The sequence below is a fragment of the Fusicatenibacter sp. genome (assembly GCF_050872605.1).
Lineage (GTDB): Bacteria > Bacillota > Clostridia > Lachnospirales > Lachnospiraceae > Fusicatenibacter.
In genome coordinates this window covers 1-55,325 of the sequence record NZ_JBNMHD010000001.1, presented here as the reverse complement: position 1 = coordinate 55,325, position 55,325 = coordinate 1, and the positions used below count along the sequence as shown (strand labels likewise).

Sequence of the window (55,325 nt, the reverse complement as noted above, 5' to 3'; positions counted from 1 at the left end):
CGGCCTGGTAAAAGAAGATGCAAACGCAGAAATCGTAGCCGGAATCGATATGAACGACAATGGGCAGAACGACTACCCGGTATTCAAAAGTCTGACAGAGTGTGATGTCCCGGCAGATGTTGTCGTTGATTTTTCTTCCTACAAGGCAGCGGACGCACTGATGGATGCATGCAAAGAGAAGAAACTGCCGCTTGTTTTGTGCACCACAGGCCTCACCGAGGATCAGCTGAAAAAAGTGCAGGAGACCAGCAAGGAAATCCCGGTTCTCCGCTCCGCAAACATGTCTCTTGGTGTCAACACCCTGATGAAACTGGTACAGGCAGCCGCAAAAGTGCTCGCCGAGGCAGGCTTTGATATGGAGATCGTGGAAAAGCACCACAAACTGAAATGCGACGCCCCGAGCGGAACTGCCATCGCCCTGGCCGACAGCCTGAACGAGGCAATGGATAACCAGTACCACTACGTATACGACAGAAGCCAGCGTCACGAGCAGCGTGATCCGAAGGAAATCGGTATTTCTGCCGTACGCGGCGGTACGATCGTCGGGGACCACGACGTCATCTTCGCAGGACCGGATGAGGTTGTTACCCTGTCCCACAGAGCATATTCCAAAGGTGTCTTTGGAAAAGGCGCGGTAGAGGCTGCAAAATTCCTGGCTGGAAAACCGGCCGGTATGTATGATATGCAGGATGTGATTGCTGCGAAGTAAGGCAGAAGCAGGGAATAGAAAAGATAAAAAAGAAGGCAGGCTGTGTGCAGTTGCACAGCCTGCCTTCTTTGCCAAGCATATCAATAATTGGTCCAGTGAACCAATTTTGATTCGAGCTGCTTTTCTGTTTTAGCCAATGAGTTTTTTCACTTATGAAATCTATTTCAGCTCCCGTTCCGCTTTTTCCCAGATTTCTTCGTCAAGATCAGTCAGCGCCAGTGCATCCGCAAGTTCCCGCACCCGTTTTACCGTGAGATAAAAGTAATTGATGCCGCAGGTCAGCGTCCGCTTTAAGGAGCGGGCAAGTACACTGCCGTGCGTTTCCAGCCCGGCGCGGTCGAACTCGGCGAGATAGCCCTCGAGATCATAGGGGATCTGAAAACATTCGATCTGCCATGTGCTGTTTTCCAACGTCAGAATTGCAAAATGCGCATGACCGCCGACACCATCAAGCGCAAGACCAAGGGAGCCTGGATTCAGATACGTTTTTCCGGCGTATTCTTTCTGCTCCTGCTTGTGGCTGTGGCCGCCGAGCAGGATAGCGGCATCAAGATATTCCAGATGAGAAAGCAGGAGTTCCGGATGCAGTCCGAAATTCCCACGGATTTCACCAGGTGCGCCGTGGCAGAGCCGAAGTGCCGGGAAAAGGGATTCACGGCAGGTGTCCGGTGTAACTTCTTCCTGCGGCACAAAAACAGGAATCAGATGGCCCGTTTCATCCATTTTTCCAATCAGAACACCGTCTGTCGGCAGCTGCTCAAAAAATTTCAGATCCTGCGCGGTAAGATTCCGAAACGTGTAATCCAGAAGCCCGCTCGTCGAAGAACCCGCCTTCCAGTTCTGCGGCTGCCAGAGATGCTCAAGCAGATATTCCTCCCGGTTGCCGCGCACCAGATAGCACGGAAACTCCTCCTGCATTTCACTGAGCGCTTTCATCATCCGCTGCGGAAACGGCCCATCCGTCACAAAATCCCCCAGTCCGATGATACCATCAATCTCCTGACTGCGAAGAAACGCCATCACTTCCGAAAGCGCATAATAATTCCCATGAAGATCACTGATTACTGCTAATTTCATGTATTGTCCTTTCTGTGTCAAAGTCAAAAATACGAGATACTGATTCGATTTTAACAAATGAAGAGAAGAAACGCAATTTTAAAAAGATAAGAATGAAATGCTGACAGAAAAAGCATGTTGTGATAAGATCAAAGACAGAGAATTTCGAATATCTTTACTGTCGGAGGGAATGTATGATTAATCGGGAAGACATGCTGGAGCTGACGAGGAGAATGACGCCGGCGCGGACTTCGTTTGTGCGGATGGCGGGTTGCTATACGGATTCGGATGGGGAGTATGACGGCAGTTTCAACATTCATTTTCTGAAACTGTCCGGTTCGGAAAAGGCCAAGAATCTGGCGATTGCCAAGAAAATTCCGTTTGCGGAATCGAATGAGAAGCTGCGGGAATACCGTTTTCCGGAAACATCCCAGGGTCCGGGCAGTATCTGGCAGATGCTGATGGCACTGCGGGAATGCGGACTGAAGAACGATGCGCTGTTGGAAACGTTTTATGATATCCTGATCGAAGGCTTGCAGATTCACGGGGCCTATGCCATTTACATGTTTTATGACCGGTATGATATTCCCGCCAAAGCTTCCGATAAAGAGCGTTTGGGGGAATCCGAGGAGATGTTCCCCTATCTGATCTGCGCTGTCTGCCCGCTGGTCGGGGAATACGAGCCGGGAAATCCTATTTGTGGATTCCTGTTCCCGGCCTTTGTGGACCGGAGCGGCGATCTGGAACGGATTGATATTTATGCAGAGCGTGCGGCATGGGGCGATCGGATGGCCGGTATTCTTGGTGCGAAGGGCAGAAAATTCAGCAGCGGTCTGTAAAACTATGAGAAACACGCTCCGCGAGTTTCTCAAGTTATCGCGGCAGTCGCCAAGGTTGCGTGCAAGCACGGACTTTGGCTCGTTGCCCGCGTAAATAAAAATTGACGGATCAAACCAGGTGCTGACGTGCCTGACAGTAAAAAACTTCCCGGCGAACCTGCATGTATCGTTCGCCAAGGGAAGTTTTTTTAATACGGGAGCAGCAGAACTGCATATTTACTGTGCCATCCCCGCCCCATTCTGTGTAGTTGCCCCGTTTTCCTGCGGATTCTGAGTCTCATTGCTGCCGCCGCTTACCACATCATCCACCGCGCGGCCGACATCCTCAACGCCCTCACCGACACCGCGGGTCACATCTTCCGCTGCGTCACCGACATCATCCCCAAGGGTATTTCCATCCCCGGTATTCGCGCCGTTTGCATTCCCGTCGGTGCCCTCCGTCACATCATTTACGTTGTCATTTGCCGGCATCTCTGTCGTATTGACATCGTTTCTGTTATCTGTCTGCCCCATGTCGCTCTCCGTGTTGGTATTGCCGTTCCCCGTGTCGTTTGTGGTGTTGTTTCCGCAGGCCGTCATCCCGGCCAGTAACCCCGCCAATGCCAGCGTCATACACACTTTTCTGATTTTTCTCATCTTCAAAAATCTCCTTTCCCTAACAGTGTCTGGACAGTTGCTAGTATTTGAAGAATGCCGGAAAATATACAAAAAAGAAGCAGCCGTCACAAATCTTGACAAAAATCAGTTTTATGGAAGCTTTGCGGCGGGCTGGCAGCGGAGTAAAATTTGTGATATGATAGCAGCAGAATTCAACAAAGGAGAGACAGAAGATGAAAGAAGAACTGAAGAAATCCATCCGCACCTACGGAGCTCTGCTGCTGCTCGGTGTCACCGGCGTTCCGATGGGCGCGGCAGTCGGTCTGATCGAGGCGCTGTTCTGCCGTCTGCTGCTGAAAGTAACGGCCATCCGTGTGGCGCATCTTTTCTGGTGTCTGCCGTTTCTCGCCGTGGCAGGTCTTGTGATTGTAATCGTCAATCAGAAATTCGGCGGCAAGGGAACGAAGGGCATGAGTCTGATTTTCGATGTGGCGTATGAAGAAGAAGAGGAGCTTCCGCTCCGCATGATCCCGCTGGCAATGCTTTCGACAACGCTGACCCACCTGTTCGGCGGAAGTGCCGGACGTGAGGGCGTTGCGGTACAGATCGGCGCAGTATTTTCCTATTTTGCAGGAAAGAAACTGCCGTTCAAAAATGCTCCTGGAATCTTTCTGGTGACAGGAATGGCAGCCGGCTTTGCGGGCATGTTCGGGACACCGATTGCGGCTGTGATCTTTGCAGTGGAAGTGCTCGCTGCCGGAGAAATGCGGTATGAAGCGCTGCTTCCTGCATTTACAGCATCCTTTTCCGCGAGCGCTGTGGCTTCCCTGCTTGGAATCCACAAAGAAAATCTGACGATCCACATCAGCGAAAGCCTGACACCATTTCTGCTGGTACGCCTGATTACACTCGGTATCATCTTTGGAATCACAGGCGGCCTCTTTGCGTGGTGTCTGAAACGTACGAAAAAATATCTCGGTGAAAAAATCAAAAATCCGCTGGTACGCGTTTTTTCCATCGGTGTTGTCTTAAGTATTCTGTTTCTGGTTCTGTACCGCGGACGGTACTGCGGCTTTGGAACGAATCTTGTCGAGGCAGTTTTTACGGGAGAGAAAGTGTACGCCTATGACTGGGCGCTGAAATTTATTCTGACGGTATTGACGCTGTCTGCCGGTTTCCAGGGCGGCGAGGTGACGCCGCTGTTTACCATCGGAGCAACCCTGGGCGCAGTCCTCGGCAGTCTGTTCGGCATTCCGGTGGAACTTTCTGCGGCGCTTGGCTACGCTGCTGTTTTCGGCGGCGGAACGAATACACTGCTGGCCGCTATCTTCATCGGCGGCGAAATTTTCGGTTACGATTATCTGCCGTATTTCTTCATTGTCTGCACGGCCGCCTACGTATTTAACCGCAACAGCTCGATCTATTCCCGCCAGAAATTGACGAAGTACAGCTGCTGATCAGAAGAAATCCTGATAGAAAATGGTCTTTTAGACAGAAAATCACACAATCCGCGTCAACCCGTGTCATACCGTTACGTTACGACACGGGTTGACGCGTTTCCGGGAATAAGGTTATACTAGAGGTATCATATACGAAAAAGGAGTAATGAACATGAAAGGTATCGTACTTGCCGGGGGTTCCGGCACACGTCTTTATCCGTTAACTATGGTAACATCCAAACAGCTTCTCCCGATCTATGACAAGCCGATGATCTACTATCCGCTGTCTGTTCTGATGAACGCAGGCATCCGTGATATCCTGATCATCTCCACCCCGCAGGACACCCCGCGTTTTGAGGCACTGCTCGGTGACGGTCATCAGTTCGGTGTACAGCTTTCCTACAAGGTACAGCCAAGCCCGGACGGACTGGCACAGGCCTTCATCATCGGCGAGGAGTTCATCGGAGATGATTCCGTTGCCATGGTGCTCGGCGACAACATCTTCTTCGGACACGGTCTGAACAAACGCCTGAAAGCAGCAGTAGAAAACGCTGAGACCGGAAAAGGCGCAACCGTATTCGGCTATTATGTAGATGATCCGGAGCGTTTCGGAATCGTAGAATTTGACTCCGAGGGAAAAGCCATCTCCATCGAAGAGAAACCGGAGAAACCGAAATCAAACTATTGTGTTACAGGTCTGTACTTCTATGACAACAAAGTCGTAGAGTATGCAAAGAACCTGAAACCGTCACCGCGCGGAGAGCTTGAGATCACCGACCTGAACCGGATCTATCTGGAAGACGGCAGCCTGAACGTTGAGCTTCTCGGACAGGGCTTCACCTGGCTGGATACCGGTACACATGAGAGCCTGGTAGAGGCAACCAACTTCGTAAAAACTATCGAGACCCATCAGCACCGCAAGATCGCATGCCTCGAAGAGATCGGTTACCTGAACGGCTGGATCGGCAAAGATCAGCTTCTGACCGACATCGAACCGCTGAAGAAAAACCAGTACGGCCAGTACCTGATGGACGTGATGAACGGAAAATATATCGACAAATAAAAGCGAACAGCGTTGAAGAAAACTGCCCCGGAAGAAAAATCCGGGGCAGTTTTTGAAAAAAAGTGCTTGACCATGACATAACGTCACCCTTTATACTCATGGTACAAACAGAAAATCAGACTGAAAAACAAGAGACAGACAAAACATAACGATAACAAAATCAGAAAAAGGAGAACCATTATGAGAGTATTTGTAACAGGTGTAAAAGGCCAGCTCGGCCATGACGTCATGAATGAACTTGCAAAACGCGGCCATGAGGGAATCGGCGTTGATATTGAAGAAATGGACATCACCGATGCAGAAAGCGTAAGAAAAGTCATTACCGAAGCAAACCCGGATGTCGTAATCCACTGTGCAGCATGGACCGCTGTAGACCTTGCTGAGGATGATGACAAAAAAGAAAAAGTACATCAGGTCAATGCAGTCGGAACCGAGAACATCGCAAAAGTCTGCCATGACCTTGACTGCAAAATGATTTACATCTCCACCGACTACGTATTCGACGGCCAGGGCACCCGCCCGTGGGAGCCGGATGATGAGCGTCATCCGCTGAACGTATACGGCCAGACGAAATACGAGGGAGAGCTCGCGGTAGAGAAATGGGTGAAAAAATTCTACATCGTCCGCATCGCATGGGTATTCGGCGTGAACGGAAAGAACTTCATCAAGACCATGCTGAACCTTGGAAAGACACACGATCATCTGACTGTTGTAGATGATCAGGTAGGAAGCCCGACCTACACCTACGACCTGTCCCGCCTGCTTGTCGACATGGCAGAGAAAGAGAACTACGGCCGCTACCATGCAACAAACGAGGGACTCTGCTCCTGGTATGAGTTCGCCTGCGAGATTTTCAAACAGGCCGCTGAGATCGATCCGGCTTACGGAAAAGTAAGTGTATCCCCGGTAAGCTCTGACCAGTACCCGGCAAAAGCAAAACGTCCGTCCAACAGCCGCATGAGCAAAGAGAAGCTGACGGAGAACGGATTCGAAAAACTGCCGACCTGGCAAGATGCCCTGCACAGATATCTGCGCGAGATCGAATTCTAAATTTCAAATTTTAAGATTCAGATTTCATAAGAATGGAGCTTCCCCAAAAGCAAAACGGGGAGGCTCCATTTTTGATGGAAAGCCCCATTCTTTTTCGTAAATAATAACAAAAATTGTCCCCAAATTTCTATCTGCAAAAGCCCTCGTTTTTATTGACTTTTGGAAATGAAGTTGCCATTATGAAAGCAGAATCTTTGCGGATCCGGTGGGGGCCGGAGCGCGAAGCTGATAAAAGAAGGTATGGGGGATCCAACAATGAAAAAGAGTCTGTTTTACCGGGCAAAAAAGATGCCGCCATCTGCGCAGATCATGCTGCTGTTTGCCGTCGAGGGTGTATTTCTGCAATATATCACATCGATCAACGGCTTCGGTCTGAATCTGTATGCGACAAACATGGGTGCAACCGACAGTCAGATCGGCATTATCCAGATGGTGCCGAACATTGTAGCGTGTGCAGCACTGCTGCCGCTTGGAATTCTGGCGGATCGTCTGAAGTCGACAAAGACGATACCGATGCTTACACTTCTTGTGATGTGTGCCGGCTATGCATTTCTTGGAAGTGTACCGGCATTCGGCGAGAGACGTATGGAGCTGTTTTTTGTATCACTGGCATTTACTGCGGGGGCACTTGCTATTTACAATGCGCAGTGGCAGGCAATGTTCGGTGCTGCGGTTTCACTGCGGCAGCGAAACGATGTCTATGCCTTTCGGAATCAGTTCATGTTTGTGATTGGTATTCTTGCACCGGTGATCTGTGGCATTCTGATGGGAAGATGCCACACGGCCGATGGAAAGCTTCTGGTACTCCGAAGCTTCTTTTATCTGTGTGCTGCCTGTGTTCTGCTGCAGGCCGCTGCAATCAAAAAAATTCCGGTGGAACAGCAGGAGGAGGGAAAAGCTCCGGCAGAAGCGGGGAAGGCATCCTCACGTTTTTCTGTTTCTGATCTGCTGGAGGCGATCACAAGCGTGGGGAAAAATAAAGCATTGCGCTGGTTTTTCGTGCCGGTGGTCTTTTTCTATATCACCTGGCAGCTTGACTGGAGCATGTGGTATTTAGGACAAGTCAAATACTGCAAAATGTCGGAGATGACACTTTCCATCTGCAACGGTGTTTTCAATATCGGTCAGCTTGCGGCAGTTGGAATGATCGCGAAGGTTGTCCGGAAAAAATCGCCGGATTTTGCACTGATTTTCGCCGGGATCGGTCTTTGCTTCTGTCCGGTTATTATGATTCTGGTTCCACATTTACCGCTGGCGTACCGCGGGGTTACTTTTATTGTTCTGATGACGGTTCTGAACGCTCCACAGTGTGCCGTTGCACTCTGTACGGTACAGATTCTTTTAAATGCCGCACCGGAAAAGAACCGTTCGCTTTTGATCAGCCTCTTTACGATGATGACGACGCTGACCAACAGTGTTCTGCCGTTGCTTGGTGTCCGTCTGTATACGGCACTTGGGGCAGATCTTACGGCACTGTACCGGTTCAATCTGATAGATCTTGGGGTTCGCATTTTATCCACACTCGGGCTGGTATGGCGTTATCAGAAGGCGAAAAAAGATGGCTTTCTGACAAAGATTTCGGATTGAGACGGGCCGTAAAAGCCGAAAATAACATTTACAACAGGAACGATATCGTGTATGATAAATGTGGCTTTCTTTGCACGTATGGAAAAGAGAAGCGCAAAAAGGAGTTTAAACAATGAAATGGAATAAATTTACATTAAAAACAAGATCGGAAGTGGAAGACATTGTGATCTCCACTCTGGCCGATGTGGGAATCGAAGGCGTGGAAATTCAGGACAAACAGCCTTTGACCGAGAGCGACAAACAGCAGATGTTCGTGGATATCATGCCGGATATTCCGGATGACGATGGCATTGCCTACCTGAATTTTTACCTCGATGTGGATGATGACAAGGAGAAGGTTCTTGCAGATGTCCGCGCGGCACTTGCAGAAATGCAGGAGTTCCTGGACCTTGGAGAGTGCACCATCACAGAGTCTGAGACAGAGGACAAGGACTGGATCAACAACTGGAAACAGTATTTCAAACAGTTCTATGTGGACGACATTCTGATCATCCCATCCTGGGAGGAAGTAAAGCCGGAAGACCGGGATAAAATGATCATCCATATCGATCCGGGCACAGCTTTTGGAACGGGTATGCATGAGACAACACAGCTTTGCATCCGTCAGTTAAAGAAATATGTGACAAAGGATACCGAGCTGCTTGATGTCGGAACCGGAAGCGGTATTCTTTCGATTATTGCACTGAAGCTTGGTGCACGTCATGCGGTCGGAACAGATCTCGATCCGTGTGCGGTTCCTGCAGTTGAGGAAAACAAAGAAGTCAATGGAATTCCGGTAGAAGCGTTTGATATGATGATCGGAAATATCATTGATGACAAAGAAGTACAGGACAAAGTCGGATACGAAAAATACGATATCGTTACCGCAAATATTCTGGCGGATGTTCTCGTTCCGCTGACACCGGTAATCGTACACCAGATGAAGCCGGGCGCTGTTTATATCACATCCGGTATTCTCGATGTAAAAGAGGAAGTTGTCAAAGAGGCAGTCGTTGCAGCGGGACTTGAAGTAGTTGAAGTTACGCATCAGGGCGAATGGGTTTCTGTTACGGCAAGAAAACCGATGTAAATCAGGAAAAACAAGATATCAGAAAAGCGAAATACCAGAAGAGAAAGAGAACAGATTCATGTACCGTTTTTTTGTAGAAGAAAGTCAGATTTACAACGGCACTGTCCACATCACGGGCAGTGACGTCAATCATATCAAAAACGTGCTCCGCATGCGGCCGGGTGAAAAAATCCTGGTCAGTACCGGAGGCGAAAAGGAATATCATTGTGCTGTTTCGGACTTTCCGGAAGGGGAGGTTCTTGCCGCAGTAGAAGAAGTCACGGCAGCAGACAGAGAACTTCCGTCCGGAATTGTGCTGTTTCAGGGTCTGCCAAAAGGTGACAAAATGGAACTGATCATCCAAAAAGCAGTGGAACTTGGTGCGACGGAAATTGTTCCGGTGGAGATGAAACGCTGCGTTGTGAAGCTGGACCGGAAAAAGGCGGAAAAGAAAGCGGAACGGTGGCAGACGATCGCACTTGGTGCGGCAAAGCAGTCCAAACGGATGCAGATTCCGACGGTACACATGCCTGTTACATTTCAGCAGGCGCTTGCGATGATGGCAGAATCAGACGTTCGCCTGATGCCGTATGAGAACGCAGAAGGGATGGAAGGAACGAGAAGAATTCTGGAATCCATTGAACCGGGCGAATCCATTGCGGTCCTGATCGGACCGGAGGGCGGCATCGACGAAGCGGAAGTGGAAATGGCCATGAAGGCAAAGGTAGAGCCGATTACGCTCGGAAAGCGCATTCTGCGCACAGAAACGGCCGGAATGACCGTACTTTCCATTCTGGTGTATCTTTTAGAAGGAAGGGAACGAACAAGATAATGGAAGCATATCTGGACAATTCCGCAACCACCTGTGTTTATCAGGAAACCGCAGATCTCGTCTGTGATCTGATGGTAAATCATTATGGAAATCCGTCTGCGATGCATCAAAAAGGGGTAGAAGCAGAACAATATATCAGAACCGCCCAGGAAACGCTGGCGAAGATTCTGAAAGTCAAAGAAAAAGAAATTTTCTTTACCTCCGGTGGCACAGAGTCCGACAACTGGGCACTTGTCGGAACGGCAATGGCAAACAGGAGAACGGGAAACCACATCATCACGAGCGCGATCGAGCACCCGGCAGTGTCGGCACCGCTGGCATTTCTGGAGGAGCAGGGATTCCGTATTACGCGCCTGCCGGTAAATAAAGAAGGTCTTGTGGATGTGAACGAACTCGAAGAAGCGATCACGCCGGAGACGATTCTCGTTTCGATTATGTATGTCAACAATGAGATCGGTGCTGTTGAGCCAATCGAGGAGATCGGACGCAGAATCAAGGCGAAAAATCCGAAAACGTATTTTCATGTCGATGCGATCCAGGCGTTTGGCAAATACCGGATTTATCCGAAAAGAATGGGAATCGATATGCTCTCTGTGAGCGGTCACAAAATTCACGGACCAAAGGGAAGCGGCTTTTTATATATTGATGAGAAAGTAAAAATCCGTCCGCTGATCTTAGGCGGCGGCCAGCAGAACGGCATGCGTTCCGGAACCGACAATGTGCCGGGCATCGCAGGCCTTGCGAAATCCGCTGAGATCGTCTACAGGCATTTTGACGGGCAGACTGCGCAGATGCGTGCCTGCAAACACCGTCTGATCGAAGGCTTACGGGAGCTGGACGATGTGGTCATCCATGGCATGCCGGAAGAAGAGGGTGCGCCGCAGATCGTCAATGCATCGTTCTTAAATGTGCGCAGTGAAGTGCTGCTGCACACGCTGGAGGACCGCCAGATCTACGTTTCCGCCGGAAGCGCCTGCTCATCACACAAGAGAGCCGGAAGCCCGACGCTGACTGCCATCGGCGCATCGAAAGCCGAGATGGAGTCTGCCGTGCGGTTCAGCTTCAGCGAATTTACGACACTGGAACAGATTGATTACACCCTGGATACGCTGCGCGAGGTACTGCCGATGCTGCGCAGATTTACCAGGAAATAATAGAAAGAGGAAAATTATGATTACAATACAGCCGGAAATTGAAATCCTGAGCACCGAATCCTACGAGGATATGCTGCGCCGGATCGAGAAAATCGGAAGAGTCTGCTATAAGAGCGAGGAGCGCATTGGAGAAGGCACTGCAGAGAAATTCATCGCAGGCATCATCAAACGCGGCCATGAATCCGTCATTGAGCATGGCTCCATCACCGTAAAAGTAACGTGCGACCGCGGCGTGACCCATGAGATCGTCCGCCACCGTATCGCAAGCTACAGCCAGGAGAGCACCCGCTACTGCAACTATTCGAAAGATAAATTTGGAAACCAGATCACCTGTATCGACCTGGCAACCGGATTTTCCTATGATCTGGACGACGAGAACGACCGTAAAAAATACGAGGTATGGCAGAAAGCAATGGAAGCTGCAGAGCAGTATTACTTCCAGATGCTCGAACTCGGAGCAAAGCCGGAGGAGGCAAGAAGCATTCTTCCGAACTCCCTGAAAACCGAGATCGTCATGACCATGAACTTAAGAGAGTGGCGCCACTTTATCAAACTGAGAAGCGCCAACGCCGCACATCCGCAGATGCGTCAGGTATCTGACCTGATCCTGAAGAAATTTTCTGAGGAATATCCTCTGTTCTTCCGCGATCTGGCTGAGAAAAAAGGAGAATAAAAAACGATGATGTACAAAGCATTTCTGGTAAAATACGCAGAGATCGGCATTAAGGGAAAGAACCGTCATCTGTTTGAAAAAGCGCTGTGCGTGCAGATGGAACATGCACTTGCGCCGGTGGACGGAGATTTTCAGGTTACCCGTGAGATGGGACGAATTTATGTCAACACCGAGGGAGACTTCGATTACGAGGGCGCTGTCGATGCGCTGACAAGAGTTTTCGGTATCGCCGAGATCTGCCCGGTTGTCATTTTAGAGGACACCGGCTTTGAAGATCTGGCAGAGGCAGTGGTTTCCTACGTGAAAGAACTGTACCCGACCGAGGAAAAAACCTTTAAGGTATGCGCACGCCGTGCGAACAAAAATTATCCGATGCATACGATGGAAGTCAACTGCGAGCTGGGCGGCCGCATTCTCGATGTCTGCCCGAACCTCAAAGTAGACGTTCACGAGCCGGATATCTATCTGAACGTTGAGCTGCGTCAGAAAATTTATCTGTACTGCGAGAGCATCGCAGGCCCTGGCGGTATGCCGGTCGGCACAAACGGACAGGCCATGCTGCTGCTTTCCGGCGGTATCGACAGTCCGGTTGCCGGATACATGATCGCAAAACGCGGTGTTAAGATTGATGCCGTTTACTTCCACGCTCCGCCGTACACCAGCGAGAGAGCCAAACAGAAGGTTGTGGATCTTGCAAAACTCGTTGCACGCTACAGCGGCCCGATCCGTCTGCATGTGGTCAACTTCACCGAGATCCAGCTTGCAATCTACGAAAAATGCCCGCACGACGAGCTGACCATCATCATGCGCCGTTATATGATGAAGATCGCAGAAGCGTTTGCACGTCAGGACAAATGCCTTGGCCTGATCACCGGAGAGAGTATCGGACAGGTGGCAAGCCAGACGATGCATTCCCTCGCCGTTACCAACGAAGTCTGCACCATGCCGGTCTTCCGTCCACTGATCGGTTTCGACAAACAGGAGATCGTCGATATTTCCGAAAAAATCGGTACGTACGAGACATCTGTTCTGCCGTATGAGGACTGCTGCACGATCTTCGTTGCAAAGCATCCGGTGACAAAACCGAACCTGAATGTCATCAAATGCTCCGAGCGCCATCTGGACGACGTGATCGACGAGATGATGGAACGCGCAGTTTCTACCGCAGAGACGATCGAGGTCTGCTAAGGAAAACTTGTTTTAAAGAACAAAAAGGCCGGATCTTGTTTTGGGGGTTCTGAAAAACAAGATCCGGTCCTGATGATAAACAAAGACAAAAAAAGAGCCGCGGCGAGTGCGCGGCCCTTATGTTCTATCGTAATTATACAATGTACGGAGCAAGAACATCAAGTACGGTCTGAAGAGCATCTCCATCAGCATGGACGTTCAGGTCGATCGGTTTGGAAAGGTCGAGGCTGAAGATTCCCATGATGGATTTTGCGTCGATTACGTATCTTCCGGATACCAGATCGAAATCAAAATCGAATTTGGAAATGTCGTTGACGAAAGATTTTACTTTGTCGATAGAATTAAGAGAAATCTGTACTGTTTTCATGTTTGTAATCCTCCCTGTTATTTGGTTAACATTATTTATTACCCTCATTTAACAGCTTTATCTTACCGTCTGGAGGGGAAAAAGTCAATGCGAAAACATACAAAGATAAAGTGGAATCTTCGTGATTTTTAATAATAAAGATGAAGAAGAAAGGAGTATGGCATGAAAAAAACGGTAGCTTTGCATAATCTTGGGTGTAAAGTGAACGCATATGAGCTGGAAGCCATCCAGCAGCTCCTCGAAAACAGAGGGTACGAGATCGTGCCTTTTGCACCGGGAGCGGATGTTTACATTATCAATACGTGTACCGTGACGAACATTGCGGACCGGAAATCGCGGCAGATGCTGCACAAAGCGAAAAAGATGAATCCCGATGCGGTTGTCGTGGCCTGCGGCTGTTATGTGCAGGCGGCCGGGGAAAAACTCGAAGAGGATACGGCGATTGATCTGATCATCGGAAATAATAAGAAGAAAGATCTTGTGGATATTCTGGAAAACTTTCTGGCAGAACGTGAGGATGGTGGAAAACCATCCGACGCGGAGTGTAAGAGCTTCCTCGTGGATATGACACACAACCGTGAGTACGAGACACTCTCGATCAGCAAAACGGCGGAGCACACCCGCGCATTCCTGAAAGTACAGGATGGATGCAATCAGTTCTGTACTTATTGTATTATCCCGTACGCGCGCGGCAGAGTCAGAAGCCGCCGCCAGAGTGATGTGGTAGAAGAAGTAAAACGTCTGGTGGAGGCCGGATACCAGGAAGTCGTGCTGACCGGTATCCACCTTTCCTCCTACGGACTCGATTTCCCGGAGGGCGAAAAAGAGACGCTGCTCGACCTGATCCGCGCTGTTGATGCAGTGGACGGCATCAGAAGAATCCGTCTCGGATCCCTGGAGCCGGGCATCATCACCGAAGAGTTTGCAGAGGCGATCGCCGCAATGCCGAAGGTGTGCCCGCATTTCCATCTTTCGCTGCAGAGCGGAAGCAATGGAACACTGAAGCGGATGAACCGGAAATATACCGCAGAAGAATACAAACACAAATGCGATCTGCTGCGTAAGGTATATGGAAATCCGGCGCTGACGACCGATGTGATTGTCGGTTTCCCGCAGGAGAGTGAGGAGGAGTTTGAAGAGTCGCGCGCCTTTGTCGAGGACATTCATTTCTTCGAGACTCACATCTTCAAGTATTCGAGAAGAGAAGGCACCCGCGCCGCAGCGATGGCAGGCCAGATTCCGGAGCAGGAGAAGACGAAGCGCAGCCACGTTCTGCTGGAACTGGACGAGAGACGGAGACAGGAATATATGGAAGGCTTCCTCGGAAAAGAGCTGGAAGTGCTCATGGAAGAAGAAGTCGAGATCGACGGCGTCCGTTACTGGACGGGACACACGAGAGAATATCTGCGCGTTGCCGTTCTTTCAGAAGGAAATCTTATGAATCAGATGGTGCTTGTCACCCCGGCGAGAATCCATGGAAAAGACTGTCTGATGTAGGAAATGATACCAATCCGGAAGATCTGATAGAAAAAAGAGCCGGAACGAAAAAGTTCGTTGCACTTTTTGAGGGTTCGTGGTAGAATACCCCGTGAGCCTGCAAAAAGGCGGGCAGACGAAGAAGAAAAACAGCGGCTGGCAGAACGAACGAAGAAGTGAGGGATGTCGGCTGCTTTCGCGTCTAAAAAAAGTATAATCTGTAATTCGTAGTAATTCGTAATGAAATGTTCGGCCGCAGATGCGGCAAAGGGTAAAAATCGTGATCAAAGAAGAGATTGTCAGAGAACTTTATGCAATTGCAGGGGAAGATGCGGTACAGACCGCAGAACCGATGAAAAATCATACGACCTTCCGTGTGGGCGGTCCGGCAGATTATTTCGTCGCTCCTCATACAGAAGAAGAAATCAGAAAAATCGTGGCTCTCTGCGAAGAAAAAGAGATCCCGTGGTTCGTCACCGGAAACGGCAGCAATCTCGTTGTAAGTGACGAGGGCTACCACGGTGTGATTCTTTCGGTTTACAAAAACTTTCAGGGAATCGAAGTGGAAGGAAACAGAATCCGGGCGAAAGCCGGAAGCATGCTCGTATCCATCAGCCAGGCGGCAAGAGAAGCCGGTCTTTCCGGTATGGAGTTTGCCTCCGGAATCCCTGGAACTTTAGGCGGCGGCGTCCGTATGAACGCGGGAGCCTACGGCGGAGAGATGAAGGATATTGTACAGAATGTCACTGTACTCACAAGAGAAGGTGAGATCCGGGAACTGGAAAAAGAAGAGCTCGGCTTCGGCTACCGTGCCAGCGTCATCAAAGACAGAGGCTACGTCGTACTTGGAGCAGAACTTATGCTTGCTCCGGGAGATAAAGAAGAAATTCTTGCCCGCATGCAGGAATTGAAAAACAAGCGGGTAGAGAAACAGCCGCTCGAGTATCCGAGCGCCGGCAGCGCATTCAAGCGGCCGGAAGGCTATTTCGCAGGCAAGCTTGTGATGGATGCCGGACTTTCCGGCTACGCAGTCGGCGGTGCAAAAGTATCGGAAAAACACTGCGGCTTCCTGATCAATGCAGGCGGTGCAACCGCATCGGATGTGATGGAACTGATCCGTCAGATCCAGGCAAAAGTAAAAGAACAGTTTGGCGTACAGCTTGAGCCGGAAATCCAGTTCCTCGGGGAATTCTGATTTTCGTTATCCACCAAAGGAGAAAAAACATGCGTTTTGTAATTGTGACCGGCATGTCCGGTGCGGGAAAAAGTACAGCGTTGAAAATGCTGGAGGACGCGGAATATTTCTGCGTCGATAACCTTCCGATCCCGCTGGTTGAAAAATTTGCACAGCTTACCGCCGACGGTACTTCCGGAGAAATCCAGAAAGTGGCAGTCGGAATCGATATCCGAAGCGGCCAGGCGCTCCCGGACCTGCAGAATATTCTGGAGTGGATGAGCATCAACGGAATCTGCTATGAGATCCTGTTTCTGGACGCGTCCGATGACGTGCTGGTCAAACGATACAAAGAGACGAGAAGAACGCACCCGCTGGCAGGCCTTGGACGGGTGGATGAGGGAATTAGAAAAGAGCGCAAAGCACTTGAGTTCCTGAAAAAAGATGCGGACTACATTCTCAATACGAGCCAGCTTCTCACAAGAGAGCTGAAAGCGGAGCTCGATAAGATTTTCGTGCAGGATCAGAAATTCAAAAATCTGATGATTACCGTGCTCTCATTTGGATTCAAATACGGAATTCCGGCGGATTCGGACCTTGTTTTCGATGTGCGGTTCCTGCCGAATCCCTACTACGTAGAAGGCATGCGCCCGCTCTCCGGCAACGATGCTCCGGTGCGGGATTATGTGATGGGATTTGAGACAGCGCAGGTGTTTGCGGAAAAATTAGAGGATATGATTCGTTTTCTGATTCCGAATTATATTTCCGAGGGCAAGCATCAGCTCATTATCAGCATCGGCTGCACCGGTGGAAAACACCGTTCCGTAACCCTTGCCAACGAGCTGTACCGGCGTCTTTCCAACGTGAAGGACTATGGAATCCGGATTGAGCACCGGGATCTGGAAAAAGACGCCATCCGAAAAGGAATTTAGAGGTGGAAGGATGTCATTCTCAAGCGAGGTAAAAGAGGAATTATCGAGACATCTTCCGACGGCACGCCACTGCCAGATTGCGGAAACAGCGGCGATCCTGTCACTCTGCGGACAGATTTCCGAGAAGGACGGGACGATACGGATTCAGACAGAGAATGCGTATGTGGCAAGAAAGTACTTTACTTTATTGAAAAAAACATTTAATATAGAGGCAGAGCTTGCAGTTAAGCTGAATCAGAAGGAAAATACGTATCTGATCCGCGTAAATGACAGGGAAGAAACCCGTCAGATTCTGCAGGCAGTGAAGTTACACGAGACAGACCGGCAGTTAGCAATGCCGATTCTGGCTGTTGTGGTACAGCGTCAGTGCTGCAAACGGGCATTTCTGCGGGGCGCATTTTTAGCGTCCGGTTCCATCAGCGATCCCAACCGGTTTTACCATCTCGAAATTGTCTGCCCCGATGCGCCGAGAGCAGAACAGGTGCAGGAACTTCTGAAAAGCTTTGGAATTGATGCACGGATCGTTCTCCGGAAAAACCACCATGTGGTTTATATGAAAGAAGGCGCACAGATTGTGGAGATGCTTGGCATCATGGAAGCCAACATCGCACTTATGAATCTGGAAAACGTGCGGATCTTAAAAGAAATGCGCGGCAGTGTCAACCGAAAGGTGAACTGTGAAACTGCCAACATCAACAAAACGGTCAGCGCGGCGATCCGCCAGATCGAAGATATCCGGTATATCGAAGAAACCACAGGCTTTTCTTCTCTGCCGGAACCGCTGGAGCAGATGGCAAGGCTCCGCTTACAATACCCGGAAGCATCGCTTCTGGAACTGGGCAAGATGTTAACGCCGGTTGTTGGTAAATCCGGAGTTAATCATAGATTAAGGAAACTAAAAGAGATTGCAGAAGATTTGCGAAGGAAACAAGGAGGAGAAGTATTATGATTAAGAAACCAATCACAATTCGTCTTTCAAGCGGCCTGGAGGCGAGACCAGTTGCCATGCTGGTACAGGTAGCGAGCCAGTACGAAAGTGAAATCTACGTCGAGAGCGGCAGAAAAAAAGTAAATGCGAAGAGCATTATGGGTATGATGACACTTGGTCTGGACAATGGCGAGGAAGTTACCGTGACCGCAAACGGAAAAGACGAGAGCGAAGCCATGGACGGCGTTGAAAAATATTTAAGCAGTCCTTTTGCTGAATAATCTTACTGCACTTATAGCATAAACATAGAGCAAAACGGCATGTCAGAAAATTTTGACATGCCGTTTTGCTATGCTTTTTTATGTGAAATCAGACGAAAATCAGACCACGTTCTTCGCGCGGAACCAGTAGGTATAGAGATAGGAAAAACCGAGCGATTCGTACAGTGTGATCGCAGGCGTGTTTCCCTCGACAACCTGAAGATACGCTTTCGTTGCACCGAGCCGGATTCCCTCGGAGAGGATTGTGCGGCAGATCGAGGAAGCGTAGTGGCGGTGGCGGTACGCAGGATGCACATGGATGGCATAGACACCGACGTAATCGCGGTCGCGGATGCCAAGGCCGGTGGCAACGATCGTTCCGGTTTCATCCTGGATGGAGGTACAGATGGTTTCTTTTGGAATGGCGCGGTACATCGAAGGAACGACCATGCGGTGCATCACGTTCGTCGTGCTCTTTAAAGCAAAGAGGCTGTCAATCCATTTCGGCGGGATAAAGCTGCTGACGGTCACGGCAACGGCAGGATCCTTTTTGGCAAAGTTCGCCAGATCCATTGTCATGACGTGCGTCGTGTGCTGGACTACATAGCCGCGGTCGGCGAGCATTGCATCAAAGCCGGGATTGACAAGCGGACTGATCTTGAAAATTGCCGGTGTACCCCAGCGACGGTAGATCTCCTCACAGTACTGCACTTTTTCCTCTACCGGAATCGTGGACGGCCCGATCTGCTCGACGCTGTTGGTCCGGTGTGTATAAAAATAAGAAAAACGAAGAATCCATCCGTCGTACAGCTCGATCTGGTGAGACGGCCATGCGTTCAGGGAAAGATCTTCGATGGTTTTGAGCAGTGTATTCATATGAAAGTATTCCCCCTTTGGTTATGTATATAGTATAGAAGAAACAGGACAGATCTTCAAGAAAAAATCGAAAAATTCGGCACGCGGAACCGGGCGGCCGGGGCACGATGCGTAACGTTTTCTTGCATAATCGAAGAAAAGGGGTTATAATAGGGGGCAAAGACTGAGAATACAAGGAGAATTGAATATGTCAAAATTACTGAAGGTAATTGTGAATACGCTGCTTCTGCTTGCAATCCTGTCAGCAGGCGCACTGGTGATTCCGCCGTTTGCCGGCATCACGACACTTGTCTCAGACGGGATGGGAAATACCAACATTTCCCGCGGCGCTGTTACGTACGCAAAGAAGACAGATACGTCATCGGTTGCGACGGGAGACAAAATCCTGGTTGATGACAATTCCGGAAAGTATATCTATACGATACAGTCCCTCGACACCGCTGCCGGAACCGCATCCGTAAAAAATGTGATCAGTGGAGACACAACGGAAATTACCGTGAGAGCAACCGTGAGCAAAGTGATCATCACGATTCCGGTGATCGGCTTTCTGTCGATGGCGGCGCAGAGCAGAGAGGGAATCATGATCATCGGACTTGCCATTCTGTTTCTGGTCATTCTGTTCATCCTTTCCGAGGTATGGAAACGTGATGAAGAAGAGGATGAGGAAGAAGAGGAAGAAGACGAAGACGAGGACGATGAGAAAGCGTCCGAAGAGCTTCGCAGCAGAAAGAAAGCTGCCCTGGAAGAAAAAAAGAAACGGGAAGAACAGGAAATGACCGAACAGTTGAGAGCAGCCGACCAGAAAACGGCAGAAGAAGAGAAACAGGACGAATTTGAAATTCCGGATCTGGAAGAAGAAGGAACGGAGCAGGTGTCCTTTCATACCGTCGATCTGCAGAAACTTGTAAGAGGAGAAGAAACCGAAGAAATTCCGGAAGCCGTGGAAGAAACGGAAATCGTCGAAGAAGCTGCCGCAGAAGAAACAGCGGAAGAAGTGACAGAAGAAACCGAAGAAACGGAATCAGCAGAGCCGGAAACTGTGGAAGAAATCGAAGAGTTTGAAGAAACCATCGAAGAGCCGGAAACAGAAGAAGAAGCCGAAACGCCGGAAGAAGAGCCGGAACCAGAACCGTCCGAGCCGATTGAGCTCGCTATGCCGGTTTACACGGCGGAAGAACTTCTCCAGAAGGCCCACGCAGCCGGAGATGACCCGAAAGTCATCGAAGACCCTGCAACCGGCATCACAATCCTGGATTACTCCGATATCCTGTAAAGAAAACGTCAAAAAAGAGAGAAATATAGGAAAAGTGCACAACACGGCACCCCTGTATTTCTCTTTTTGCATAAAAACGGATAAATCGAAAAAAATAAAAAAAAACCTTGATTTTTCGCGAGCTTTCTTGTATACTAACAACTGTTGTGACATTGATAGCGTTGAAGCGCGAGGTTGCCGCTGAGAAACAGCGGGTTTTCCGTGGAGCGAATGTCAAGTTAAAGAAACTGGCGACAAGTCACTGTACCCACAATTAAGTCCACCTGTAAGAGTGGAAACGACCGTGTGCAAACATCAGGACACACACGGGTAAGTGTACAGTCACCGCTTGTCGTACTCGTAAAAGTGCGAAAAGGAGGCGACTTTTTTTATGGCAAGTCAAGTAATGAGAATTACACTGAAAGCGTATGATCATCAGTTAGTAGATGCATCTGCACAGAAAATTATCGAAACTGTAAAGAAGAACGGAGCAACGGTGAGCGGACCAGTACCGCTTCCAACGAAGAAAGAGGTAGTAACAATCCTTCGTGCAGTTCATAAGTACAAAGATTCCCGTGAGCAGTTCGAGCAGAGAACCCACAAGAGACTGATTGATATCATCGCACCTACCCAGAAAACAGTGGATGCATTATCAAGACTGGAAATGCCGGCTGGTGTTTACATCGATATCAAGATGAAAAACAAATAAGATCAGCTGCAAAAAGTCCGGGATCAGCCCCCGGCCATCAATTTAGTAAGCAATAGATGATATAGAAGCAACACTCATTCGAAGGAATCAACATCCCTAAGGGTCATAGTGTTCCACTTATATCAACTGTTCGCTAGAATGAACTTCTTTATAATAGGAAGTTCCGCTGTAGATAAAACAGGAGGTAAAAGGAATGAAGAAAGCAATTTTAGCTACAAAAGTCGGAATGACTCAGATCTTCGACGAAAACGGTGTTTTAGTACCGGTAACTGTATTGCAGGCAGGTCCGTGTGTTGTAACACAGGTGAAAACCGCAGACAACGACGGGTACAGTGCAATTCAGGTAGGCTTCGGCGAGAAGAAAGAAAACCGTGTGAACAAACCAATGAAAGGCCAGTTCGCAAAAGCAGGTGTTTCCTGCAAGAGATATCTGAAAGAGTTCAGATTTGAAGATGCTGAAACCTATACATTAGGACAGGAAATCAAGGCCGATATCTTTGGCGCAGGCGACAAAATCGACGCTACTGCAACAAGCAAAGGTAAAGGATTCCAGGGTGCCATCAAGAGACATGGTCAGTCCAGAGGACCTATGGCTCATGGTTCCAAATATCATCGTCACGCAGGTTCCAATGGTGCTTGCTCCGATCCGAGTAAGGTATTCAAAGGAAAAAGAATGCCAGGACAGATGGGCGGAAAGAAAATCACCGTACAGAACCTGGAAATCGTAAAAGTTGACGTAGAGAACAATTTACTGTTAGTCAAAGGTGCTGTACCAGGACCGAAGAAATCCATGGTTACCATCAAAGAGACAGTAAAATGCGGTAAATAAGTTCGTTGAAAGGAGGAACACACGTAATGGCTAACGTATCTGTATTAAATATGGAAGGCAAAGAAGTTGGCAGCATGGAGCTTAATGATGCAGTGTTCGGTGTAGAAATCAACGAGCATCTGGTACATCAGGCTGTAGTGCTTCAGCTTGCAAATAATCGTCAGGGAACTCAGAAAGCTAAAACCCGTTCCGAAGTAAGCGGTGGCGGAAGAAAACCGTGGAGACAGAAAGGAACAGGTCACGCAAGACAGGGTTCAACAAGAGCTCCTCAGTGGACAGGCGGCGGAGTTGTATTCGCTCCAGTACCAAGAGATTACTCTTTCAAAATGAACAAGAAAGAGAAAAGAGCTGCATTAAAATCCGTTCTGACAAGCAAAGTTCAGGAGAACAAATTCATCGTTCTTGATGAGCTGAAACTTGCAGAAGTTAAAACAAAAGAGATGAAGAAAGTGCTTGATAACCTCAAAGTAAACAACGCACTGGTAATCATCGGAGATGACAGCGAAAACGTAGCACTTTCCGCAAGAAATATTGCCGGCGTTCAGACTGCATCTGTTAATACCATCAATGTATTCGACATGCTGAAATACAACACCATCATCGCAACCAAGAGCAGTGTTGCATCTATCGAGGAGGTGTACGCATAATGGCAGATATCAGATATTACGACGTAATCCTGAAACCAATCGTAACTGAGAAGAGCATGAACGCTATGGGCGAGAAGAAATACACATTTATGGTTCACCCGGAAGCAAACAAATCTCAGATTAAAGAAGCAGTTGAGAAAATGTTCGAAGGAACAAAAGTAAAAAGCGTAAACACCATGAACATGGACGGAAAGAACAAACGTCGTGGAATGGTAGTTGGAAAAACTGCAAAGAGCAAGAAAGCAATCGTTGCTCTGACCGAGGACAGCAAAGATATCGAAATCTTCGAAGGACTTTAATTAGCAGCTGTTCGAAATATGCACACATAAGTGCGATACGAAATGAAAGGAGAACAAAGTAATGGGAATCAAAAGCTTTAACCCATATACACCTTCCAGAAGACACATGACCTCCTCTGATTTCAACGAAATCACGAAGAGCACACCGGAGAAATCTCTGGTAGTGTCCCTGAAGAAAAACGCTGGTCGTAACAACCAGGGTAAAATCACTGTAAGACACCGCGGAGGCGGAAGCAGAAGAAAATACAGAATCATCGACTTCAAGAGAAGAAAAGATGATGTTCCGGCAATCGTTAAATCGATCGAGTACGATCCGAACAGAACAGCAAACATCGCTCTGATCTGCTATGCAGACGGCGAGAAAGCATACATCCTGGCTCCGGAAGGACTGAAAGTTGGCATGAAGGTTATGAGCGGCGCTGCTGCCGAGGTAAGACCTGGAAACTGCCTGCCGCTGTCCGAGATTCCGGTTGGTACCATGGTTCACAACGTAGAGCTTCATGCAGGCAAAGGCGGACAGCTTGTTCGTGCAGCTGGTAATGGCGCTCAGCTGATGGCTAAAGAAGGTAAATACGCAACCCTTCGTCTTCCGTCTGGAGAGATGAGAATGGTTCCGATCAACTGCCGTGCATCCATCGGTGTTGTTGGAAATGGCGAGCACAGCCTGATCAACATTGGTAAAGCAGGACGGAAACGTAACATGGGTATCCGCCCGACTGTACGTGGTTCTGTCATGAACCCGAATGACCATCCACATGGTGGTGGAGAAGGAAAGACCGGTATCGGACGTCCGGGCCCGTCTACTCCTTGGGGAAAACCGGCTCTTGGCCTGAAGACCAGAGCAAAGAACAAGCAGTCTAACAAGTACATCGTAAGAAGACGCGATGGAAAAGCTTTATCGAAATAAGGAGGTAAACGATGTCTCGTTCATTAAAAAAAGGACCATTTGCAGATGAAAGCCTGTTAAAGAAAGTTGACGCTGCAAACGCTTCAGGAGATAAAACAGTCATTAAAACCTGGTCACGTCGTTCTACAATCTTCCCGTCATTCGTTGGACATACAATCGCTGTTCATGACGGAAGAAAACATGTGCCGGTATACGTTACAGAGGATATGGTTGGACACAAACTCGGTGAGTTCGTAGCAACCAGAACCTACAGAGGTCACGGCAAGGACGAGAAGAAATCCGGCGTCCGCTAAGTAGAATGATTTGAGAGAGGAGGTTTTTTAGCAATGGCTAAAGGACATAGAAGTCAGATTAAAAGAGCAAGAAATGCTAACAAAGATACCAGACCGTCTGCAAAGTTATCCTACGCTAGAATGTCTGCGCAGAAAGCTGGATTTGTTTTAGATGCAATCCGCGGTAAAGACGTAACAACCGCACTTGGTATTGTAACTTATAACCCGAGATATGCCTCCAGCGTAGTGAAAAAACTGCTGGAGTCCGCAATCGCAAACGCTGAGAACAACAACGGTCTTTCCAGAGAAAACCTGTATGTAGCTGAGTGCTTCGCTAACAAGGCTCCGACCATGAAGAGAATTCATCCGAGAGCACAGGGCAGAGCTTACAGAATCCTGAAGAGAAACAGCCACATCACGATTGTGTTAGACGAGAAATAAGGAGGACATGTCATGGGACAGAAAGTTAATCCACACGGCCTGAGAGTCGGTGTTATTAAAGACTGGGATTCCAAATGGTATGCCGAGGGTGATTTCGCAGATAACCTCGTAGAGGACTACAACATCCGCACATACCTGAAGAAGAAACTGTACAGCGCAGGTGTTTCCAAGATCGAAATCGAAAGAGCATCTGACAGAGTAAAAGTTATCATCTACACCGCAAAACCGGGCGTTGTTATCGGTAAAGGCGGAGCAGAGATCGAGAAAGTAAAAGCTGAAGTTCAGAAACTGACTGACAAAAAGCTTATCGTAGATATCAAAGAAGTAAAAAGACCGGACCGCGATGCACAGCTCGTTGCTGAGAACATTGCATTACAGCTGGAAAACCGTATTTCCTTCCGTCGTGCTATGAAGTCTACCATGCAGCGTACGATGAGAGCTGGCGCTAAGGGAATCAAAACATCTGTATCCGGACGTCTTGGTGGAGCTGATATGGCTCGTACCGAGTTCTACAGCGAGGGAACTATTCCGCTGCAGACCCTGCGTGCCGATATCGATTATGGATTCGCTGAAGCAGATACCACTTACGGTAAAGTTGGCGTAAAAGCATGGATCTACAATGGCGAAGTACTTCCAACCAGAACTAAAAAGGAAGGGAGCGAGAATTAATTATGTTAATGCCGAAGAGAGTAAAACGTCGTAAACAGTTCCGTGGTTCCATGAAGGGTAAAGCCCTCAGAGGAAACAAAATTAACTACGGTGAATTTGGTCTCGTAGCCCTTGAGCCATGCTGGATCAAATCCAACCAGATCGAGGCAGCCCGTATCGCCATGACACGTTACATCAAACGTGGTGGTAAAGTTTGGATCAAAATTTTCCCGGACAAACCAGTAACCGCACAGCCGGCTGAAACCCGAATGGGTTCCGGAAAAGGTTCTCTGGAGTACTGGGTAGCAGTAGTAAAACCAGGCCGTGTAATGTTCGAAATCGCAGGTGTTCCGGAAGAAACAGCCCGCGAGGCATTACGTCTTGCCATGCATAAGTTACCATGTAAATGCAAAGTTGTTTCTCGTGCAGACTTAGAAGGCGGTGATAACAGTGAAAACTAACGAATTTGTAAAAGATTTAAATACAAAGAGCGCAGCTGAGCTGAATGACGAATTAGTAGCTGCTAAAAAGGAACTCTTCAATTTAAGATTCCAGAATGCAACCAACCAGCTTGACAATACAAGCCGAATCAAAGAGGTTCGCAAAAATATTGCAAGAATCCAGACTGTTATTGCCCAGAAGGCAAACGCAGCTGAGTAATTAGGAGGAAAATATCGTGGAAGAAAGAAATCTTAGAAAAACTCGCGTGGGCAAAGTTGTCAGCGATAAGATGGATAAGACTATCGTGGTTGCCATCGAAGACCATGTAAAACATCCTCTGTACAAGAAAATTGTAAAAAGCACATATAAGCTGAAAGCACACGATGCAAACAACGAGTGCCATGTAGGTGATACCGTACGAGTTATGGAAACAAGACCTTTATCCAAAGATAAGAGATGGAGACTTGTGGAGATCGTTGAGAAAGCGAAATAAATAAGAGATCAGAATGCTAAAGGAGGAATACCAGCATGATTCAGCAGGAAACTAGACTGAAAGTCGCTGACAACACCGGTGCAAAAGAAATCTTATGCATTCGTGTTATGGGCGGTTCTACAAGAAGATATGCCAACATTGGTGATGTAATCGTTGCTTCGGTCAAAGATGCAACACCAGGCGGCGTTGTTAAAAAAGGTGACGTAGTAAAAGCTGTTGTTGTAAGAAGCGTAAAAGGCGCTCGTCGTAAAGACGGTTCTTACATCAAATTTGATGAGAACGCAGCAGTTATTATCAAAGATGACAAAACTCCAAAAGGAACCCGTATTTTTGGACCAGTAGCCAGAGAGCTTCGTGAGAAACAGTTCATGAAGATTGTTTCCTTAGCTCCGGAAGTATTATAGGAGGACAGCTATGTCAATGAAGATTAAAAAAGGCGATACCGTAAAGGTAATCGCCGGCAAAGATAAAGACAAAACCGGCAAAGTAGTCAGCGTTGACGTAAAGAACAACCGTGTTGTTGTTGAAGGCGTAAACATGATTACAAAGCATGAGAAACCGTCTATGAGCAATCAGCAGGGCGGAATCGTTAACAAAGAAGCTCCTATCGATGCATCCAACGTAATGCTGGTTGTAAAAGGAGTTCCGACCCGCGTTGGAATCAAAGTTGAGATGGTTGAGAAAAACGGCAAAACAAAAGCTGTTAGAACCCGCGTTGCAAAAGCAAAAGAGCTGAACGGCGCAGTAATTGATTAAGGAAGAGAGGAGGCAAAACCGTGAGTAGACTGAAAGATCTTTACAACGAGCAGATCGTTGATGCAATGACCAAAAAATTTGGATACAAAAACGTGATGGAAGTGCCGAAGCTCTCCAAAATCGTAATCAACATGGGTGTTGGTGAAGCTAAGGAGAACGCTAAACTTCTGGACGCTGCAATCAGTGATATGGAAGCTATCACCGGACAGAAAGCAGTTACCACCAAAGCGAAAAATTCCGTAGCAAACTTTAAAATCCGTGAGGGTATGCCGATCGGATGCAAAGTTACCCTTCGTGGCGAGAAAATGTACGAGTTCGCAGACCGCCTGATCAACCTGGCACTGCCTCGTGTACGTGACTTCCGCGGCGTAAATCCGAACGCTTTCGATGGCAGAGGAAACTATGCTCTTGGTATCAAAGAGCAGCTGATTTTCCCAGAGATCGAGTATGATAAAGTTGATAAAGTCAGAGGTATGGACATTATCTTCGTTACCACTGCTAACACAGATGAAGAAGCTCGTGAATTACTGACATTATTCAACATGCCATTCGCAAAGTAATAGGAGGAATTGATTCATGGCTAAAACAGCAATGAAAATCAAACAGCAGCGCAAAGCTAAATTCTCTACAAGAGAATACAATCGTTGCAGAATTTGTGGCCGTCCACACGCATATTTAAGAAAATACGGAATCTGCAGAATCTGCTTCCGTGAATTAGCATACAAAGGCCAGATTCCTGGCGTTAAGAAAGCTAGTTGGTAAAATTTTAGAAGGAGGCAAATTCAAATGAGTATGAGTGATCCGATTGCAGATATGCTTACAAGAATCCGTAACGCTAACACTGCAAAACATGATACAGTAGATGTTCCGGCATCCAAAATGAAAATCGCAATCGCTGATATCCTGGTAAACGAGGGATACATTGCAAAATATGAACTCAGCGATGAGGGTGCATTCCAGAATATGCACATCACCCTGAAATACGGCGCTGACAAAAACGAGAAGATCATCACCGGTCTGAAGAGAATCTCCAAACCGGGTCTGAGAATCTATGTTGGCAAAGATGAGCTGCCGAGAGTACTTGGCGGACTTGGAATCGCTATTCTTTCCACAAACCAGGGTGTTATCACCGATAAAGAAGCTCGTAAGCTGCAGGTCGGCGGCGAGGTTCTGGCATTCGTTTGGTAATAGAAACGAAACAAGGCAACTGAAAACAGAGAGAGCGTAAGGCTCTCTCCGAAAATCTAAGTTAATAGGAGGAAATTGGTATGTCACGTATTGGAAGACTGCCAGTGGCAATTCCTGCAGGTGTAACAGTAGACATCCAGGAAAACAACCACGTTGTAGTAAAAGGACCAAAAGGAACATTAGAGAGAACTCTCCCGTCTGAAATGACCATCAAACTGGAAGACGGACATGTAGTAGTTACAAGACCGAACGATCTGAAGAAAATGAAAGCTCTTCATGGTCTGACCAGAACTCTGATCCACAACATGGTAATTGGTGTTAGCGAAGGCTATACCAAAACACTGGAAGTAAACGGTGTAGGTTACAGAGCTGCAAAACAGGGCAACAAATTAGTTCTGTCTCTTGGATATTCTCATCCGGTAGAGATGATCGATCCGGAAGGACTCTCCTCCGCTGTAGACGGCAACAAGATCATTGTTTCCGGTATCAGCAAAGAGAAAGTTGGCCAGTATGCCGCTGAAATCAGAGACAAGAGAAGACCTGAGCCATACAAGGGCAAGGGAATCAAGTATGCTGATGAAGTGATCAGACGTAAAGTTGGTAAGACTGGTAAGAAATAATTAAGGAGAGTGTGAACATGATTAGTAAAGTATCAAGAGCGCAGATGCGCCAGAAAAAGCATAGAAGATTACGTAATCATATCGTAGGTACTGCACAGCGTCCGCGTCTGTGTGTATTCCGCAGCAATAACCATATGTATGCTCAGATTATCGACGATACGATTGGAAATACTTTAGTTTCTGCTTCTACTCTTCAGAAAGATGTTAAAGCAGAGCTTGAGAAAACCAACAATGTAGATGCAGCAGCATATCTTGGAACCGTTCTTGGAAAGAAAGCTGTAGAAGCAGGTATTACTGAAGTTGTATTTGACCGTGGCGGATTCATCTACCAGGGAAAAATCCAGGCATTCGCAGACGCAGCTAGAGAAGCTGGGCTGGTATTCTAAGAAAGGAAGGAAAAGAACACATGAAGCATACAATTATTGATGCAAGCCAGTTCGAACTGGAAGAAAAAGTCGTATCAATTAAGCGTGTTACAAAAGTTGTTAAAGGTGGTCGTAACTTCCGTTTCACAGCTTTAGTAGTTGTCGGCGACGGCAATGGACACGTAGGCGCAGGCCTTGGAAAAGCAGCCGAGATTCCGGAAGCTATCCGCAAAGGTAAAGAAGACGCTATGAAGAAACTGGTAAGCGTAGCAATCAATGAGAACGGAAGTATCACTCATGACTACGTAGGTAAATTCGGAAGCGCAGAGGTTCTGTTAAAGAAAGCTCCTGAAGGTACTGGTGTCATCGCTGGTGGCCCAGCCCGTGCCGTAATCGAGTTAGCTGGTATTAAGAACATCCGTACAAAATCCCTTGGATCCAGAAATAAGCAGAACGTAGTTCTGGCTACCATCGCTGGTCTGTCTGAGCTGAAGACTCCAGAAGAAGTAGCAAGACTTCGCGGCAAATCTACAAACGAGATCTTTGCTTAAGGAGGATGTGAAAAATGGCAGATAAATTAAAAGTAACACTGGTGAAATCCCCGATCGGATGTGTTCCGAAACACAGAAGAACCGTGGAAGCACTGGGTCTGAAAAAAGTTAACAAGACGGTAGAACTGCCGGATAACGCAGCAGTTCGCGGCATGGTTAATCAGGTTTCTTACCTGGTTAAAGTAGAAGAAGCATAAGGAGGTACCGTAATGGACTTATCTAATTTACAGCCGGCTGAAGGTTCCAGACAGAACGATAACTTCCGCAGAGGCCGTGGACATGGTTCAGGAAATGGTAAAACAGCAGGTAAAGGCCACAAAGGACAGAAAGCACGTTCCGGAGCACCGAGACCGGGATTTGAAGGTGGTCAGATGCCTTTATACAGACGTCTTCCGAAGAGAGGTTTCAAAAACAGAAACTCCAAGGAAATCGTTGGAATCAATGTAGATGCTCTGAATCGTTATGAGGACGGAGCTGTTGTAACCGTAGAAACTATGATTGAGACTGGTCTTGTTTCCAATCCGAGAGATGGCGTAAAAATCCTTGGAAACGGTGAAGTCACCAAAAAACTCACTGTAAAAGCAAATGCTTTCAGTGAGAGCGCAAAGGCAAAAATTGAAGCGGCAGGTGGAACAGTCGAGGTGATCTAATGTTTAAGACCTTTATCAATGCATTTAAGGTCAAAGATGTTCGTCGCAAAATATTTTATGTGCTTATGATGCTTGTTGTCATCCGGTTAGGCTCTCAGATGCCTGTACCGGGTGTCAATACAAGCTTTTTTGCGAATTATTTTGCAAATAATACGAATGAGGCATTCAGCTTCCTGAATGCATTCACGGGCGGCGGTTTCGACCGTTTCTCCATCTTTGCTCTGAGTATTACACCGTACATTACTTCTTCCATCATTATTCAGCTGCTCACCATTGCAATTCCACGACTTGAGGAAATGCAGCGTGACGGCGAAGAGGGAAGAAAGAAAATGACTGCGATTACTCGTTATGTGACAGTAGGTCTTGCATTGTTTGAGTCTGTTGCCATGGCAGTAGGCTTTGGACGCCAGGGACTCCTCACCACTTTTAACGCAGTTAATGTGATTGTTGTAGTGGCAGCTCTGACAGCCGGTTCTGCCTTCCTTATGTGGGTGGGAGAACAGATCAACGACAAGGGCGTTGGAAATGGTATTTCTATGGTCCTGTTAATCAACATCCTTTCCAGAATCCCGCAGGATATGGTAACCCTTTACGAAACCTTCGTAAAAGGCAAAACCATCGCGCGTGGTCTGCTGATGTGGATTATCATCGCTGTTGTGATCATCGCTGTTGTTGTGCTGGTACTGATCCTGAATGGCGCTGAGAGAAGAATTCCGGTACAGTATTCCAAGAAAATGGCCGGAAGAAAAATGGTTGGCGGACAGTCATCCAATATTCCGCTGAAGGTAAATACAGCGGGCGTTATCCCGATCATCTTTGCATCATCCATCATGTCTTTCCCATCGATTATCCTGTCGTTTGTCGGAAAGTCGGATATCAAAGGCATCGGCGGAACGCTTATCAAGATGCTGAATTCCAACAACTGGTTTGATAAAACCAATCCAGTTGCTTCGCTGGGCCTGATTCTCTACATTGTCCTTGTTATTTTCTTCGCTTATTTCTATACCTCCATCACCTTCAACCCGATGGAAGTTGCAGATAACATGAAAAAACAGGGCGGCTTTATCCCAGGCATCCGCCCGGGTAAATCCACGGTAGATTATCTGAACAATCTGCTCAGCTATATTATTTTTATCGGTGCAGCAGGTCTTACCATTGTTGCAGTGATTCCATTTTTCTTTAATGGATTTTTCAAAGCAAATGTATCCTTTGGAGGTACTTCTCTGATCATTATTGCCAGCGTAATTCTGGAAACCTTAAAACAGATTGAATCCATGATGCTGGTACGCAATTACAAAGGATTCTTAAACGATTAAGGCATAAGAGGGACTGTCTGGATAAGACAGGCCCTTTCTTTTGTTTAAAGCGCTTTTAAAGAGGCTTTAACAGAGAAAATTTTTGCTATTGTGGTTTACTTTATGGTATAATAGGGTAAATTACACGCAGCGGATTGCTGCAAATTCAAACATGGGAGGAAAAGCGCATGAAAATTATTATGTTGGGGGCACCTGGTGCCGGAAAAGGTACACAGGCAAAACAGATCGCTGCAAAATATGAGATTCCGCATATTTCAACCGGCGATATCTTCCGCGCAAATATCAAAGAGGGAACCGAGCTTGGAAAGAAAGCGAAAGCATTCATGGACAAGGGAGAACTCGTTCCGGACGAGCTGACCTGCGATCTTGTTGTAGACCGTATTTCCAAACCGGACGCAGCAAAGGGCTACGTGCTGGATGGCTTCCCAAGAACGATTCCGCAGGCCGAGGCACTGACCAAAGCCCTGGAAGCACGCGGAGAGAAAATTGACTACGCAATCAATGTAGAAGTACCGGATGAAAATATCGTTCACCGTATGGGCGGACGCCGTGCCTGCATCGGATGCGGAGCAACGTATCATGTAGAATTTAACGCACCAAAGGTAGAAGATGTATGCGATACCTGCGGCGGCGAGCTGGTTCTTCGTGATGACGATAAACCTGAGACCGTACAGAAGAGACTGTCTGTATACCATGCTCAGACACAGCCTCTGATTGACTACTATAAGAAAGCCAATGTTCTGGTGGAAGTTGACGGAACCCAGGATATCAACGTGGTATTTCAGGATATAGTAAAGATTTTAGGAGCGTAAAGGATGTCCATATCAATTAAAACTGCCCGGGAAATTGAAAAAATGCGCCGTGCCGGTGAACTGCTGGAGAAGGTACACGATGAATTAGGCCGCGCCATCCATCCGGGAATGTCAACCTGGGAAATCAACAAGCTCGGAGAAGAGATGATCCGCAGCTTCGGATGCACTCCCAACTTTTTAAACTATAATGGGTATCCGGCTTCGATCTGCGTTTCTGTGAACGAAGAAGTGGTTCACGGAATCCCAAGTAAAAAACGGATTCTGAAAGAGGGCGACATTGTCAGCCTGGATGCGGGACTTATCTATGAAGGATACCATTCCGATGCAGCCCGCACACACGCGGTCGGTGAGATCTCGCCGGAGGCAAGAAAACTGGTGGAAGTAACACGCCAGGCCTTTTTTGAAGGAATCAAATACGCAAAAGCAGGCCATCATCTTCATGAGATTTCGGCGGCGATTGGTGCATACGCAGAGAGCTTCGGCTACGGCGTTGTCCGCGACCTGGTAGGCCACGGCATCGGAACGCACCTGCACGAAGATCCGGCAGTGCCGAACTTCGCACAGCCAAGCCGCGGCGTCCGTCTGCAGCCTGGCATGACGCTCGCCATCGAGCCGATGATCACAGCCAGAGGCTATGCAGTCAGATGGCTGGATGATGACTGGACCGTTGTGACAGAAGACGGCTCTCTTGCCGCACATTATGAGAACACGATTCTGATTACGGAGGGAGAACCGGAAATTCTGACACTTTCGCATACGGAGGAGGATTTATGAAACCGATTGTGAAAGGAATGTTTGCCAGAAGCCTGGCCGGCCACGATAAAGGAAAGCTGTATGTGATTTCGGATGTACAGGAGCCATACGTATTCCTGGTGGACGGAAAAATCCGTACCGCCAACCGGCCGAAAAAGAAGAAGCTGATTCACGTACAGCCGGATTACGAAATGACGGATGCGGTTCGTGATGAAGATATCCGTAAGGCATTAAAAGAAAAAAGTTGCAAAGAGTTGAAGGAGGATTAATCAATGTCTAAGGCAGATGTAATTGAAGTAGAGGGAACTGTCCTCGAGAAATTACCAAACGCAATGTTTAAAGTAGAACTGGAGAACAAACACGTAGTATTAGCTCATATCAGTGGAAAGCTGCGTATGAACTTTATCCGTATTCTCCCGGGAGACAAAGTAACCATCGAGCTGTCCCCATACGATCTGGACAAGGGACGTATTATCTGGAGAGATAAATAAGAAATACGATAAAAAAAGCCATCCGGCATGCCGGATGGCTTTTTCTCTGTATGTGTTTCTCTGTATTCATCCCCAATAACAGTAACCGTTCTACAGAACAAAGATTTCGATCACCGGCCTTCAGATTTCTGACAGCCACAAAGCAAGCACCAGTCTGCAAACCCTGCAGCATCCGCGGCGGCGGGCATCTGAATTTCTTTTCAGTCCCTTTTGAAACCTTCCAGATGTATTATGCAATATTTTAATAGAAAAAGCAATGAAAAAAGTATAAAATTTTATGAAAACTTTTTGTAAAAACCAGGAGAATTTGTGCACTTTTGAAACAAAATTTTTAAACCGTCAGAAGAAAAAAGAAAAAGTGAAAAGACAGGAGAAAAGAGCGGCCGGAAAACCGTGAAAATGACAGGTGAGGGCTCGAAAGCGACAGAAGAATATATGTTCGTGAATTCTGTGTGAAGTTGAAATATTTGGTTGAATTCTCAAAATAATGTGATACAATGCAATAGAGAAACTTTACGGGGAAATTTTACCGGGAAGGGTCTCCTGGGCGGTGTGGTAAAATCTATGCACCGGCAGAAATCAAGGAAACATTTTATGAAACAGCAGGCTGCAGTCTGAAAAATAATTCGGATCTGCAGCAATGGCATCGCTGCTCCTTACAGATAACAGGAAAGGAAAATGTGCAATGACAAAAATGGTAAAGAAAAAGAAAAAAGGCCTTGTTGCAGAATTGAGCGTAGTTGCAGTGATTGTTTTACTTGCCGCTGCATATGGAATCTTCTGTCTGATCATCGAGGATGACAAAATCTGGGCAGATGCTTCTATTAACGGAGTAAACATTCAGGGAATGAGCAAAAAAGAAGCTGCACAGACAGTGGAACAGAAGTTTGAAGAAGATTATAAAGATACAGCTGTTACCGTTGAGCTGGATGGTCAGCAGTATACGATGAACGTATTTCCAATGCTGGGGATGGATGCTTCCGCAGAAATTGAAAAAGCATATGAAAAAGGCCATGGAAATCTTCTGGTTCGCGGTCTGGAGTGGGTCGAGATGAAACGGGGAAAGGCAGAGAAACTTTCCTATGATGTGCAGCCGACTGTGGCCCATCCAGATGAGGTGGAAGGAATTGTACAGGCATCCGGCATTCAGGATTACAACTCCATGCAGGATACTACATATGAAGTAACAGATACCGGCCTGATCGTGCATAAAGGCATTTCCGGAACCAGACCGGATGTGGATGCTTTAAAACAGCAGATCCAGACGAATGTGACAGCAATGAATTTCCAGGATGTAATTTCCTGCCCGACGGCAGAAAATCAGCTGACGGAGCCGGATTTTGCCGGAATTGCAAGCCAGATTTATACCGAGCCGGTCAATGCGATGCTGGATCCGGACAACGGATATTCCGTTGTGGCATCGAAAAACGGAGCCTCAATGGATGCGGACAGTGCGAAAGCCGAGTATGAGAGTGCAGAAGAAAATACGGATATCACGATTCCGTTTACCTTTACCGAGCCGGAGATTACAACCGAGAAGATGAACGCAAATCTGTTTAAAGACACGCTTGGAAGTTACAGCTCCAGCGCAGCAGGTGGAACGAGCGGAAGAATTCACAACGTCGGACTTACGGCATCTATCTGCAACGGACAGATCGTTCTGCCGGGAGAAACCTTCTCTTTTAATGGTGTCGTAGGTGATACAACGGCGGAAAAAGGATACCAGGAGGCAGCAGGCTATCAGGATGGCAAAGTCGTCCAGGTACTTGGAGGAGGCGAATGCCAGGTGTCTTCCACACTGTTTTCCGCTATTTTGTATACAGACCTTGATGTGTTGGAAAGAGCCAACCATTCGATGCCGGTACATTATGTGCCGTCAGGAATGGATGCAACCGTATTCTGGGATTCACCGGATTTCAAATTTGAAAATAATCATAAGTATCCGGTGAAAATTGTGATGAATATGGACAGCAGTGATACACTGACCGTAAAAATTCTCGGAACAAAAGAAAACGACTATACCATTGAGCCAAGGGTAGAGCAGATCGATGAGATGAGTAATGTAACGTATCGTGATTATAAAGATGCAAGCGGAAATGTAGTAAAATCAGAATCCGTATGCGCAAGCAAATACAAACCGCTGAACTCAGGATCATGATGCAAAAAAAGATGTTACCTGTAAAAAACAGGCGGGACAGAGAAGAGAAATCTGTCCCGCCTGTTTTTTTCTTACCAGTGGGAAAGATGAAAAATGCACAGAAAAAGAGCAAAAAAAAATGAAAAAATATGTAAAAAATTTCTTGCATTTCCGGGAACAAAATGCTATACTATAAAACGAACTTTTGCGCGTGGACTTTTTTCTAACCCATAAAAAGAAAACGCATTCCAAAAGTTTACAACAGAAAATTCCCCTACACGGGGCGCTAGGAGCAAAGAAAGGAGGATTCATCATGAAGGTTAGATCTTCTGTAAAACCGATCTGCGAGAAATGCAAAGTTATCAAAAGAAAAGGTAGCATCAGAATCATTTGTGAGAATCCAAAGCACAAACAGCGCCAGGGCTAATCCGTCATTAGGCTTGATCGTAATTGTGCAGATTTTAAGTGCGGCTGCAGCGAGGACGCGCGTGAATGCGTTGTTCTGCTGTTAATATTATAAAGTGAGACACCTGGCAAGTTGCAGCCAGGATACCTCCGGCGGGTGGACGCGCGGAGCGCAGACATCCCTTATAATATTGCTTAATACTCCGATCTGTCAGGTGGCAGAAGGAGAAAGGTCGTGCGAACACGGCTGGATACACGCATACCTGTATCCCAATTAGGAAAATATTAATGTTTTAGAAAAATGGAGGACAAAGTACATGGCTCGTATAGCTGGTGTAGACTTACCAAGAGACAAACGTGTTGAGATTGGTCTGACCTATATCTACGGAATCGGTAGAACAAGTGCAGATCGTATCTTAAAAGAAGCTGGAGTAAATCCGGACACACGCTGCAGAGATTTGACAGACGATGAAGTAAAGAGACTCAGCGCAGTTATCGATGAGAGTCAGGTTGTAGAAGGAGATCTTCGTAGAGAAATCGCTATGAACATCAAACGTCTGCAGGAGATCGGATGCTACAGAGGTATCCGTCATCGTAAAGGCCTTCCGGTTCGTGGTCAGAAAACAAAGACCAACGCAAGAACCCGCAAAGGTCCTAAGAGAACTGTTGCAAATAAGAAGAAATAATTTAACCAGTAGTCCAATATAAGATTAAGAAAGTGTAGGTTAGTTTTAAAATGGCAAAAGTGACAAAGAAAACGACAAAACGTCGTGTCAGAAAAAACGTTGAACACGGACAGGCACATATCCAGTCTTCCTTCAATAATACAATCGTAACACTGACTGATGCAGAAGGAAATGCTCTTTCTTGGGCAAGTGCCGGCGGTCTGGGATTTAGAGGTTCAAGAAAATCTACTCCATACGCAGCTCAGATGGCTGCAGAAACTGCTACCAAAGCAGCGCTGGTTCATGGCTTAAAGACTGTTGACGTTATGGTAAAAGGACCAGGATCAGGTCGTGAAGCTGCAATCCGTGCCCTTCAGGCATGCGGTCTTGAAGTTACAAGCATCCGCGACGTAACACCGGTTCCGCACAACGGATGCCGCCCACCAAAACGTAGAAGAGTCTGATTAGGAGGTTAAGAACATGGCAGTAAATAGAGTACCAGTCCTGAAAAGATGCAGATCCCTCGGAATGGATCCTGTATATCTTGGAATTGATAAGAAGTCCACAAGACAGCTGAAAAGAGCAAACAGAAAAATGTCTGAGTATGGTCTTCAGTTAAGAGAAAAACAGAAAGCAAAATTCATCTACGGCGTTCTGGAGAAACCTTTTGTTAACTATTACAAAAAGGCTGACAGAATGGAAGGACAGACTGGTGAGAACCTGATGATCCTTCTTGAGCTCCGTCTGGACAACGTTCTGTTCCGTATGGGAATGGCTAGAACCAGAAAAGAAGCACGTCAGATCGTTGACCACAAACACGTTCTGGTTAACGGCAAACAGGTAAATATCCCGTCTTACCTTGTAAGCGCTGGTGATACCATCGAAATCAAAGAGGGTAAAAAATCCTCTCAGAGATATAAAGACATCGTAGAGGTTACAGGCGGCCGTCTGACTCCGGAATGGATCGAGGCTGATCTTGAGGCACTCAAAGGTGTTGTAAAAGAGCGTCCTACCCGCGAAATGATCGATGTTCCGGTTGACGAAGTGCAGATCGTCGAGCTGTATTCTAAATAAAGAATCGCCATACGCGGAAGGCTTTATTCCCATGAGTAATGAGCCAACCAATTTAAAAGGAGGGGCTTTCGAGTGTTTGATTTTAACAAACCGAAAATTGAAATTACTGAGATTTCTGATGACAAGAAGTACGGCAGATTTGTGGTTGAACCTCTGGAAAGAGGCTACGGTATCACATTAGGTAATTCTCTTCGCAGAATTATGCTTTCTTCCCTCCCTGGAGCAGCAGTAAGCCAGGTTAAAATCGAGGGCGTTCTTCATGAATTCAGCTCCATCCCTGGAGTAAAAGAAGACGTTACAGAAATCATCATGAACCTGAAGAGCCTTGCAATCCGCAATAACAGCGAAACCAACGAAGCAAAAGTTGCTTATATTGAGTTCGAGGGCGAGGGAGTTGTAAGAGCATCCGATATTCAGGTAGATCAGGATATTGAGATCATGAATCCGGATCAGGTAATCGCAACCCTGAACGGCGGCCCGGACAGCAAGCTGTACATGGAGCTGACGATCACAAAAGGCCGCGGTTATATCAGTGCTGACAAAGGCAAGAGCGATGACATGCCGATCGGCGTTCTCGCTGTGGATGCTATCTATACACCGGTTGAGCGTGTAAACCTCAAAGTGGAGAACACCCGTGTAGGTCAGATTACCGATTACGATAAACTGACACTGGATGTTTACACCAGAGGAACACTGGATCCGGACGAGGCAGTCAGCCTGGCAGCTAAGGTTTTAAGCGAGCATCTGAAACTCTTCATCGATCTGTCTGAGAATGCGAAGACAGCAGAAGTTATGATCGAGAAAGAGGACAATGAGAAAGAGAAAGTTCTGGAGATGAACATCGACGAGCTTGAGCTTTCCGTGCGTTCCTATAACTGCTTGAAACGTGCCGGTATCAATACCGTAGAAGAGCTGTGCAACAAAACTTCCGAAGACATGATGAAGGTTCGTAACCTGGGCCGCAAGTCTCTGGAAGAGGTACTTGCAAAGCTGAAAGAACTGGGACTGTCACTGAGTCCTGGGGACGGAGAATAAATCACAGCGATTTATCTTTCCGTTTGATTTGTAGACGAAAACCCCCTGTCAGTAAGTCCGAGGCAGCATGACTTGTGGGTTCCACAAATGGAGGAAAATTTAAAATGGCAAAATATAGAAAACTTGGCAGAACATCTGACCAGAGAAAAGCATTATTAAGAAACCAGGTAACCAACCTTCTGTATCACGGAAAAATCGTTACCACTGAGACCAAAGCAAAAGAGATCCGTAAGATCGCTGAAAGCATGATCGCACTGGCTGTAAAAGAGAAAGATAACTTTGAGACCGTTACCGTTACTGCTAAAGTAGCTCGCAAAGATGCTGATGGCAAACGTGTGAAAGAAGTAAAAGACGGCAAAAAAGTTACCGTATACGATGAAGTTCAGAAAGAGATCAAAAAAGATCTTCCGTCCAGACTTCACGCTAGACGTCAGATGGCAAGCTTCTTCTATCCTGTAACAGAGGTTCCGACCGAAGCAGCAGGACGCAAGAAAAACACCAAGTCCATCGATATGCCACAGAAAATGTTCGATGAGATCGCTCCGAAATATGCAGACCGTAACGGCGGATATACCCGTATCATCAAGATCGGACCGCGTAAAGGTGATGCAGCTATGGAAGTTGTAATCGAGCTGGTTTAATCTGTAAATAGTTTTGAAATCCGCAGGGGCTGCCTCTTAGTAGGTGGCTCCTGTTTTGTTGTATATCATATTTTATATGCCACAATTGCGAAATTGTGGCAATGTACGGGGTTGCATCTGCTTTGCGAATAAGGTACAATACAGAATACAGAACAGCTAAAATGGGATACAAAGGAGAGCATTTGCATGGAGAGCAAGAAAAAAATGTTGTTTATTTTTAATCCGTTTTCCGGAAAAGCACAGATTAAAAGTAAACTGTTTGAAATTATCGATGTTTTTGTAAAAGGCGGATATGAAGTGATTGTCCACCCGACGCAGGCAGTCGGAGATGGTTTCGAAAAGACAAAGGAGCTTGCGCCGCAGGTGGATCTCGTTGTCTGCAGCGGGGGCGACGGAACACTGGATGAAGTTGTCAGCGGCCTGATGGAAGTGGATCAGCGCGTTCCGATCGGTTATATTCCGGCCGGAAGCACCAATGACTTTGCAAACAGTCTTTCTATTTCGAAAGATATGGTACAGGCGGCAAAGGATATCATCGAGGGAAACCTGTATTCCTGTGATGTGGGAGCGTTCAACAACGACAGCTTTGTCTACATCGCTGCATTCGGCCTTTTCACGGATGTTTCCTATGAGACAGACCAGCACATGAAAAACATTCTCGGCCATCTGGCATACCTGCTGGAGGGATCCAAACGGATCTGGAATGTGCCGACGTACTGGATTAAAGTCGAGGCAAACGGGGAAACCTTTGAGGGAGAGTATATCTACGGTATGGTGACGAATGCCAAGTCCGTCGGCGGCTTCAAAAACCTGCCGGGACAGGATGTACGCCTGGATGACGGACTCTTCGAGGTAACCCTGATCAAACGCCCGAAAAACCCGCTGGAACTGAATGAGATCATTGCGTCCCTGCTGATGCAGGAGGATCACACAGACCTCATCGATTCGTTCAAGACCGACCGCATCATCATCGAGTCCAACCAGGAGATTTCCTGGACTCTGGACGGCGAATACGGCGGAGATCACGGCTATGTCTGCATCGAAGCGCGCAAACATGCCATGGAACTGGTTCTGAACAATAAGTAGGCACGGCTTTTTGATAAGTTTTTCACAAAAAAGTGCAAAAAAATGGATTTCGCTACGAAAACCATTTGGCATTTGCAGAAAGATGTTGTATAATAAAACCAGTTATGAAAGTAACAAGTATGCCGTAAGCCTGAAAACGGTACACGGCACAATTACAGACACAGGAGGTCATTTGAGCTATGTTAGTATCAGCAAAAGAAATGTTGGACAAAGCAAAAGCTGGCCACTATGCAGTTGGTCAGTTTAACATCAACAACCTGGAGTGGACAAAATCCATCCTTCTTACCGCACAGGAGATGAATTCTCCGGTTATCCTTGGCGTATCTGAGGGTGCAGGAAAATACATGACAGGTTTTAAAACTGTAGCTGCTATGGTAAAGGCTATGATCGAAGAACTGAACATCACTGTTCCGGTTGCTCTGCATCTGGACCACGGAACCTACGAAGGATGCTACAAATGCATCGAAGCAGGTTTCTCATCCATCATGTTTGACGGATCTCATTATCCGATCGAAGAGAACGTTGCAAAAACAAAAGAACTGGTAGCTGTTTGCAAAGAGAAAGGAATGTCTCTGGAAGCAGAAGTTGGTTCTATCGGTGGAGAAGAAGATGGTGTTATAGGTATGGGCGAATGCGCTGATCCGAACGAGTGCAAGATGATTGCAGACCTCGGTGTAGATATGCTTGCAGCAGGTATCGGCAATATCCACGGTGTATACCCGGCTAACTGGCAGGGACTGAGCTTTGAGACTCTGGCAGCTGTACAGGAGCTGACAGGAACCATGCCGCTCGTTCTTCACGGTGGTACAGGTATCCCGGATGACATGATCAAGAAAGCCATTGACCTTGGCGTTTCCAAAATCAATGTAAATACAGAGTGCCAGCTTGCATTCGCAGCAGCTACACGTAAATACATCGAAGAGGGAAAAGATCAGCAGGGTAAAGGATTCGATCCTCGTAAACTCCTTGCTCCTGGCGCAGAAGCTATCAAAGCTACTGTAAGAGAAAAAATCGAACTGTTCGGTTCTGCAAACAAAGCCTGAGTTTAAGCACGAAAATGCTGTGCAGGATTCCTGGGGACTTCCTCCTCAGGGTCCGCACAGTATTTTTTTTCGCGAGCAACGAGTCGAAGTCCGTGCTTGCACGAGACCTTGACGACTGCCGCGAAAGCTTTCATCGAATCCGCTAATTTTTTCGCCTGAATTAGGAAAGTTTTGTAAAATAATACGAAAAAGGGACTGAGTTCAAAAAAGCACTTGCGTTTTTTAAGTTTTTGAGTTATTTTAGTATCAGTTGGAAATCAAATCCATATGCGAATGTAAAACAAGGGCGTTCTACAAAAACTTAGCTTTCCTTAGCTGCTTTTTGAGAACCCCTTTTTCTTGTATCAGGACCTTTTTAGAGTCCGGCGGGAAGGTCGCATCGCAAAATTCACAAATGGAAAGGAAGAAAGAAAATGGGAGAATATGTAAATCCGGCCAAAATCTTTGGCGAAAATGTATTCAATGACACTGTAATGCAGGAACGTCTTCCAAAAAATGTTTACAAGAAGCTGAAAAAGATCATCGAAGAAGGCGGTGAGCTGGATCTTGCTACTGCAGATACGATTGCACATGAGATGAAAGAATGGGCAATTGAAAAAGGAGCAACACACTATACACACTGGTTCCAGCCGCTGACTGGTACAACTGCAGAAAAGCACGATTCTTTTATCACAGCACCGATGCCGAACGGCAAAGTACTGATGAGCTTCTCCGGTAAAGAGCTGATCAAAGGCGAGCCGGATGCATCTTCTTTCCCGTCCGGTGGACTGCGTGCTACCTTTGAGGCAAGAGGATATACAGCATGGGACTGCACCTCACCGGCTTTCGTTCGTCAGGACGCAGCAGGCGCAACCCTCTGCATTCCGACTGCATTCTGCTCCTACACAGGAGAGGCGCTTGACCAGAAAACACCGCTTCTTCGTTCCATGGAAGCTCTGAATGTACAGTCCCTGCGTCTGTTAAAACTGTTCGGAAACACCACTTCCAAGAAAGTAACTCCTTCCGTAGGACCGGAGCAGGAATACTTCCTGGTAGATGCAGAGAAATTCCTGCAGAGAAAAGACCTGATCTACACCGGCCGTACCCTGTTCGGCGCAATGCCTCCAAAAGGACAGGAGATGGACGATCACTATTTCGGAACCATCCGTCAGAGAATTGCTTCCTTTATGAAGGAGGTCAACATTGAGCTGTGGAAGATGGGCGTTACCGCAAAGACACAGCACAATGAGGTTGCACCGGCACAGCATGAGCTGGCTTCCATCTATTCCGAGGCAAACGTAGCAGTCGACAACAACCAGCTCGTAATGCAGACCTTAAAGAGAGTTGCATGCCAGCACGGACTGAAATGCCTGCTGCATGAGAAACCGTTCGCAGGTGTCAACGGTTCCGGTAAACATAACAACTGGTCCATCACCACAGATGACGGCATCAACCTTCTTGAGCCGGGCAAAACACCGCACGAGAACATTCAGCTCCTGCTTGTGTTAAGCTGCATCCTGAAAGCTGTTGATGTTCACGCAGATCTGCTCCGTGAGTCCGCAGCCGATCCAGGAAACGATCACAGACTGGGAGCCAACGAGGCACCGCCGGCCATCATTTCCGTATTCCTTGGCGAGCAGCTGGAGGACGTTGTTGAGCAGCTGATCAGCACCGGAAATGCAACCAAGAGTAAAAAAGAGGGCGTTCTGGAGACTGGTGTTAAGACACTTCCGGATCTCAAGAAAGACGCTACCGACCGTAACAGAACCTCACCGTTCGCCTTCACCGGAAACAAATTCGAGTTCCGTATGGTTGGTTCCCGTGACTCCGTTGCAGCTCCGAACATCGTACTGAACACCATCGTTGCAGAAGCATTCCGCGATGCATGCGATGTACTGGAAGGCGCTGAAAACTTCGAGGACGCTGTCCATGATCTGATCAAGAAGAACTTAAGTGAGCATCAGAGAATCATCTTCAATGGCGACGGATATGCAGATGAGTGGTTAGCTGAGGCAGAGAGAAGAGGACTTCCGAACATCAAATCCATGGTGTACGCAATCCCGGCACTGACCACTGATACCGCAATCAAACTGTTCGGCGATTTCAAAGTATTCACCGAGGCAGAGCTGGTATCCCGTGCAGAAGTTAAATTCGAGAACTATGCAAAGACCATCAACATCGAAGCAAAGACCATGATCGACATGGCAAGCAAACAGATCATCCCGGCAGTCATCAAATATGCGACTTCCCTGGCTGGATCCATCAACACCATCACCGCAGCAGGTGTTACAGCAGTTGGTGTACAGAAGAATCTGCTGAACGAGACAAGTGCACTGCTTGAGGAAACCCAGAAAGCACTTGACGAGCTGATCGCAATCGAGAATGCAGGATGCGAGATGGAAGACGGTGAAGCAAAAGCAAAATACTACTACGAGAAAGTTACTCCGGCTATGGAGGCACTCCGTGCACCGGTTGACAAACTGGAAATGATCGTAGACAAAGAGATGTGGCCGATGCCGTCCTACGGCGATCTGATGTTTGAGGTTTAACCCGCAGAAGGTCCGATAAATTGTAAAAATTCTGTGAAAACAGGGCAGAAAAAGAGGCTGTTTTTGACAACGGCCTCTTTTTTTAGTATAATGGAGATTAGCTGTTGTCAGAAAGAAAAGGCGGACAGCACTGCCGGAAAAGCGGCAGGAAAACATGGAGGAAACGCTTCTGGAATTTCGGAGAAAAACAGAAGCATACAGAACTATGAATGCAGAACTGGAAATTTTAGGTGTGAAGCTGAAACATTACCGCGTCGATGCGGCGATGGAGATTGCAGAGGAATACCTCTCAAACGATAAGCTGAACACCATCGGGATTGTTACGATGCAGATGCTGATGCAGGCGAGCAAGGAACCGACGTGGAAACAGTATATCGAAGATCTGGATCTGACAGTTATCGGGGAAACCGAGGTGCTGGAGGCAGCAGGAATCGACCCGGAGACGCCGTCCTACGAGGAAGTGGAGACGAACGAGTTCATCGCACGCTTTTTCTGGGGACTGATTCAGAAGAAGAGCCGGATTTTCGTACTGGGCGACACGGAGGAAGAACTGCAGACGCTGCAGAAATATCTGACGGAGACGTATCCCGGCATTGAGATCGGAGGCGGCGCTGTCGTTGAGACGCTGGAGGAATCCGCGTTTGACAGCCTGGTCAACGAGATCAACAGCCAGACGACGGACGTGATTGTGAGCGGCCTTGCAGGAACGCGGCAGGATCGTTTCGTTCTGGAAAACAGCAGCAAAATCAGCGCAAAAATCTGGCTGAGCCTTGGCGAGCATTCGACGCTGCAGAATGAGGCCGGTATAAAAACAAGCTGGTGGGGAACTCTGCTAAAGAAGAATACGTTCAAGCGGATGGTAACAAAATATAACAGCGAAAAGGACGGTTGAAGTTCATGAACTGGATACGGAACAAACAGCAGTGGAGAGATTATCTGCTGATTACGCTGGGAACCGCGGTCATGGCGGTTGCGACCAGCTCGATTTACGACCCGGCGGGGCTTGTTACCGGAGGATTTTCCGGTCTTGCAATCGTCATCAAACAACTGAGCCAGATGCTGTTCGGAAAAGGAGTTCCGCTCTGGGTGACGAACCTTGTGCTGAACATTCCGCTCTTTCTGTGCGGAATCCGCATGAGCCGCGATTTTCTGGTGAAAACCATCTTCGGAACCCTGATGAATACGTTCTGGATTGCCGTTCTCCCGGTGCTGCAGCTGGTGCCGGATGACAGGATGCTTTCCGCACTGTTCGGCGGCGTTCTGATGGGAGCAGGCATCGGTCTCGTCTTCATCGGAAACGGTACGACGGGCGGAACGGATATGATGGCGGCTCTGATCCAGAGAAAGCTGCGCCACTATTCCGTTGCACAGGTTATGCAGGTGCTTGATGGAATCATCGTCATCGCCGGTATTTTTGTCTTCGGTATCCACGCTTCGCTCTATGCGATCGTGGCAATCTACGTGACGACGAAAGTGACGGATGCCCTGATGGAAGGTATGAATTATGCGAAATCCGCGTTTATCATTACCGCGCATCCGGACCAGGTAGCCGATGAGCTCATGAAAGAACTCGACCGCGGCGCGTCCGGCATCCACATCAAGGGAATGTACACGGGCGAGGAGCGCATGATGGTATTCTGTGTGGTAGGAAAAAAACAGATCCCGCAGCTCAAACAGATCGTGGGAATGATCGATCCGGACGCGTTTGTCGTTGTGTCGGATGCAAGAGAGGTCTTGGGAGAGGGCTTCCAGACGGATTTCTCCTGACCTTTTTACGTATTTTGTGGTATAAATGTTGTGTTTTCTCTTCCTTTTTTGTCTATTTTGTATTAAAATAAGTATATCTGTGAGGTACTTTGCATCAGGCGCAGAACCATAGGGGTGTGGATATGCCTGGCAATGAAAGCGGGTGCAGCCGGAGACAAACTATAGGATGAAAGAGGGAAGAAAATATGATTTCAAATCAGATTTTACAGAGTACCATTGAGGGAATCAAAAATATTTCGCGTGTCGAACTCTGCGTGACTGATGTAGAAGGAAAGGTTCTGGTAACGACGTTTCCGGAGGTTGAGATCAGCCAGAATGATATTGTAACGTTTGCGCAGTCTCAGGCAGATTCCCAGACCATGAAAAATTATCAGTTTTTTAAAGTATACGATGAACACCAGCTGGAGTACATTCTGGTTGTAAAAGGCGGAAACGATGACATTCACCTGATCGGGAAAATGGTTACCTTCCAGATTCAGGGCCTCCTTACCGCCTACAAGGAGCGCTTCGATAAAGACAACTTTATCAAGAACCTGCTGCTCGACAACCTGCTGCTGGTCGACATCTACAACAGGGCGAAGAAGTTACATATTGAAGTGGAAGCACGCCGCCTTGTATTTATTCTTGAGACAAATCCGGATAAAAACAGCGGGGCGCTGGAAAGCGTCAAGAGTCTGCTCGGTACCAAATCCGGTGACTTTATAACTGCCGTCGATGAGAAAAACATTATCATCGTCAAGGAACTTGCTCCAGGTGAGGATTATGCCCAGATGAACAAAGTGGCAGCCACCATTCTGGAAGCGGCAGGAAGAGATGAGGAGGGGAAAACCCACGTTGCTTACGGTACCATTGTCAAGGAGATCAAAGAAGTATCGCGTTCCTACAAAGAAGCCAGAATGGCGATGGACGTCGGAAAAATCTTCTCCGTTGAGAATGATATCTATGCATACAGCTCACTGGGTATCGGCCGTCTGATTTACCAGCTTCCGATCCCACTGTGCAAAATGTTCATCAAAGAGATTTTTGGCAACAAATCGCCGGATGACTTTGATGAAGAGACACTGACAACGATCAATAAATTCTTTGAAAATTCTCTGAATGTCTCGGAAACCTCGAGACAGCTTTATATACACCGAAATACCCTTGTCTATCGGCTGGATAAGCTGCAGAAGAGCACGGGACTCGATCTTAGAGTTTTTGAAGATGCGATCACATTCAAGATTGCGCTTATGGTTGTGCAGTACATGAAATACATGGAAACGCTCGATTATTAAGCGAGAACCCTTGAAGGAGGAATTGCATGATAACATTGGATAGTGTAAGTAAGAGTTACGCGAAAGGCCAGCCGGCCGTCAACAACGTATCCTTACACATCGAGAAGGGGGAATTCGTCTTTATCGTGGGAAACAGCGGTTCTGGAAAATCGACGCTGATCAAGCTCCTTTTGAAAGAACTCGAGCCCACATCCGGTACCATTAAGGTAAACGGACAGATCTTAAATAAAATGAAACGCTGGAGAGTGCCGAAATACCGCCGCGGTGTCGGCGTCGTATTCCAGGATTTCCGCCTTTTAAAAGACCGGAATGTCTATGAAAACGTAGCATTCGCACAGCGTGTCATCGAGAAACCGAACCGCGTCATCAAAAAGCGCGTGCCGGAGGTCCTGACGCTGGTCGGACTGGCAGAGAAGTACAAATCCTTCCCGAAGGAGCTTTCCGGAGGAGAGCAGCAGCGAGTTGCCGTGGCAAGAGCCATTGTCAACCGGCCTGACATCCTTCTGGCGGACGAGCCGACCGGAAACCTGGACCCGGGAAACTCCATGGAGATTATGAAGCTCCTGGAGGAAATCAACAACAGAGGAACGACCGTTCTTGTGGTAACCCACAACCGTGAGATCGTCAACTCCATGAAAAAACGCGTTATTACCATGCGCAAAGGCGTGGTAGTCAGCGATGAGAAGGAGGGCGAGTACCATGAGGTTTAGTACACTGGGCTACAGCATCAAACAGGGTGTCAAAAACATCTGGAGAAACAAGATGTTCTCGCTGGCATCCATCGCAACCATGGGAGCCTGTATCTTTCTATTCGGTATCTTCTTTGCGGTTGTCATCAACTTTAACTATATCGTAAAAAATGCCGAGACAGACGTATCCATGACCGTCTTCTTCAACGAAGATGCGGATCAGGCGACGATCGATGAGATCGGAACGGAGATCAGGGCCAAGACCGATGTGGTCAAGGAATGTAAGTATGTTTCCGCGGATGAGACGTGGGAAAACTTTGCAAAACAGTATTTCGAAGGAAAAGAGGAATACAAGGACGGCTTTAAGCCAAACGACAATCCGCTCGCAACTTCCGCGCACTACGAGGTTTACGTATATCAGGTAGAGACGCAGAATGCGCTGGCTGAGTATATCCGCTCGCTGGACGGTGTCCGTGAGGTTAAACAGGCCGAGGGCGCAACAACAACGCTGACGACGATGAACCGTGTCATCGGCTACGTTTCCATCGCGATCATCCTGATTCTTCTTGCGGTATCTGTTTTCCTGATCAGCAATACCGTCACGATTGGTATTTCGGTTCGGAAAGAGGAGATCGGTATCATGAAGCTGATCGGTGCGACGAACCTGTTTGTAAGGGCTCCGTTCCTGATCGAGGGTATCCTGATCGGACTTGTCGGAGCAGCGATTCCGCTGGGACTGCTGTACGTGGTATACAACAGAGTCATCAGCTACGTTATGACGGAGTTCAGCGTACTGTCGAACTTTATGGCATTCATGCCGGTATCGGCCGTCTTCCGGATTCTGCTTCCGGTCGGACTCATTCTCGGTATGGGAATCGGACTTGTCGGCAGTATCTTTACGATTCGAAAACACTTGAAAGTCTGATAGGATTAGACAATATTAATGAAGTAAAAAATAAGTCCCGGAATCCGTCAAAAGATTCCGGGATCTTTCGATTGGGAGGCATATTTTGGAAGAACTGATGAAGGAAGAAAAAGAGGGCGTAAAAGCGGCAGAGCAGGAAAAACCGAAAAAGCGCAGAAACAGAAAGAAAAACCGAAAAAATGAGATGCGGAAGAGCTACTTTGCGGGCATGATTTCCATGCTGGCGATTGTAATGATCGTGCTTGTCGGAACAACGTTTCTCTGGCCGGGAAGCAGTGCGGACCACCCCGGCGGCTTCTGGTCGTGGCGGAAGACGGCGGCGATCAAAGCGATGATCAGCCAGCTTTACGCGGGCGATGTGGATGACACAGAGCTGTCGGATGCGATGTATAAAGGGCTGATCAGCGGCCTCGGCGACAAGTATTCTACGTATTACACGAAAGAGGAATACGAAGCGATCAAGACAGCGCAGGAGGGTTACTATCAGGGCATCGGTGTTACGGTGACGATGGACGGCGATAAGCTGCAGGTCACCGGCGTGCAGGACGATACCCCGGCGGCGAAGGCCGGCATTCAGGCGGATGACCGTATTGTAAAGATTGACGGGCAGACACTAGAGGGGCTCAGCCTCAACGAAGCCGTCGGTCTTTTGAAAAACAGTGAGAATGATACCGTGATGCTCACAATTGAACGGGAGGGCGAGGCGGAACTGCTGGAGAAGGAAGTGGCGAAAGAGAAGCTTGCGGCAATCGTGGCAGACGGTAAAATGCTGGACGACAAGATCGGCTATCTGGCCATCAGCGAGTTTACAGGGCTTACCTCCGAGCAGTTCCAGAAGGCGTACCAGTCACTGCAGGATCAGGGCATGGAGCGCCTGATCATCGACCTGCGCGGCAATCCGGGCGGCCTTGTCACGGCAGTCTGCGACACCCTGCGCCAGATCCTGCCGGAGGGACTCATCGTGTATACCGAGGATAAAAACGGAAAACGGGAAGAGTATACCTGCGACGGCGATACCCCGATCTCGATTCCGCTCGTCGTGCTGGTCAACGAAAATACAGCAAGTGCGGCAGAAATCTTCACAGGAGCAGTCAAAGATTACGGCATCGGAACGATTGTCGGCACGACGACGTTTGGAAAAGGCATTGTCCAGAATACGTTCCAGCTCTCCGACGGCAGTGTGGTGAAACTGACGATTGCACATTACTACACGCCGCTCGGCAACGACATCCACAAGGTCGGTATCACGCCGGATGTCGAGGTGGAGCTGCCGGATGACGCGACGAGCGATGTGCAGCTCGAAAAAGCGCTGGAAGTTGTCAAAGGACTGGAAGGTGCGGAATAAAATAAGAATTTTCACAGAAAAGCAGGAAAAAGGTAGGAAAAAAAGCACGAACGTGTTATCTTAGTAGAGGAGCCGAAAACAGATCTTGGCAGGCTCTAAAAGAAAGTGAGGAAAGACAGATGAACTTTACAGAAAGAAGAAAACAGGTTTTTGATAAAATGGACCAGGATTCCGCACTGCTTTTGTTTTCCGGAATCGAGCTGCATGTCAGCGCAGATGAATATCTGCCATTTGAAGCAAACCGCAACTTTTTCTATCTGACCGGCCTTCGCAGAGATCACATGATCCTGATGATGAAAAAGACCGCAAAAGAGGAGAAATCCATTCTGTTTATCGAGGAAGCGGATCCGAATCAGGAGAGATGGTTTGGAAGAAAAGTAACCGTATCCGAGGCACAGGAGATCACCGGAATCGAGGACGTTCGTTTCCTGGATTCCTTTGAGGGCATGGTAAACCGTCTGATGGCACGCGAGGACATCGGAACCCTGTATTTCGACTGCTACCGCTATCAGGTCGAGGATCTGCCGGATTACAACATGGTAAAGGCAGAGGAGTTCGCAAAGAAATTCCCGGGCAGACCGATCAGGAACATTGCTCCTGTCATCGCAGCACTGCGGATGCAGAAAGATGAGGATGAGATCGCTCTCGTCCGCCAGGCAATCAAGATCACGGATGATGCGCTGAAATTTGTGATGAAGAATCTGAAACCGGGCTGCACCGAGTATCAGGCACAGGCTGATTTCGAGTACAAGATTTTCCACGAGGGAGCAGACGGAACCGCATTCCCGACGATCGCAGGAAGCGGTGCAAACGGAACGATGCTGCACTACGACACCAACCGTGACGTGTGCAAGGATGAGACCCTGCTTCTGATGGACCTTGGAGCAAAATTCCAGGGCTACTGCGCAGATATCACCAGAACGTATCCGGTCAACGGAAAATATACGGACCGTCAGAGACAGGTTTACGACGTTGTTCTGGCAGCAAACCGCGCCGTTGCAAAAGCAGCAAAACCGGGCATGACATTAAAAGAGCTCGACGATATCGCAAAAGATGTTCTCGGCGAGGGCTGTGTGAAACTTGGACTGATCGAGAAGAAAGAGGATGTCGGAACCTATTACATGCACGGCGTTTCCCATCACCTCGGCATCGATGTACACGATGTGACCGCAGCATGGAACGACAAACTGCGTCCAGGCGCCATCATCACCGATGAGCCGGGTCTTTATATTGACGAGTGGGAAATCGGAATCCGGATTGAGGACGATATCCTGATTACAGAGGACGGGTGCGAGGTTCTTTCCGAGAATCTGATGCGCGATCCGGACCAGATTGAAGCCTTTATGCAGGGAAAAGAGGCGTAAGAAAAAAACTACGGAGGATTTAGTTAGATGAAAATTGCAGTTACATACGATAACGGGAATATTTTCCAGCATTTTGGAAAAACAGAGAATTTTAAGGTTTACGAAGTAGAAGACAATCAGGTGGTTTCCAGCGAAGTGATCGGATCCAACGGAACCGGCCACGGCGCACTGGCAGGCCTTCTTTCCGAGCAGGGCGTGAATGTTCTGATCTGCGGCGGCATCGGCGGCGGTGCACAGGCTGCTCTTGCTGAGGCTGGCGTAGAGCTCTGCTCCGGAGCGGAAGGAGATGTGGATGCAGCGGTGGAAGCTTACTTAAACGGAACGCTCACATCTGCAGGTGCAACCTGCGATCACCACGATCACGAGGAAGGCCACTCCTGCGGCGACCATTGCGGAAGTCATGAGGAAGAGGAGAGCTCCTGCGGCGGTTCCTGCGGAACCTGCGGCGGCGGATGCGGTGCACCGACACCGGTTATGGAAGGTAAGAATGTCGGAAAAACCTGCCGTACCCACTACAGAGGAACCTTCAACGATGGAACCCAGTTTGATTCTTCCTACGACCGCGGCGAACCGCTCGAGTTTATCTGCGGTGTGGGCCAGATGATCCGCGGCTTTGATGCAGCCGTTGCAGAGATGGAAGTCGGCGAAAAAGTCAACATCCATCTGATGCCGGAGGAGGCTTACGGAATGCCGGATCCGAACGCAATTTTCACCGTTGCGATCGCACAGCTTCCGGGAGCAGAGGAAGTAGAGGTCGGACAGCAGGTTTATCTGCAGAACCAGTACGGCCAGCCGTTTCCGGTAAAAGTTACCGCAAAAGACGAGACCAATATCACGTTTGATGCCAACCATGAGATGGCTGGAAAAGAGCTGAATTTTGAGATTGAGCTGGTTGAAGTGAAATAAAAAAATGCATAAAAAAGAGTGTCAGGACGAAGGAGCCAGGCACTCTTTTTTGATGCGCAGAAAAATCAACGATTCCCATTTCCGATTTCCGTTATTTTTTGTAAAAGTAAACAAAAAATGACCAAAATTCATTTTTTGCCATTTCGAATATTGACTAATAGTCATTTAAGTTGTAAGATGTGGTACTAGAAAAACAAGTTAAAAATGAATCAGAGGAGATGAATGAAAATGGTTAAATTTGGCAAATGGATTGCCAGGCACAGGATTCTGATGCTGATCATTGGATTTCTGCTGATTATTCCGTCAGTCATCGGAATGGCAGCAACGAAAGTAAACTATGATCTGCTCAGCTATCTGCCGGAACATCTGGAAACTGTAAAAGGACAGGACATTCTGGTAGATGAATACGGCATGGGTGCGTTCTCCATGGTTGTTGTGGAAAACATGGAAATGAAGGACGTACAGAAACTCGAAGAAAAATTTGAGCAGGTAAACCACGTAAAAGAAGTTTTATGGTATGACGATGTGGCAGACATCAGCGTGCCGGTTGAGATGATCCCGGAAAAACTCCGGAAAGCATTCTACAATGGGGATGCAACCATGATGCTCGTTCTGTTCGACAATACGACTTCTTCCGATGACTCCATGGAGGCAATCGAGGATCTTCGTAAAATTGCGAACGAGCAGTGCTTTATCGGCGGTATGACCGGTGTTGTTACCGATATCAAAAACGTAGCATTAAAGGAGCTTCCGGTTTACGTTGTTATTGCGGCAGTTTTAAGTCTTGTTGTTATCGAGCTGACTTCGACTTCCTTTGTTGTTCCGATTCTGTTCCTGTTAAGTATCGGACTGGCAATCCTTTACAACCTTGGAAGCAACGTCTTTCTTGGTGAAACATCCTATATCACAAAAGCGCTGACTGCTGTACTGCAGCTTGGTGTTACGATGGACTATTCCATCTTCCTGCTGAACAGCTTCGAGGAGAATAAAAAGCGTTTCCCGGATGACAAAGAGCGTGCGATGGGCCATGCAATCGCCAACACGTTCAAATCCGTAGCCGGAAGCTCCGTTACCACCGTAGCCGGTTTCCTGGCACTGTGTGTTATGACCTTTGCCCTTGGCCGCGACCTTGGTATCGTTATGGCAAAAGGTGTTTTGATCGGCGTTGTCTGCTGTGTCACCGTCCTGCCGGCCATGGTTCTGGTATTTGACAAGGCAATTGAGAAAACGAGACATAGACCGCTGGTAAAGAGTCTGGATAAACCATCCGCTTTTATCACCAAACATTATAAGGCGTGGGTTGTGATCTTCCTGATCCTGCTGTTCCCGTCGATCTACGGAAACAATCATACCCAGATTTACTACAACATTGCGCGTTCTCTTCCGGCTACCCTGGACTGCAACGTGGCAAATGATGAGGTAAAAGCGCAGTTTGACGTAAGCAACATGCATATTGTGATGATGGATCGCGATATGGATTCCAAACAGAAAAAGAAAATGATGGAGGAGATCGGCAACGTAAAAGGTGTCAAATCGACCATCAGCATGAGTTCCCTGCTTGGACCGACGATTCCGGAATCCATGATCCCGGAAAATCTCCGAAGCATGCTGCAGAGCGATGAGTATGAGCTTGCATTTGTGAGCTCTGAATATGAGTCCGCAACAGATGAAGTAAACGAACAGGTCAAAGCGATTGACAAAATCGTAAAATCCTACGATAAAAATGGAATGGTCATCGGTGAAGCACCGCTGATGAAAGACCTGCAGGATGTTACCGATGCTGACCTTGTCAACGTAAACGTGCTTTCCATTGGTGCAATCTTTATCATCATTTTGCTGATCTTCAAATCGATTTCTCTGCCGATTATTCTGGTAGCAGTCATCGAGTTTGCAATTATGCTGAATATGGCAATCCCGTATTATCAGGGAACCAGCCTTCCATTCGTGGCCAGCATCGTAATCGGAGCGATTCAGCTCGGTGCAACCGTGGACTACGCGATCCTGATGACAACCCGTTATCAGAAAGAGCGCCAGAATGGAAAAGACAAAAAAGAAGCTATCAGTATTGCGCATAAGACCAGTATGCCGTCCATCATCAGCAGTGGCCTGAGTTTCTTTGCCGCAACCTTCGGTGTAGCCTGCTACTCTCAGGTTGAGATGATCGGTTCCATCTGTACCCTGCTTGCGCGGGGCGCGATCATCAGTATGGTCGTTGTTATCCTGATTCTGCCGGCAATGTTTATGATTTTCGATAAACTGATCTGTAAGACATCGATTGGATTTTTAAAGAAGAAAACAAAATAAAGTATGACAAATCCCCTGTACCGGAAGTAGCTGGTGCGGGGGAATTTTTTTGCTTTGCGTTTAAATTTCTGATGTGACGGATAAGATTCTGCCACGGATTGAAGACTGGCAGAACCGGCCACTGGACGAGGTCTATCCTATTCTCTACATCGATGCAATCCATTATTCTGTAAGGGATAATGGCGTGATCCGAAAGCTTGCTGCTTATCCAATGCGTCGTAAAACCCCTTGCTGTGGGGAGTGTCAAATGGAAGAAGTATACCGGAAAAGAAGAAGGATAATACGGAAAATCTGAAAAGATAAAAACTATGTATATTCCGACCGCACAGAACCATCTGCACGGTGATTCAGAACCACTCTATCGCTTGAATAGAGCCACCTTCACGGAAGGTGAGCCATTCATATAAATTTATCCTATAATGAGATTGGCACACACAAGTGTGACTAAT

General features: G+C 47.6%; 66 protein-coding genes and 1 pseudogene (1 of these 67 running past the window's edge). 63 read left to right on the top strand and 4 right to left on the bottom strand.

Going from position 1 to position 55,325, the window contains the following annotated elements; genetic code table 11:
* A protein-coding gene (dapB, locus tag ACY2VT_RS00335) for a 4-hydroxy-tetrahydrodipicolinate reductase (protein ID WP_173813579.1) crosses the window boundary here: on the top strand, window positions 1–709 show its 3' portion. 53 nt of this gene lie to the left of the window's left edge; 709 of the gene's 762 nt are visible here — the last part of the coding sequence; its start codon lies off the left edge, out of view; its stop codon occupies window positions 707–709.
* A 159-nt stretch (window positions 710–868) separates the two neighbouring features.
* On the opposite strand, the gene ACY2VT_RS00330 is transcribed toward dapB, so the two are convergent.
* A complete protein-coding gene (locus ACY2VT_RS00330; RefSeq protein ID WP_461878460.1) occupies window positions 869–1,786 on the bottom strand; it encodes a metallophosphoesterase family protein in 918 nt (305 codons plus the stop codon).
* A 173-nt stretch (window positions 1,787–1,959) separates the two neighbouring features.
* On the opposite strand from ACY2VT_RS00330, the gene ACY2VT_RS00325 reads away from it, so the two are divergent.
* Complete coding sequence (locus tag ACY2VT_RS00325; RefSeq protein WP_461878459.1) at window positions 1,960–2,604, top strand: DUF4317 family protein; 645 nt, start codon at window positions 1,960–1,962, stop codon at window positions 2,602–2,604.
* A 216-nt stretch (window positions 2,605–2,820) separates the two neighbouring features.
* Here the strand turns inward: ACY2VT_RS00325 and ACY2VT_RS00320 are convergent, their stop codons facing one another.
* On the bottom strand, window positions 2,821–3,240 hold the full coding sequence (locus ACY2VT_RS00320) for a hypothetical protein (protein WP_461874713.1): 420 nt from the start codon (window positions 3,238–3,240) through the stop codon (window positions 2,821–2,823).
* A 194-nt stretch (window positions 3,241–3,434) separates the two neighbouring features.
* On the opposite strand from ACY2VT_RS00320, the gene ACY2VT_RS00315 reads away from it, so the two are divergent.
* From ACY2VT_RS00315 to thiI, 9 genes are all read left to right on the top strand, one after another.
* Window positions 3,435–4,658, top strand: coding sequence for a chloride channel protein (locus tag ACY2VT_RS00315; RefSeq protein ID WP_461874717.1), 1,224 nt, complete (start codon window positions 3,435–3,437; stop codon window positions 4,656–4,658).
* 154 nt (window positions 4,659–4,812) lie between these two features.
* Window positions 4,813–5,703 carry a glucose-1-phosphate thymidylyltransferase RfbA gene (rfbA, locus tag ACY2VT_RS00310; RefSeq protein WP_022461852.1) on the top strand — a complete coding sequence of 297 codons (891 nt, stop codon included), beginning with the start codon at window positions 4,813–4,815 and terminating at the stop codon, window positions 5,701–5,703.
* 180 nt (window positions 5,704–5,883) lie between these two features.
* Window positions 5,884–6,753: a dTDP-4-dehydrorhamnose reductase gene (gene rfbD / locus ACY2VT_RS00305; protein WP_022461851.1), complete on the top strand. Its 870-nt coding sequence runs from the start codon at window positions 5,884–5,886 to the stop codon at window positions 6,751–6,753.
* 255 nt (window positions 6,754–7,008) lie between these two features.
* Window positions 7,009–8,340, top strand: coding sequence for an MFS transporter (locus ACY2VT_RS00300; RefSeq protein ID WP_461878458.1), 1,332 nt, complete (start codon window positions 7,009–7,011; stop codon window positions 8,338–8,340).
* Between the two features lie 112 nt (window positions 8,341–8,452).
* A complete protein-coding gene (gene prmA / locus ACY2VT_RS00295) occupies window positions 8,453–9,409 on the top strand; it encodes a 50S ribosomal protein L11 methyltransferase (protein ID WP_461878457.1) in 957 nt (318 codons plus the stop codon).
* A gap of 58 nt (window positions 9,410–9,467) precedes the next feature.
* The gene (locus ACY2VT_RS00290) at window positions 9,468–10,220 is read left to right on the top strand and encodes a 16S rRNA (uracil(1498)-N(3))-methyltransferase (RefSeq protein WP_349157682.1); all 753 of its coding nucleotides are present in this window, start codon (window positions 9,468–9,470) and stop codon (window positions 10,218–10,220) included.
* Entirely contained in the window at window positions 10,220–11,374 is a 1,155-nt protein-coding gene (locus tag ACY2VT_RS00285; RefSeq protein WP_461878456.1) for a cysteine desulfurase family protein, read from the top strand. The genes ACY2VT_RS00290 and ACY2VT_RS00285 overlap by 1 nt, the downstream gene beginning before the upstream one ends.
* Window positions 11,375–11,390: 16 nt before the next feature.
* On the top strand, window positions 11,391–12,047 hold the full coding sequence (gene thyX, locus ACY2VT_RS00280; RefSeq protein ID WP_461874722.1) for an FAD-dependent thymidylate synthase: 657 nt from the start codon (window positions 11,391–11,393) through the stop codon (window positions 12,045–12,047).
* A 9-nt stretch (window positions 12,048–12,056) separates the two neighbouring features.
* A complete protein-coding gene (gene thiI, locus ACY2VT_RS00275; RefSeq protein WP_461878551.1) occupies window positions 12,057–13,235 on the top strand; it encodes a tRNA uracil 4-sulfurtransferase ThiI in 1,179 nt (392 codons plus the stop codon).
* Between the two features lie 133 nt (window positions 13,236–13,368).
* On the opposite strand, the gene ACY2VT_RS00270 is transcribed toward thiI, so the two are convergent.
* Window positions 13,369–13,602 carry an HPr family phosphocarrier protein gene (locus ACY2VT_RS00270; RefSeq protein ID WP_022461844.1) on the bottom strand — a complete coding sequence of 78 codons (234 nt, stop codon included), beginning with the start codon at window positions 13,600–13,602 and terminating at the stop codon, window positions 13,369–13,371.
* 162 nt (window positions 13,603–13,764) lie between these two features.
* Here ACY2VT_RS00270 and mtaB point away from each other — a divergent pair, with 162 nt between their 5' ends.
* The 5 genes from mtaB (at window position 13,765) to ACY2VT_RS00245 (ending at window position 18,393) form a co-directional block, all read left to right on the top strand.
* A complete protein-coding gene (mtaB, locus tag ACY2VT_RS00265) occupies window positions 13,765–15,099 on the top strand; it encodes a tRNA (N(6)-L-threonylcarbamoyladenosine(37)-C(2))-methylthiotransferase MtaB (RefSeq protein WP_055227741.1) in 1,335 nt (444 codons plus the stop codon).
* A gap of 262 nt (window positions 15,100–15,361) precedes the next feature.
* Window positions 15,362–16,273 carry a UDP-N-acetylmuramate dehydrogenase gene (gene murB, locus ACY2VT_RS00260; protein ID WP_461878550.1) on the top strand — a complete coding sequence of 304 codons (912 nt, stop codon included), beginning with the start codon at window positions 15,362–15,364 and terminating at the stop codon, window positions 16,271–16,273.
* Between the two features lie 29 nt (window positions 16,274–16,302).
* Complete coding sequence (rapZ, locus tag ACY2VT_RS00255) at window positions 16,303–17,184, top strand: RNase adapter RapZ (RefSeq protein ID WP_461878455.1); 882 nt, start codon at window positions 16,303–16,305, stop codon at window positions 17,182–17,184.
* A 10-nt stretch (window positions 17,185–17,194) separates the two neighbouring features.
* Complete coding sequence (whiA, locus tag ACY2VT_RS00250) at window positions 17,195–18,133, top strand: DNA-binding protein WhiA (RefSeq protein WP_461878454.1); 939 nt, start codon at window positions 17,195–17,197, stop codon at window positions 18,131–18,133.
* Complete coding sequence (locus ACY2VT_RS00245) at window positions 18,130–18,393, top strand: HPr family phosphocarrier protein (protein WP_022461839.1); 264 nt, start codon at window positions 18,130–18,132, stop codon at window positions 18,391–18,393. Before whiA ends, ACY2VT_RS00245 begins: the two co-directional genes overlap by 4 nt.
* A gap of 99 nt (window positions 18,394–18,492) precedes the next feature.
* On the opposite strand, the gene ACY2VT_RS00240 is transcribed toward ACY2VT_RS00245, so the two are convergent.
* A complete protein-coding gene (locus ACY2VT_RS00240) occupies window positions 18,493–19,248 on the bottom strand; it encodes a GNAT family N-acetyltransferase (protein ID WP_461878453.1) in 756 nt (251 codons plus the stop codon).
* Between the two features lie 187 nt (window positions 19,249–19,435).
* Between ACY2VT_RS00240 and ACY2VT_RS00235 the strand changes: the two genes are divergently transcribed.
* The 47 genes and pseudogenes from ACY2VT_RS00235 to ACY2VT_RS00005 all read left to right on the top strand — a co-directional run.
* Complete coding sequence (locus tag ACY2VT_RS00235) at window positions 19,436–20,521, top strand: hypothetical protein (RefSeq protein WP_461878452.1); 1,086 nt, start codon at window positions 19,436–19,438, stop codon at window positions 20,519–20,521.
* A gap of 370 nt (window positions 20,522–20,891) precedes the next feature.
* On the top strand, window positions 20,892–21,209 hold the full coding sequence (gene rpsJ / locus ACY2VT_RS00230; RefSeq protein WP_117510469.1) for a 30S ribosomal protein S10: 318 nt from the start codon (window positions 20,892–20,894) through the stop codon (window positions 21,207–21,209).
* Between the two features lie 193 nt (window positions 21,210–21,402).
* A complete protein-coding gene (gene rplC, locus ACY2VT_RS00225; protein ID WP_022461666.1) occupies window positions 21,403–22,038 on the top strand; it encodes a 50S ribosomal protein L3 in 636 nt (211 codons plus the stop codon).
* 26 nt (window positions 22,039–22,064) lie between these two features.
* Complete coding sequence (rplD, locus tag ACY2VT_RS00220; RefSeq protein WP_022461665.1) at window positions 22,065–22,685, top strand: 50S ribosomal protein L4; 621 nt, start codon at window positions 22,065–22,067, stop codon at window positions 22,683–22,685.
* Window positions 22,685–22,984, top strand: coding sequence for a 50S ribosomal protein L23 (gene rplW, locus ACY2VT_RS00215; RefSeq protein WP_022461664.1), 300 nt, complete (start codon window positions 22,685–22,687; stop codon window positions 22,982–22,984). The genes rplD and rplW overlap by 1 nt, the downstream gene beginning before the upstream one ends.
* A gap of 61 nt (window positions 22,985–23,045) precedes the next feature.
* On the top strand, window positions 23,046–23,891 hold the full coding sequence (rplB, locus tag ACY2VT_RS00210) for a 50S ribosomal protein L2 (RefSeq protein ID WP_055266980.1): 846 nt from the start codon (window positions 23,046–23,048) through the stop codon (window positions 23,889–23,891).
* Window positions 23,892–23,902: 11 nt separating this feature from the next.
* On the top strand, window positions 23,903–24,184 hold the full coding sequence (gene rpsS, locus ACY2VT_RS00205; RefSeq protein ID WP_022461662.1) for a 30S ribosomal protein S19: 282 nt from the start codon (window positions 23,903–23,905) through the stop codon (window positions 24,182–24,184).
* 33 nt (window positions 24,185–24,217) lie between these two features.
* On the top strand, window positions 24,218–24,604 hold the full coding sequence (gene rplV / locus ACY2VT_RS00200; RefSeq protein WP_022461661.1) for a 50S ribosomal protein L22: 387 nt from the start codon (window positions 24,218–24,220) through the stop codon (window positions 24,602–24,604).
* A gap of 12 nt (window positions 24,605–24,616) precedes the next feature.
* On the top strand, window positions 24,617–25,273 hold the full coding sequence (rpsC, locus tag ACY2VT_RS00195) for a 30S ribosomal protein S3 (RefSeq protein WP_022461660.1): 657 nt from the start codon (window positions 24,617–24,619) through the stop codon (window positions 25,271–25,273).
* A 2-nt stretch (window positions 25,274–25,275) separates the two neighbouring features.
* A complete protein-coding gene (gene rplP, locus ACY2VT_RS00190) occupies window positions 25,276–25,713 on the top strand; it encodes a 50S ribosomal protein L16 (protein ID WP_022461659.1) in 438 nt (145 codons plus the stop codon).
* Window positions 25,703–25,912 (top strand): 50S ribosomal protein L29, encoded by a 210-nt coding sequence (gene rpmC, locus ACY2VT_RS00185; RefSeq protein ID WP_022461658.1) that lies wholly within the window; start codon window positions 25,703–25,705, stop codon window positions 25,910–25,912. Before rplP ends, rpmC begins: the two co-directional genes overlap by 11 nt.
* A gap of 16 nt (window positions 25,913–25,928) precedes the next feature.
* Window positions 25,929–26,186, top strand: coding sequence for a 30S ribosomal protein S17 (gene rpsQ, locus ACY2VT_RS00180; RefSeq protein ID WP_022461657.1), 258 nt, complete (start codon window positions 25,929–25,931; stop codon window positions 26,184–26,186).
* Between the two features lie 35 nt (window positions 26,187–26,221).
* Window positions 26,222–26,590 (top strand): 50S ribosomal protein L14, encoded by a 369-nt coding sequence (gene rplN / locus ACY2VT_RS00175; RefSeq protein WP_022461656.1) that lies wholly within the window; start codon window positions 26,222–26,224, stop codon window positions 26,588–26,590.
* Between the two features lie 10 nt (window positions 26,591–26,600).
* The gene (gene rplX, locus ACY2VT_RS00170) at window positions 26,601–26,942 is read left to right on the top strand and encodes a 50S ribosomal protein L24 (protein ID WP_022461655.1); all 342 of its coding nucleotides are present in this window, start codon (window positions 26,601–26,603) and stop codon (window positions 26,940–26,942) included.
* Window positions 26,943–26,962: 20 nt separating this feature from the next.
* Complete coding sequence (gene rplE, locus ACY2VT_RS00165; protein WP_022461654.1) at window positions 26,963–27,502, top strand: 50S ribosomal protein L5; 540 nt, start codon at window positions 26,963–26,965, stop codon at window positions 27,500–27,502.
* 16 nt (window positions 27,503–27,518) lie between these two features.
* Window positions 27,519–27,704 (top strand): type Z 30S ribosomal protein S14, encoded by a 186-nt coding sequence (locus ACY2VT_RS00160; RefSeq protein WP_022461653.1) that lies wholly within the window; start codon window positions 27,519–27,521, stop codon window positions 27,702–27,704.
* A gap of 24 nt (window positions 27,705–27,728) precedes the next feature.
* Entirely contained in the window at window positions 27,729–28,130 is a 402-nt protein-coding gene (rpsH, locus tag ACY2VT_RS00155) for a 30S ribosomal protein S8 (protein ID WP_022461652.1), read from the top strand.
* Window positions 28,131–28,210: 80 nt separating this feature from the next.
* Window positions 28,211–28,750, top strand: a complete 540-nt coding sequence (gene rplF, locus ACY2VT_RS00150) for a 50S ribosomal protein L6 (RefSeq protein WP_022461651.1) — start codon at window positions 28,211–28,213, stop codon at window positions 28,748–28,750.
* 17 nt (window positions 28,751–28,767) lie between these two features.
* Window positions 28,768–29,136 (top strand): 50S ribosomal protein L18, encoded by a 369-nt coding sequence (gene rplR / locus ACY2VT_RS00145; protein WP_022461650.1) that lies wholly within the window; start codon window positions 28,768–28,770, stop codon window positions 29,134–29,136.
* Window positions 29,137–29,156: 20 nt separating this feature from the next.
* Window positions 29,157–29,666, top strand: a complete 510-nt coding sequence (gene rpsE, locus ACY2VT_RS00140; protein ID WP_022461649.1) for a 30S ribosomal protein S5 — start codon at window positions 29,157–29,159, stop codon at window positions 29,664–29,666.
* Between the two features lie 14 nt (window positions 29,667–29,680).
* Window positions 29,681–29,863: a 50S ribosomal protein L30 gene (rpmD, locus tag ACY2VT_RS00135; RefSeq protein WP_022461648.1), complete on the top strand. Its 183-nt coding sequence runs from the start codon at window positions 29,681–29,683 to the stop codon at window positions 29,861–29,863.
* 12 nt (window positions 29,864–29,875) lie between these two features.
* Window positions 29,876–30,316, top strand: coding sequence for a 50S ribosomal protein L15 (gene rplO, locus ACY2VT_RS00130; protein WP_022461647.1), 441 nt, complete (start codon window positions 29,876–29,878; stop codon window positions 30,314–30,316).
* Window positions 30,316–31,632 (top strand): preprotein translocase subunit SecY, encoded by a 1,317-nt coding sequence (gene secY, locus ACY2VT_RS00125; RefSeq protein ID WP_022461646.1) that lies wholly within the window; start codon window positions 30,316–30,318, stop codon window positions 31,630–31,632. Before rplO ends, secY begins: the two co-directional genes overlap by 1 nt.
* A 167-nt stretch (window positions 31,633–31,799) precedes the next feature.
* Window positions 31,800–32,444, top strand: coding sequence for an adenylate kinase (locus ACY2VT_RS00120; RefSeq protein ID WP_022461645.1), 645 nt, complete (start codon window positions 31,800–31,802; stop codon window positions 32,442–32,444).
* Between the two features lie 3 nt (window positions 32,445–32,447).
* Window positions 32,448–33,218 carry a type I methionyl aminopeptidase gene (gene map / locus ACY2VT_RS00115; protein WP_173859094.1) on the top strand — a complete coding sequence of 257 codons (771 nt, stop codon included), beginning with the start codon at window positions 32,448–32,450 and terminating at the stop codon, window positions 33,216–33,218.
* The gene (locus tag ACY2VT_RS00110) at window positions 33,215–33,466 is read left to right on the top strand and encodes a KOW domain-containing RNA-binding protein (protein ID WP_022461643.1); all 252 of its coding nucleotides are present in this window, start codon (window positions 33,215–33,217) and stop codon (window positions 33,464–33,466) included. Before map ends, ACY2VT_RS00110 begins: the two co-directional genes overlap by 4 nt.
* Before the next feature lie 3 nt (window positions 33,467–33,469).
* Complete coding sequence (gene infA, locus ACY2VT_RS00105) at window positions 33,470–33,688, top strand: translation initiation factor IF-1 (protein WP_022461642.1); 219 nt, start codon at window positions 33,470–33,472, stop codon at window positions 33,686–33,688.
* Window positions 33,689–34,373: 685 nt separating this feature from the next.
* Window positions 34,374–35,846, top strand: coding sequence for a VanW family protein (locus tag ACY2VT_RS00100; protein ID WP_461878451.1), 1,473 nt, complete (start codon window positions 34,374–34,376; stop codon window positions 35,844–35,846).
* 292 nt (window positions 35,847–36,138) lie between these two features.
* A complete protein-coding gene (gene rpmJ, locus ACY2VT_RS00095) occupies window positions 36,139–36,252 on the top strand; it encodes a 50S ribosomal protein L36 (protein ID WP_003022746.1) in 114 nt (37 codons plus the stop codon).
* A 295-nt stretch (window positions 36,253–36,547) separates the two neighbouring features.
* Window positions 36,548–36,916, top strand: a complete 369-nt coding sequence (gene rpsM / locus ACY2VT_RS00090; RefSeq protein WP_022461573.1) for a 30S ribosomal protein S13 — start codon at window positions 36,548–36,550, stop codon at window positions 36,914–36,916.
* A gap of 50 nt (window positions 36,917–36,966) precedes the next feature.
* On the top strand, window positions 36,967–37,359 hold the full coding sequence (rpsK, locus tag ACY2VT_RS00085) for a 30S ribosomal protein S11 (protein WP_022461574.1): 393 nt from the start codon (window positions 36,967–36,969) through the stop codon (window positions 37,357–37,359).
* 16 nt (window positions 37,360–37,375) lie between these two features.
* Window positions 37,376–37,969, top strand: a complete 594-nt coding sequence (gene rpsD / locus ACY2VT_RS00080) for a 30S ribosomal protein S4 (protein ID WP_022461575.1) — start codon at window positions 37,376–37,378, stop codon at window positions 37,967–37,969.
* A gap of 72 nt (window positions 37,970–38,041) precedes the next feature.
* On the top strand, window positions 38,042–39,004 hold the full coding sequence (locus ACY2VT_RS00075) for a DNA-directed RNA polymerase subunit alpha (protein ID WP_022461576.1): 963 nt from the start codon (window positions 38,042–38,044) through the stop codon (window positions 39,002–39,004).
* A gap of 104 nt (window positions 39,005–39,108) precedes the next feature.
* Window positions 39,109–39,645: a bL17 family ribosomal protein gene (locus ACY2VT_RS00070; RefSeq protein ID WP_022461577.1), complete on the top strand. Its 537-nt coding sequence runs from the start codon at window positions 39,109–39,111 to the stop codon at window positions 39,643–39,645.
* Window positions 39,646–39,831: 186 nt separating this feature from the next.
* The gene (locus tag ACY2VT_RS00065) at window positions 39,832–40,731 is read left to right on the top strand and encodes a diacylglycerol/lipid kinase family protein (protein WP_022461578.1); all 900 of its coding nucleotides are present in this window, start codon (window positions 39,832–39,834) and stop codon (window positions 40,729–40,731) included.
* A 179-nt stretch (window positions 40,732–40,910) separates the two neighbouring features.
* On the top strand, window positions 40,911–41,774 hold the full coding sequence (fba, locus tag ACY2VT_RS00060; RefSeq protein ID WP_118750451.1) for a class II fructose-1,6-bisphosphate aldolase: 864 nt from the start codon (window positions 40,911–40,913) through the stop codon (window positions 41,772–41,774).
* 413 nt (window positions 41,775–42,187) lie between these two features.
* Complete coding sequence (locus tag ACY2VT_RS00055; RefSeq protein ID WP_461878450.1) at window positions 42,188–44,302, top strand: glutamine synthetase III family protein; 2,115 nt, start codon at window positions 42,188–42,190, stop codon at window positions 44,300–44,302.
* A gap of 154 nt (window positions 44,303–44,456) precedes the next feature.
* Window positions 44,457–45,194, top strand: a complete 738-nt coding sequence (locus ACY2VT_RS00050; RefSeq protein ID WP_461878449.1) for a WecB/TagA/CpsF family glycosyltransferase — start codon at window positions 44,457–44,459, stop codon at window positions 45,192–45,194.
* 5 nt (window positions 45,195–45,199) lie between these two features.
* Entirely contained in the window at window positions 45,200–46,069 is an 870-nt protein-coding gene (locus tag ACY2VT_RS00045; RefSeq protein WP_461878448.1) for a YitT family protein, read from the top strand.
* A gap of 185 nt (window positions 46,070–46,254) precedes the next feature.
* The gene (locus tag ACY2VT_RS00040; protein ID WP_461874738.1) at window positions 46,255–47,343 is read left to right on the top strand and encodes a PucR family transcriptional regulator; all 1,089 of its coding nucleotides are present in this window, start codon (window positions 46,255–46,257) and stop codon (window positions 47,341–47,343) included.
* Window positions 47,344–47,369: 26 nt separating this feature from the next.
* Window positions 47,370–48,053, top strand: a complete 684-nt coding sequence (gene ftsE / locus ACY2VT_RS00035; RefSeq protein WP_022461638.1) for a cell division ATP-binding protein FtsE — start codon at window positions 47,370–47,372, stop codon at window positions 48,051–48,053.
* Complete coding sequence (ftsX, locus tag ACY2VT_RS00030) at window positions 48,043–48,957, top strand: permease-like cell division protein FtsX (protein WP_461878447.1); 915 nt, start codon at window positions 48,043–48,045, stop codon at window positions 48,955–48,957. Before ftsE ends, ftsX begins: the two co-directional genes overlap by 11 nt.
* Window positions 48,958–49,042: 85 nt before the next feature.
* The gene (locus ACY2VT_RS00025) at window positions 49,043–50,302 is read left to right on the top strand and encodes a S41 family peptidase (protein WP_461878446.1); all 1,260 of its coding nucleotides are present in this window, start codon (window positions 49,043–49,045) and stop codon (window positions 50,300–50,302) included.
* Window positions 50,303–50,421: 119 nt separating this feature from the next.
* Entirely contained in the window at window positions 50,422–51,666 is a 1,245-nt protein-coding gene (locus tag ACY2VT_RS00020; RefSeq protein WP_461878445.1) for an aminopeptidase P N-terminal domain-containing protein, read from the top strand.
* A 27-nt stretch (window positions 51,667–51,693) separates the two neighbouring features.
* Window positions 51,694–52,572, top strand: a complete 879-nt coding sequence (locus ACY2VT_RS00015; RefSeq protein WP_461878444.1) for a NifB/NifX family molybdenum-iron cluster-binding protein — start codon at window positions 51,694–51,696, stop codon at window positions 52,570–52,572.
* Window positions 52,573–52,800: 228 nt separating this feature from the next.
* Window positions 52,801–54,876, top strand: a complete 2,076-nt coding sequence (locus tag ACY2VT_RS00010) for an efflux RND transporter permease subunit (protein WP_461878443.1) — start codon at window positions 52,801–52,803, stop codon at window positions 54,874–54,876.
* Window positions 54,877–54,940: 64 nt separating this feature from the next.
* Window positions 54,941–55,084, top strand: a pseudogene (locus ACY2VT_RS00005) (transposase); the annotation flags it as partial.
* Between the last annotated feature and the right edge of the window lie 241 nt (window positions 55,085–55,325).

Coding starts and splice junctions, on each gene's coding strand:
- ACY2VT_RS00330 (WP_461878460.1), bottom strand. CDS start 1,786: ATGAAATTAGCAGTAATCAGTGATCTTCATGGGAATTATTATGCGCTT.
- ACY2VT_RS00325 (WP_461878459.1), top strand. CDS start 1,960: ATGATTAATCGGGAAGACATGCTGGAGCTGACGAGGAGAATGACGCCG.
- ACY2VT_RS00320 (WP_461874713.1), bottom strand. CDS start 3,240: ATGAGAAAAATCAGAAAAGTGTGTATGACGCTGGCATTGGCGGGGTTA.
- ACY2VT_RS00315 (WP_461874717.1), top strand. CDS start 3,435: ATGAAAGAAGAACTGAAGAAATCCATCCGCACCTACGGAGCTCTGCTG.
- rfbA (WP_022461852.1), top strand. CDS start 4,813: ATGAAAGGTATCGTACTTGCCGGGGGTTCCGGCACACGTCTTTATCCG.
- rfbD (WP_022461851.1), top strand. CDS start 5,884: ATGAGAGTATTTGTAACAGGTGTAAAAGGCCAGCTCGGCCATGACGTC.
- ACY2VT_RS00300 (WP_461878458.1), top strand. CDS start 7,009: ATGAAAAAGAGTCTGTTTTACCGGGCAAAAAAGATGCCGCCATCTGCG.
- prmA (WP_461878457.1), top strand. CDS start 8,453: ATGAAATGGAATAAATTTACATTAAAAACAAGATCGGAAGTGGAAGAC.
- ACY2VT_RS00290 (WP_349157682.1), top strand. CDS start 9,468: ATGTACCGTTTTTTTGTAGAAGAAAGTCAGATTTACAACGGCACTGTC.
- ACY2VT_RS00285 (WP_461878456.1), top strand. CDS start 10,220: ATGGAAGCATATCTGGACAATTCCGCAACCACCTGTGTTTATCAGGAA.
- thyX (WP_461874722.1), top strand. CDS start 11,391: ATGATTACAATACAGCCGGAAATTGAAATCCTGAGCACCGAATCCTAC.
- thiI (WP_461878551.1), top strand. CDS start 12,057: ATGTACAAAGCATTTCTGGTAAAATACGCAGAGATCGGCATTAAGGGA.
- ACY2VT_RS00270 (WP_022461844.1), bottom strand. CDS start 13,602: ATGAAAACAGTACAGATTTCTCTTAATTCTATCGACAAAGTAAAATCT.
- mtaB (WP_055227741.1), top strand. CDS start 13,765: ATGAAAAAAACGGTAGCTTTGCATAATCTTGGGTGTAAAGTGAACGCA.
- rapZ (WP_461878455.1), top strand. CDS start 16,303: ATGCGTTTTGTAATTGTGACCGGCATGTCCGGTGCGGGAAAAAGTACA.
- whiA (WP_461878454.1), top strand. CDS start 17,195: ATGTCATTCTCAAGCGAGGTAAAAGAGGAATTATCGAGACATCTTCCG.
- ACY2VT_RS00245 (WP_022461839.1), top strand. CDS start 18,130: ATGATTAAGAAACCAATCACAATTCGTCTTTCAAGCGGCCTGGAGGCG.
- ACY2VT_RS00240 (WP_461878453.1), bottom strand. CDS start 19,248: ATGAATACACTGCTCAAAACCATCGAAGATCTTTCCCTGAACGCATGG.
- ACY2VT_RS00235 (WP_461878452.1), top strand. CDS start 19,436: ATGTCAAAATTACTGAAGGTAATTGTGAATACGCTGCTTCTGCTTGCA.
- rpsJ (WP_117510469.1), top strand. CDS start 20,892: ATGGCAAGTCAAGTAATGAGAATTACACTGAAAGCGTATGATCATCAG.
- rplC (WP_022461666.1), top strand. CDS start 21,403: ATGAAGAAAGCAATTTTAGCTACAAAAGTCGGAATGACTCAGATCTTC.
- rplD (WP_022461665.1), top strand. CDS start 22,065: ATGGCTAACGTATCTGTATTAAATATGGAAGGCAAAGAAGTTGGCAGC.
- rplW (WP_022461664.1), top strand. CDS start 22,685: ATGGCAGATATCAGATATTACGACGTAATCCTGAAACCAATCGTAACT.
- rplB (WP_055266980.1), top strand. CDS start 23,046: ATGGGAATCAAAAGCTTTAACCCATATACACCTTCCAGAAGACACATG.
- rpsS (WP_022461662.1), top strand. CDS start 23,903: ATGTCTCGTTCATTAAAAAAAGGACCATTTGCAGATGAAAGCCTGTTA.
- rplV (WP_022461661.1), top strand. CDS start 24,218: ATGGCTAAAGGACATAGAAGTCAGATTAAAAGAGCAAGAAATGCTAAC.
- rpsC (WP_022461660.1), top strand. CDS start 24,617: ATGGGACAGAAAGTTAATCCACACGGCCTGAGAGTCGGTGTTATTAAA.
- rplP (WP_022461659.1), top strand. CDS start 25,276: ATGTTAATGCCGAAGAGAGTAAAACGTCGTAAACAGTTCCGTGGTTCC.
- rplN (WP_022461656.1), top strand. CDS start 26,222: ATGATTCAGCAGGAAACTAGACTGAAAGTCGCTGACAACACCGGTGCA.
- rplX (WP_022461655.1), top strand. CDS start 26,601: ATGTCAATGAAGATTAAAAAAGGCGATACCGTAAAGGTAATCGCCGGC.
- ACY2VT_RS00160 (WP_022461653.1), top strand. CDS start 27,519: ATGGCTAAAACAGCAATGAAAATCAAACAGCAGCGCAAAGCTAAATTC.
- rpsH (WP_022461652.1), top strand. CDS start 27,729: ATGAGTATGAGTGATCCGATTGCAGATATGCTTACAAGAATCCGTAAC.
- rplF (WP_022461651.1), top strand. CDS start 28,211: ATGTCACGTATTGGAAGACTGCCAGTGGCAATTCCTGCAGGTGTAACA.
- rplR (WP_022461650.1), top strand. CDS start 28,768: ATGATTAGTAAAGTATCAAGAGCGCAGATGCGCCAGAAAAAGCATAGA.
- rpsE (WP_022461649.1), top strand. CDS start 29,157: ATGAAGCATACAATTATTGATGCAAGCCAGTTCGAACTGGAAGAAAAA.
- rpmD (WP_022461648.1), top strand. CDS start 29,681: ATGGCAGATAAATTAAAAGTAACACTGGTGAAATCCCCGATCGGATGT.
- rplO (WP_022461647.1), top strand. CDS start 29,876: ATGGACTTATCTAATTTACAGCCGGCTGAAGGTTCCAGACAGAACGAT.
- secY (WP_022461646.1), top strand. CDS start 30,316: ATGTTTAAGACCTTTATCAATGCATTTAAGGTCAAAGATGTTCGTCGC.
- ACY2VT_RS00120 (WP_022461645.1), top strand. CDS start 31,800: ATGAAAATTATTATGTTGGGGGCACCTGGTGCCGGAAAAGGTACACAG.
- map (WP_173859094.1), top strand. CDS start 32,448: ATGTCCATATCAATTAAAACTGCCCGGGAAATTGAAAAAATGCGCCGT.
- ACY2VT_RS00110 (WP_022461643.1), top strand. CDS start 33,215: ATGAAACCGATTGTGAAAGGAATGTTTGCCAGAAGCCTGGCCGGCCAC.
- infA (WP_022461642.1), top strand. CDS start 33,470: ATGTCTAAGGCAGATGTAATTGAAGTAGAGGGAACTGTCCTCGAGAAA.
- ACY2VT_RS00100 (WP_461878451.1), top strand. CDS start 34,374: ATGACAAAAATGGTAAAGAAAAAGAAAAAAGGCCTTGTTGCAGAATTG.
- rpmJ (WP_003022746.1), top strand. CDS start 36,139: ATGAAGGTTAGATCTTCTGTAAAACCGATCTGCGAGAAATGCAAAGTT.
- rpsM (WP_022461573.1), top strand. CDS start 36,548: ATGGCTCGTATAGCTGGTGTAGACTTACCAAGAGACAAACGTGTTGAG.
- rpsK (WP_022461574.1), top strand. CDS start 36,967: ATGGCAAAAGTGACAAAGAAAACGACAAAACGTCGTGTCAGAAAAAAC.
- rpsD (WP_022461575.1), top strand. CDS start 37,376: ATGGCAGTAAATAGAGTACCAGTCCTGAAAAGATGCAGATCCCTCGGA.
- ACY2VT_RS00070 (WP_022461577.1), top strand. CDS start 39,109: ATGGCAAAATATAGAAAACTTGGCAGAACATCTGACCAGAGAAAAGCA.
- ACY2VT_RS00065 (WP_022461578.1), top strand. CDS start 39,832: ATGGAGAGCAAGAAAAAAATGTTGTTTATTTTTAATCCGTTTTCCGGA.
- fba (WP_118750451.1), top strand. CDS start 40,911: ATGTTAGTATCAGCAAAAGAAATGTTGGACAAAGCAAAAGCTGGCCAC.
- ACY2VT_RS00055 (WP_461878450.1), top strand. CDS start 42,188: ATGGGAGAATATGTAAATCCGGCCAAAATCTTTGGCGAAAATGTATTC.
- ACY2VT_RS00050 (WP_461878449.1), top strand. CDS start 44,457: ATGGAGGAAACGCTTCTGGAATTTCGGAGAAAAACAGAAGCATACAGA.
- ACY2VT_RS00045 (WP_461878448.1), top strand. CDS start 45,200: ATGAACTGGATACGGAACAAACAGCAGTGGAGAGATTATCTGCTGATT.
- ACY2VT_RS00040 (WP_461874738.1), top strand. CDS start 46,255: ATGATTTCAAATCAGATTTTACAGAGTACCATTGAGGGAATCAAAAAT.
- ftsE (WP_022461638.1), top strand. CDS start 47,370: ATGATAACATTGGATAGTGTAAGTAAGAGTTACGCGAAAGGCCAGCCG.
- ftsX (WP_461878447.1), top strand. CDS start 48,043: ATGAGGTTTAGTACACTGGGCTACAGCATCAAACAGGGTGTCAAAAAC.
- ACY2VT_RS00020 (WP_461878445.1), top strand. CDS start 50,422: ATGAACTTTACAGAAAGAAGAAAACAGGTTTTTGATAAAATGGACCAG.
- ACY2VT_RS00015 (WP_461878444.1), top strand. CDS start 51,694: ATGAAAATTGCAGTTACATACGATAACGGGAATATTTTCCAGCATTTT.
- ACY2VT_RS00010 (WP_461878443.1), top strand. CDS start 52,801: ATGGTTAAATTTGGCAAATGGATTGCCAGGCACAGGATTCTGATGCTG.